The sequence below is a fragment of the Yersinia sp. Marseille-Q5920 genome (genome assembly GCF_946902935.1).
Classification (GTDB): domain Bacteria; phylum Pseudomonadota; class Gammaproteobacteria; order Enterobacterales; family Enterobacteriaceae; genus Yersinia; species Yersinia rochesterensis.
Window position 1 is genome coordinate 57,672 of the sequence record NZ_CAMPQA010000011.1, and the last position, 57,671, is coordinate 115,342.

Genomic DNA, 57,671 nt, shown 5'->3' on the forward strand with positions numbered 1-57,671 from the left:
ACCTCGGCACCGTGATTATCGCGGTTGCGCTGGTGGCATTCTATGCTGGTGGCTGGGCAATCTAAGCTCTCTGATATTGGGGGTATCCTGCCCCCAATATTGTCACTAGACTAATATCCCTATTTTCTTTGTTTTTCCTGCCATCAATTACCGATTTTTTTCCCCGCTGCGCAAAAAATTGATCTACTATCAAAAGCTACGCTTCGGCCCTGTCTATGGGGGGGCGCTCAGGTTTTAAGTTGAGATAAATTAAGTTGAGTCGAGTCTAAGGAAAGCATGGAAATCTTTTTTACAATCCTCATCCTGATTTTGGTGGTGTCGCTTTCCGGCGTCGTCACCCGGATGTTGCCGTTTCAAATCCCTCTCCCATTAATGCAGATTGTTTTTGGTGCCTTATTGGCTTTCCCCCACTTTGGTTTGCATGTTGATTTTGACCCTGAATTATTCTTGGTGCTGTTTATTCCGCCGCTGTTATTTGCTGACGGCTGGAAAACACCGACACGGGAATTTATCCACCATGGGCGGGAAATATTTGGTCTAGCCCTGGCTTTGGTGTTGGTCACGATTGTGGGCGTCGGCTACCTGATTTACTGGATGGTGCCGGGTATTCCGCTGGTCGCCGCCTTTGCGCTGGCGGCGGTATTGTCGCCAACTGATGCGGTGGCGTTGTCCGGTATTGTGGGGAAAGGGCGCATACCTAAATCGATTATGGGCGTACTGGAAGGGGAGGCATTGATGAATGATGCTTCCGGTCTGGTGGCGCTGAAATTTGCCATTGCCGTGGCGATGGGCACCATGGTGTTTACGGTTTCCGGCGCGACGCTAGAATTCCTGAAAATGGCGATTGGTGGGCTGTTGGCCGGTGTGGCTGTTACCTGGCTATACAGTAAATCGCTGCGTTTGATGAGCCGCTGGAGTGGTGATGACCCGGCAACACAAATCGTCTTGCTGCTGCTGTTGCCGTTCGCCTCTTACTTGATTGCCGAGCATATTGGGGTTTCCGGCATTTTGGCTGCGGTGGCTGCGGGGATGACCATCAGTCAGTCTGGCGTGATCCGTAACGCGCCACTGACCATGCGGTTACGCGCCGACAGTGTATGGTCGATGCTAGAATTTGTGTTTAACGGCATGGTGTTTATCCTGCTGGGCCTGCAATTACCGGGCATTCTGGAAACCTCGATCGTGCAGGCCGAACTGGACCCGACGATTCAAACCTGGAACCTGTTCGCCGATGTCGCCATCATTTATGGTGCCTTGCTGGTGCTGCGGTTTAGCTGGTTGTGGTCGATGAAGAAAATCAGCAAGCGAGTGTTGACCAAGCGGCCATTGGAATTTGGCAATTACACCACCCGCGAGCTATGGGTTGCTTCGTTCGCCGGGGTGCGCGGGGCAATTACATTGGCCGGTGTGCTGTCCATTCCGTTATTCCTCAGTGATGGCTCGGCTTTCCCATCCCGTTACCAATTGGTATTTATCGCCACCGGCGTGATTTTGCTATCAGTCATTGTCGGGGTCATTGCTTTGCCACCATTGCTGCGCGGTGTAGTGATGGCCGATAAAAGTGCCAGCCGCGAAGAAATTCGTTTGGCGAGGGCGGCGGCGGCGGAAGTGGCGATTGTCAGCTTGAATAAGATGGAAGAGCGCCTGGCCGCCAGCAGTGAGGAGAATATCGACCCTGAATTACTGAAAGAAGTCAGTTCACGGGTGATTGGTACTCTGCGACGGCGAACTGGTAGCAAAGATGAAATCGAAAATACCTTATTGATAGAAAATCTGGAGCGGCGTTTCCGCTTAACGGCCTTGCGGGCTGAGCGTGGCGAGCTGTATCACTTGCGCGCCACACAGAAAATCAGTAACGAAACCCTGCAAAAACTGCTGCATGATTTGGATCTGTTAGAAGCGCTGTTAATCGAAAAAGAAGGTTAATTTACCTTAAACCGGCTACTCATCAGTGGCCGGTTTTATCTCAACCAATGAACCATTGGGCCAAAACTCACGGCAGCGGCTAATCCAAGCTTGCGCACTGTGAGAAAGGTAGCTTCCTTGACGCCATATCAATCCTAATTGCCAAGGCATCAGCGGCTCTAATGGTAGCCACAACAGCGCGTTTTTATCCAGCCGCTGGCAAATAGGTTCCGGCAAAATGGCGATACCAATATTGGCCTGCACCATGGCGGCGAGAAAGTCCCATTGACCGCTACGCACGGCAATTTGGGGGGTAAAACCACCGAGGGTAAAAGCATCCATTAACTGGCGATAAAGGGCAAAATCCTCGTTATAAATCAGGATGGGAAGGTCTGCTAACTCGGGAATACTGATGGTGGTGCGGTTAAGCCAAAATGCGGTGCGCGGTACCACCACACAAAGAGGGTGACTGAACAGCGGCAATGATGTCAGCGGCAAATTGATATCGGCAGGTAGGGCGGTCAGGGCTAAATCAAGCTCACCGGACAACACAGCTTGTTGCACGGTTAAACCACCGAATTCGGCAATTTGTAGCTCAATACCGGGATAACTTCGGCGAAACTCGCTGATAAGCACCGCCATTTGTGTGCCAACCATCGGCGGAATACCTAGCCGCAACCTGCCTTTTTTCAATGAACTGATGTCTTCCAGTTCCGCTTCCAACTGCTGAAATTGGTCGAGGATAGCCAGCCCGCGCTGATAAACCGCCTGTCCGCTGTCAGTTAAATGTAGGCGTCGCCCTTCACGAGTCAATAGACTGCATTCCAATTCATTCTCTAAATTGCGCAGCATTTTGCTGATGGTGGGCTGGGTGACAAACAGTTTCTCTGCCGCTCGAGTAAAGCTTTGCTGGCGCACCACTTCGACGAAATAACGCAGTGTTCTGATATCCATCTGTTTTCCTGTCAATGAGTGAGGCCTGGGGGAACAAAGTATGCCATTTAGGCATGATTCTAATGATTTTAATTCATTTTTCGCAAGGTTACCTGCGGCCTATACTGAGCACTGGTAAAATTACCCGCCGGGGTTTCTTATGTCGTTGGCGTTACGCAGTTTTGCGCCGTCTGTTCTCTCGCGTTTACAGGTGCCGGTTCAGGTGGCGCTGTATGCCGGGCTGTTTATTATTGCTGACCAACTGGTGAGCCTCTTCCATCTGCCATTGCCCGCCAATATCGTCGGCATGTTATTGCTGCTGGCTATGATTATGCTGCGTATTTTACCGGTACGCTGGGTTCAAGCCGGTTCGCGCTGGCTGTTGGCTGAAATGCTGCTGTTCTTTGTTCCTGCAGTGGTGGCGGTGGTGAATTACGCGCAATTAATTATGGTAGATGGTTGGAAAATTTTTGCTGTTATCGCGGTCAGCACCACATTGACACTCGCGGCGACGGGGTTGGTGGTTGACCGGGTTTACCGTTTTGAGGTGTGGCTGCAACGCCGCAAATCTCATCATCATGAATGATTTTATTATCAGTATCCTGTGCTTCCTGGCAACCCTGGCTCTTTACTTTGCCAACAAAAAACTCTATCGCCGCCGCCGCTCATTGCTGCTGATGCCCTTGGTGTTGACCCCGATGGTGTTGGTGTTGCTGCTGGTAGTCACCCATATCTCTTATCAAGATTATATTGGTGAGACACATTGGTTACTGTGGCTTTTGGGGCCTGCGACCATTGCCTTTGCCGTGCCAGTTTATGAGAATCTGTCGATTATTCGCCGTCACTGGTTGTCTCTCACTGCGGGCGTTATCACGGCGATTACTGTGGCGGTAGTCAGTTCGGTGTGGCTGGCGAAGTTATTAACTCTCTCGGAAGAAGTGCAGCGCAGTTTAGCGGTGCGCTCGATTACCACACCTTTTGCCCTGGAAGCCGCAAAGCAGTTGGGCGGGCAGCCGGACTTAGTCGCGCTGTTTGTGGTGATTACCGGGGTCTTCGGCATGGCGGTCGGGGATTTGCTGTTTCTGCGCCTTTCTGTGCGCAGCGGATTGGCAAAAGGCGCGGGCCTTGGGGCCTCCTCTCACGGGGCGGGTACTGCCAAAGCCTATGAAATGGGGCAACAAGAGGGCGTAGTATCCAGCTTGGTGATGATGCTGGCCGGTATTATTACAGTCATCAGCGCACCGCTGATTGGCCATGTTCTGTGGTAATGATAATAACGCATTCTGGATGAGTGAATAATCGGTGCCAAAATCACTGATGTTTACTCAATAATTTCCTGCGATGTATAAAATAGCCATATAAATAGAAAGGTTGAATGATATTGCGGCCCATATTTTATCAGGGTAGTAATATAAAAAACTGCATATACCGGTGAAATTCGGATTTTTTGAATTCCCAATTCGTTATCTAATTCCTCTGAGAAAGTTTTTACCTCGTATATTAGATAAAAGGAAAGGGATTATGCCTCATTATTTAACGGTTTTGATTTGTGGGTTACCCTGGTTGTTCACCGCCAGTTGTCTGGCACAAGCGGATGTCGAAACAACAAAATGCAGCAATACGGATTTTTCTCAGGTTTTATCCTGTTATAAGGATAAATTGTCCAGCGAGCCGCTTATTTACAATTTGCTGAGTCAGGAGGATTTACCGGGGCTAGAATGGCGTCGTTACCAACTGACTTCTCAACAGTGGGCACCTGAGAATTTGGTCTCCCCTGCCGCCTGGCAGCATGAGGTTGAGATCTTTATTCCAAGTGACAGTACCTCGACGCAAGGTTTGGTTGTTATTAATAATGGTATTAACCACGCAACCAGCACGGTTCCTGCCTCTGGCCCGACTGATTTCTCCATCGACTCATTAAAAAATATTGCCCGGGAAACGAATACCGTGGTGATATCAATCAGCACTATTCCCAATCAATATCTTGAATATCAACAGGATGGTGTACCACGCAAGGAGGATTACAGTGTCGCCCGTAGCTGGACTTTATTTATGGATGCACCGGAGTCTCGTTCTACCTTGCCCTTGCACGTCCCCATGGCGGCGGCAGTTTCTCAGGTCATGACCCTAGCCCAACAAGCTTTGCCGGAAAAAGCATTAGACAGTTTTATTGTCACCGGCTTATCCAAACGGGGCTGGACAACCTGGCTCACGTCGCTTGCTGATACCCGGGTTGTGGCCATGGTGCCCTTTGTTATTGATCTGCTTGATACCCGCGCTGCATTGGAACATATGTATAAATCTTATGGTGGGAACTGGCCCATTGCTTTCGCCCCTTATTATCAGGACGAAATTGATAAAAAGTTGGAGACTGTCGGCTTTTCTAAATTGATGCAGATTATTGATCCCATGCAATATATGGGAACTGAGTATCAATCCCGGCTGAGTATTCCTAAATATATTATCAATGCCAGTGGCGACGATTTTTATGTGCCTGATAATACAGATTTTTATTACGATAAATTACCGGGTGAAAAAGTCTTGAGGGTGGCACCCAATTCCAGCCACTATGGTATTAAGGCTTTCAGCGAACAGTCTTTGATTCCCTTGGTTAATCGCCTACGGCAATCCACTGCCTTGCCGCAAGTGGATGTCAGCATCGGAATGAAAGAAAAGGTGCAAACAATGAAGGTAACGCTGTCCGAGACGCCGAATAAAGTGCTGCTATGGGCTGCGGCAAATAATGATGCGCGGGATTTCCGCTATGCCTGTGATGTGCGCTACGCCGAATTCCCACTGGCGGTAACACCGGAAAATACCATTGAAATTGCGTTTATTACACCAGCTTCCGGCTGGCAGGCGACTTTTATTGAGGCCACTTTCAGTGATGGCTTCGTGGCCACGACACCGGTATATATCTTGCCGAAAGAGAGTTTCCCGACGTCGGCACCACCTACCATCGGGACTGCTTGCAAAACGTTGGAGGGGCGTCAGGCCGAAGTAATAGAAGACACTGAGTCCACAAACAGTCCAGTGGAAACAGAAAATACAGTGGTAAACAAATAGCATTGGGGCAATTTTAGATAATAAAAAACCCGGTGAAGGCCGGGTTTTTCATATTTATGCTGTGCTTAATAGAGTGATGCTTCACCCGCTGGGCGCGTTTTAAAGCGGCGGTGCAACCAAAGATATTGCTCGGGTGCGCGCATGATTTCTTTTTCAATCACTTTATTCATGTAACGGGCGGCGGCTAATTCGTCATCTATTGGATAATCTTCCAATGCTGGTTGGATAAGCAGGTCATAGCCGCTGCCATCTGTTTTGCGCAGTAACACTAATGGCAGCAACGCCGGTTTTGCCAGGCGGGCCAACATAAAGGTACCGCTTGTGGTGGCGGCTTGATCAACGGCAAAAAAGGGTGCAAAAACACTGCCTCGCGGGCCGTAATCTTGATCTGGGGCGAACCAAACGGCTTCACCTTTCTTCAATGCGTGCACCATACCGCGTAGGTCTTTACGATCCAACATCGCCTTATTGGAGCGCATTCGGCCCCAAGTCTGTACTAATTCCATCACTTTATTATTGTGTGGGCGGTACATTGCCATCATCGGTTGGCATTGGCCCATGACTCGGCCACCCAGTTCCAGCGACATAAAATGTACGCCAATCACCAAGACACCGCGTTTGCCTTCCTGCGCTTTTTTCAGGTTATTCAGACCGGAGACGGTAAACCAGCGCTTGACGCGCGCATCGGGCCAAAACCACGCCATACCTGTTTCCAGCAACCCCATACCCAAGGATTCAAAATTACCCACAATCGTCTGCTCGAGGGTGGTTTTGTCCATATCAGGGAAGCACAGTTCGAGGTTACGTCGGGCGATGGAAACCCGTCGCTTGAGAAAGCGCATTGAGGTACGTCCGAGCCAAATCCCCAATTTATTTATCAGCGGGTAGGGCAGTTGGACTAATAGAAATAGCACACCAAGGCCAAACCAAGTTAGCCAATAGCGCGGGTGGAGCAGTGAAATATGGAATTTCTGCGGTTTTATCATATGAACTCTATCGTTATGCGTTAAGTGCGAGCTTGTAACGCATAAGGATATAACTCGATAGCGATACATATCTTCAGACACCGTAGGTCAATTATCGTTTTCGTGAATACGATAATTGACGCAATATTTACATTAAAAGCGGTGTTCGCGTAGTGAATGGTCACAAAAGAGAGGCTATCGGTAAGCGAGGTGAGCTTTCCATCAATTATATCATAATCACGGTAAATGATATAAAAAGATGGATGGCGAAGATGTTGTTTATACACCGTGCCAGTGTAACAGTGCGGTTATCTGTTTGGTCTTCTTACCAGAAACCCAATACTTTCCACCATACGCTGCCGATAATTAGCCAGATAGGAATGACCACCAAACTGATTAGAAAACCGATTTTCCACCAGGTTGTGAGGGGGATAAAGTTGCAACCAAATAGGATAGCAGCAGGGCCACCGGAGTAATGTGTGGTCGCCATATACAAGTTACTGAACATGCCAAACACCAATCCTGTCAGCATTGGCGGTGCGCCTGCCGATATAGTGATAGAAACAAAAATCGTATACATGGCGCTGATATGGGCAATGGCGCTGGCCATCATATAGTGGCTGTAATAGTACGCCAGCAGTAGAATCCCCATCATCGGTACCCAATTCATGCCCTGTACCGAACCTGCCATTGAGGCTCCAAACCAGCGAATAAACCCCAGCTTATTCAGTTGGCTAGCGAGTGTTAGCAGCACCGCAAACCAAATCATAGTATGCCATGCTTCTTTCTCGGCAATGACATCATCCCAAGTCAGTACGCCGCTCAGCAGCAAGATAGCCAGACCAATAAAGGCGGTTATGGTGGCATCAATATTTAGCATAGTGCCACACACCCACAGGGTTACCAGCCCAATGAATACTGATAACACGATCCATTCATTGCGGCTCATTCGCCCCATTTCCTTCAGTTTTACAATGGCCTGTGCGCGCATTTCTGGGGTTTTTTTCAATTCCGGCGGATAAAAGCGATACAGTAGCAATGGGATGACCGTGAGAGAGATTAAACCCGGGACAATCGCGGCCAGCGCCCAACTGGCCCAGGTAATGGTTATTCCCATCTCGCCAGCCAGCTTACCTATCATCGGGTTACCGGCCATTGACGTCAGAAACATGGCACAAATAATGGCATTACACTGGACGATACATTGCACCAAAAAAGCCCCGATTTTGCGTTCAGTGCTTTGCTCGGGGTTTGATTCATATACATCAGATATCGAGCGAAATAGCGGTGTAATGATGCCACCACAACGAGCAGCAGTAGATGGCATCGCGGGTGCGAACAGTAAATCGGTGAGCACCAAACCGTAAGCCAGACCCAATGAACTATGGCCTAACTTACTGATAAATAAGTAACCGACCCGGCGGCCAAAACCTGTTTTAATAAAACTGCGTGAGATAAAGAAAGCGCAGGCTATCATCCAGATGATGGGATCAGAAAAACCAGCGAGCACTTCTTTAATGCTCAGCAAGCCGGTGGCGGTGGCGGCTGTCAGACCGAATACTGCCATGGCACCTAACGGATAAGGTGAGAGAATCACACCAATCACTGTCGCGGCAAAGACCGCCATGAGGTGCCAGGCGCGTGGGTCAACAGATTCTGGTACTGGGCTAAACCAGATGCTTATCCCAATTAATAGGATAAGCAGCATTTTTCCTATTCGTGTTTTGAGTATCAACATGATTATTTACCCTGATGTTATTTTATATGCAGTAATCTTCGCCAGCAGGAATAGAAATAATTAACATTATTAATGTTGTAATTACATGAGGTAACTGTATACAGAAAGTAATTCCATCATTCTTTTTAACGTTACTCTTGTATTATACGGAGTGAGGGGCGTGGCGAGAGAAATATATTGTTCTGATCTGAGTAATTCAGACAAAGTTTGTCGATTACTTTACTTTATTAATTATAATTGGCGAGTTTTTATCTATTAAAATAACGTGATTTTGTCTTAATAGATAAGATAGTAGGGCAGGTTAGGGAGATAAACATAGCTTGTATAAATTAAATGCATCAGTTAAGAAATAATGCATAACGTATAAACTTTATTATGAACTATTTCATTTTTGTTTGGGCAGATTTTTATTTTATTAAGAATAAAACTTTATTTTTCTATAACAAAAAACCCGCACAAAGGCGGGTTTTTTTATTCAAAATGATTTAACTGCTCAGGACTATCACCTTCATCGCTATCGTAAATCATTCCGATATACCTGAGGTCTTGAAGCTATAGCGTCGAAGACCTAGGTATTTATTATTGACTCTTACAGAGCAATAACGTTTACCGCTGATGGGCCTTTAGCGCCATTCTCAATAGAGAATTCAACTTTTTGGCCTTCATCTAAGGTTTTGAAATCATTGCTCTGGATAGCAGAGAAGTGAACGAACACATCTTTGCTGCCATCAGCAGGAGTGATGAAACCAAAACCTTTGTCAGCGTTAAACCATTTTACTAAACCAGTCATTTTATTAGACATAGAGATACTTCCTTCAATTATTTTTGATTGCCGCCATAGGCGAGCGAATAGGCTTGGGCACAACTTATGGGGCACTTAGAAGGAATTTCGCGGAGAAGAGGTATCTGTCTGATAACGCTAATACGGGGAACTGCTTTACTAAAACTGCTTGCATAAATGTTACTGTCAACCGGGTACTGCTTGTTCATTTACTTGGGGAGCGGCTACACTGCTCGGGTCTGGCCGTCATCGCTGTCGGTAGCCAACTCCCCTAATCACACTGAATTACAGAGCGACTACGTTTACCGCTGATGGGCCTTTAGCGCCGCTCTCGATAGAGAACTCCACTTTTTGGCCTTCATCTAAGGTTTTGAAATCATTGCTCTGGATAGCAGAGAAGTGAACGAACACGTCTTTGCTGCCATCAGCAGGAGTGATGAAACCAAAACCTTTACCAGCGTCAAACCATTTTACTAAACCAGTCATTTTATTAGACATAGAGATACTTCCTTCAATTATTTTTTGCCACAATAACGTAGCGAACGTGGTCTGTTTTCAGAGGATAACTTATTGGGCACTTAGGAGGAGACTCACGGAGAAGGGATATCTATGGATAGCGCTTGAACTGAGGACTGCTTTACTAAAACTGCTTTCATAAGGTCTGTGTTCCAAACCGATGACGCTATTTAACCACAACACATTCCCCGTGGCAACCTAATATTTGACTGTCATAACCAATGTCAATGGTTTTTTACGCTAAAATTGTATAAATCGAGGTCATTTTAATGTTACGAAACAGTCAATTAGGGCAATAAAAAAATAGTCCATTTTTTTTGTATTCAAGCGCTAAATGCCGGGGTGAATCCCCCGGCATTTGAGTTTAACGAGGAGAAACTGTCACAGTACCGCTGCGATCGCTAGCAATAATGACGCGTTGACCTGCGCTGAAACGGGTTGGCCCTTGCGCCTGCACGACAACAATGCTGCTGCCATCATCACGACGAATTTCCAGTTGTACACCTTCACTGCGGTTCATGGCGCTTTGTATGCCCTGACCCGCTACACCACCGGCAACGGCACCACCTGCGGTTGCCAAGCTATTACCACGGCCCCCGCCGATAGTATTGCCCAAGAAGCCACCGACTACAGCCCCGCCGATAGCGCCAGCTACATTATTTTCACTACCACCTTGAATAGTGACCGGACGTGCGGAAACCACGGTGCCATAGGTGACGGTTTGTACCTGCCGTGCTTGAGCGGCGGTAAAGGTATCACCCGACGCTGTTCTGTTGTTGGCGCATCCACTTAATACAGTAGCTGCGAGTGCTACGGCAATGATCATTTTATTCATAATTAACCCCTAATTATCAGTACAAGTCCGATGTCAGCTAGCTATCACCCAAACTATAGATAACTGTTAACAATGACTATAGCGTGATAATGATTCATTTGAGGAGATAAATAATGAGCAGATATAGATATAGACGAGTTCCTGCTGACTTTTCATGTTACCGTCATGGCTAAATACGACCCATTTATATCTTCAGGAATGTTGTCTTGTTACGCTCGATGATTTCAACCAAGATTTTCCGTCTCGACTTAGGTCGTTTAATTCTTATTCTGGCTGTCATGAGCGCCTTTGTGACGCTGGCAAACAGTTTCTATGCCAGTTATCGGGTTCAACGGCAGCTATTGATCGATAATACACTGGAAGCTAACCGTGTTTATGCCGCTAAGCTGGCGTCCAGTACGGAGATTTTTTTGCGGAGTGCGCAAAAGCAGCTTCACTACAGCAGCATGATCGCCGCAAAGCATTTTGACGATCAGGGCGTTCTGAAAGCGGAAACCGCACGACTCAAATATCAGACGGACAGTTTTAACTCGGTAGTGATAACCGATGCTCAGGGTATTATCCGCGCCACATCGCCAGACAGCCTCCAACTATTGGGCCACACTCTGACATCACCTGGGTCGGCAGAGGCACTCAAGCTCCGCCGCCCCATTATCAGCAAGCCATATGTGTCAGCAGCTAACAATCTGGTTATCAATATATCGACACCCATTATCACGCCGGATGGACACTATCGCGGATACATAGGCGGGACTATTTATCTGCGTAAGCAAAGTATTTTAAATGAGTTACTGGGTGAACATTACTATCGCGATGGTTCTTACATTGTGGTGCTCGACGGCGAGCGGCGCATTCTTTATCACCGAGATGTTAATCGTATCGGGGAGATACTAGAGCCAAAGCCGATTACAGAGGCAGCCAAAAAAAATGACAATGGTAGCTTGATGGTGACCAGCACCAATGGCGAATCGATGCTGGCGGGCTATGCCGTTGTGGATCCGTCAGGTTGGGAAATTATTACCCTGCGGCCAGAATCCTCTACTTTGAAGCCGTTGGAAGGGTTGATGCTGAAAGGGCTGGGGCATATTGCGCCGCTGGCGTTACTCACATTGTTGGGCGTTTGGTTATTATCGCGGTTAATTGCTCGCCCGCTGTGGTTACTGGCAGGCAGCGCCAATGATATGGATAAACCGGATATTGCCAGTAGCATCAAAGAAATTCCCTCATGGTATTTCGAGGCGACGCAGCTTAAACGGGCCTTGTTGATAGGTATCAGTCTATTGCAAAAGAAAATCGGCAAATTGAGGTTCGAAGCGCATACCGACCCCATGACTGGTCTGTATAACCGGCGCGGGCTGGCGATGACGCTCGAACCTATCGCCCAGCTCGGGCAGCATTTTTCTGTCATTGCTCTGGATATTGACCACTTTAAATCAATTAATGACTCTTATGGTCATGATGTCGGTGATGAGGTTATCAAGCAATTGGCAATACAAATTCGTGATAGCTCCCGTGACAGCGATATTCTGTGCCGCAGTGGCGGTGAAGAGTTTCTGATGTTGCTGCCGAGCACGGTGCCGGATGTTGCCATACAGGTTGCTAACCGGCTGCGGCACAATGTAGAAATGATGGCGATGCCGGGTATCCGACCTATCACGATTTCATTGGGTGTGGCGTTTTGGAATGGGGTCGGGGTGCCGGAGGATGCGCTGAAGCGGGCGGATGAAGCTTTATACCGAGCGAAACAGAAAGGCCGTAATCGAGTGGAAGTTGCCTAGAAATCACCTAACAAAAAAGGCGCGCTCCGTGTGGAGTACGCCTTTTTAAACAACAACTTAACTGACTAGTATCAGTTCATGCCGTATTTTTTCAATTTCTTACGCAGCGTGCCACGGTTAATGCCCATCATCAGGGCAGCACGGGTTTGGTTGCCACGGGTGTATTGCATCACCATGTCCAACAATGGCTGTTCAACTTCAGCCAGTACCAACTCATACAGGTCACTCACATCCTGACCATTCAGTTGAGCAAAATAGTTCTTCAGTGCTTGTTTTACCGAGTCACGCAAAGGCTTTTGAGTCACCTGATCTTGTGAGTTTACGGTTGCAACGGTCAGTACGTCAGAATTTACGCGTTGTTCGAACATAGTTCTGTCAGCTCTTTTTTCTGTTTACGCAAGATTTTCGAAATATGCCTCCAACGCCTCCAGCTGTTCGCTGGCATCCTCAATGGCGTTGAATGTGCGCCGAAACTGGTCGTTAGGGGCGTGCTCCTGGAGATACCAGGAGACGTGCTTACGTGCGATACGAAATCCCTTGCCTGGACCATAAAAGTCGTGCAATTCCCGTATATGCCCGTTTAACAAGCGCTGCACTTCGCCAAGTGGCATCGGTGACAGCAGCTCCCCAGTGTCCAGGTAATGCTGGATTTCCCGGAAGATCCAAGGTCTTCCCTGAGCGGCACGTCCTATCATCAGGGCATCAGCCCCAGTGTAGTCGAGTACCGCTCTGGCTTTATGCGGGTCAGTGATGTCGCCATTCGCGATAACGGGAATGGAAACAATCTGCTTAACTGCCCGAATGCTGTCGTATTCCGCCTCACCATTAAACAAACAAGAACGGGTTCGGCCATGAATCGTCAGGGCTTGTATACCACAGTTTTCGGCCAATTGGGCAATTTCTATACAGTTACGGTGTTCTGGCGACCAACCCGTCCGGATCTTCAACGTCACTGGTACATCTACCGCGTTAACGACTGCGGAGAGGATCTGTTTGACCAATTCAGGATGCTGCAATAATGCTGATCCTGCCAGTTTGCGATTCACTTTCTTGGCCGGACATCCCATATTGATGTCGATGATTTGTGCACCATTCGCCACATTGATTTGGGCGGCTGCTGCCATCTCATCCGGGTCATTACCGGCAATCTGCACGGCACGAATCCCCGGCTCATCACTATGAACCATGCGCAAACGCGACTTATCCGTCCGCCATACCTCTGGATTAGAGGAGAGCATTTCAGATACAGCCATCCCAGCCCCCATACCATGACATAGCGCTCTGAATGGGCGATCTGTGATACCCGCCATCGGGGCGGCAATCAGGCAATTTGTAAGCTGGATGTGTCCAATACGCATAGACAAAGAATGACCACACTGTGTCCGTAAGGGCGCGTATATTACGCATTTTTGCGCTCAGATGAAAGGCCAAACTTTGACCAATTGATGAAAAAAACGCGATAAATTACAGACTAATCTTGGGTAATTAATTATTTTCTCATATATAACATCAGGTTAAGTTAATATGATTAATTTGTGCGCTTTAGTATTTTCTACTAAACAACATAATTTTCGACTAGTTATGCAACATGGTGGAGGTTGAAAATGCTGACTTATTCATCAAATCAATGATAAAGAGCAGATATAAATGAGTCAGACATCTCATTTCAGTTAAAAACAGTGCTTGATGGATTGCTAGCTACTGCCAGGAAATGCTAGTGCGACTCTGCAAATTTGGCGTTACAACAGCGAGTGTTGCAACGCCTATAACATGGATAATCATTATTGGCGGGGTCGATATTACTTCTTGATACCCGTGATGCGGCACCACTCTTCTTTCTCAGCCACCGGGTCGAGAGTGAATTTATCCTCATAAGCCTGTGCAACACCCGCTGCCTGCGTTGCCAGCACACCGGACAAGCCAAGATGGCCACCCGCAACCGGTAAAACACTAATCAACGGCGCGAGTTCCCGTAATGGGCCAGCCAGGATATTGGCGACCACCACGTCAGCGGATAAATCGGCTGGCTGATCTTTGGCAAGATACAGCTCCAAACGCTCTGAAACGCCGTTACGCTGTGCGTTATCACGACTGGCCTGAATGGCTTGCGGATCAATATCAATGCCAATAGCGCGCTTAGCACCGAGTTTTAGAGCTGCAATCGCCAGGATGCCGGAGCCGCAACCGAAATCGATAACGGTTTTATCCTGTAGATTGAGGCTATCGAGCCATTGCAAACACAATGCGGTTGTCGGGTGAGTGCCGGTACCAAACGCCAAACCGGGGTCGAGCATCACGTTCACGGCTGTTGGGTCGGGAACATCACGCCAGCTCGGACAGATCCACAGGCGCTCACCAAAACGCATTGGGTGGAAATTATCCATCCATTCACGTTCCCAATCTTTATCTTCCAACTGCTCAATCTTATGGATGAAACCTTGACCGAGTTGCGGGTTATATTCCAGCATAGCGACCACTTCCGCCATATCGGTTTCTGCATCATACAGGCCAATCACGTCGGTATCGCCCCACAGGCGGGTTTCCCCCGGCAGCGGCTCAAACACCGGATTATCGTGGGTATCCTGGAAGGTCACAGAGACCGCGCCACTTTCTATTAGGGCATCACCAAGAGATTCGGCTTGGTTACCGGTGGTGTTTAGTTTTAGTTGGATCCAAGGCATAGCTTTCTCTTCCAAAACCGATCTTCAACTGAGGTCTCACGATCGGTTTTTATCAATAGGGTTTCGGTAAATAATACCTGCAAATAGTCATTTATTCAGTGCTGACAACCACGGGCCGGCGTATTCGCGCCCTGTCGCCAAACTGATTCCCGATATAGAACGCCAGCAGATTAAGCACCAGCGAGGGCACTATTGGGTGCAGGCCGGCTATCTTAATATCGAAACTGGCCAGTACGGTATAGCATACCGCGCCGACAATCATTGCGCTAAGGGCACCATGGGCATTGGCGCGCTCCCAGTATAATCCTAGCACCAATGGCCAGAGGAATACCGCCTCCAGACCACCAAAGGCCAACAGATTCAACCAGATAATCATTTCGGGTGGTCGCCAGGCGGCAAGTAGCAATAATAGCCCGAGGATCAGTGTCGACATGCTGGAAATACGCGCTAACTTACGCTCATTTTTCAGCTCTTCTGGCCATAAATTGAGGTATAAATCTTTCACAATAGTTGCGGAGGATTGCAGTAACTGGGCATTGATGGTCGACATAATCGCCGCCATCGGCGCGGCCAGAAAGATCCCAGCAGCAAAGGGCGGCAGCACGGTGATCATCAGTGTGGGGATCACTTGATCCGGGATCTTCAGGTCCGGCAGGATCGCCCGGCCTAATGCGCCAGCCAGATGCATACCGAACATCAAGATTGCCACCACAATGGTGCCGAGGATGATGCCGCGATGCACGGCTTTACTATCACGATACGAAATGCAACGCACTGCGGTATGCGGTAGGCCAATAACTCCAAAGCACACCAAGATCCAGAATGATGCCATAAACGGCAAGTCGAGGATTTGATCGCCCCCTTGAGGGGAGACCAGCGCCGGATCTATATGCTGTAGAGTCTCGACGGCTTTGTGCAGCCCACCTGCGGCATGGATAACCGCCACCAACAGTAAAATAGTGCCGACCAACATCACCATGCCTTGTAAAGCATCATTTAGCACGCTGGCACGGAAACCACCAAAAGAGGTATACAGCGCGATACTGATACCGAAAATCAACAAGCCAGTGTCATAAGGGATGCCCGCTGCGGTTTCCAGCAAGCGCGCGCCACCGATAAACTGCACTGTCATGGCCCCGACAAACGCCACCAACAAGCTGATGCTGGCCAACCACACCAATAGGCGGCTTTGATAGCGGGCATACAGCATGTCGTTGAGGGTCACGGCATTATAACGTCGCGCAAGAATGGCAAATTTCTTACCCAATACTCCCAGAGACAGCCACACCGCTGGCAATTGAATCATTGCCAATAACACCCAGCCCAGGCCGTATTTATAAGCAGCACCCGGCCCGCCAATAAATGAACTGGCACTGATATAAGTGGCGGTCAAGGTCATTGCCAGGACAAATCCGCCCATCGAACGGTTGCCGATGAAGTATTCGTTAAGAAAATTCCCGGTTTTACGGCGGGTATAAGCATAGACGGATAAGCCAAATACCATGGCCAGATAGCCCACTAATGGCAGAATGACATCAGTTTGCATTGTCATCCTCCAGTGGAATATCGCGAAATATCACACGCACCATTAACCAGCACAGCACAATAAATAGCAGTGGCAGCGCAATACAGGCCGCTTCAAACCAAGCGGGCAGGCCGCTTATACCGGGAATATTGCCTGGTAAATAAGCCGTTATTATCCACCCAGCCAGATAAGCCAGCGTTAAGCCAAAGGCCCAGCGCGCTTCTTTATTGGCTTGTAGGAACCTTGTGTCCATATTCTCTCCAATACCCTTCGTACTTGGCACAACAGCGTTGTTAGCTGCACTCATTCACCCGAATCACTGACCTGAGTCAGCTCATCGGGATTCATTTGTTTGCTGCCTAGCTGCGAGGCCAACTAATTTGGGAAATCCCATTCTTATCTTAGCCTTGCAGTGTGATTAGCTACCACTATGCGAAATGCCGACCCTATTAATCAAAAGAAAATTAATCAAATGAAAAGAAAAAGGCCGGTAATTTACCGGCCCTGATATAAAAGGTAAAGCTCATGAAAGGCGAAATAATCAGGTTTCTTGCAACCCGAGTTTTTTCTCCAGATAGTGGATATTGGTGCCACCATGCTGGAAGTTTTCGTCGTTCATGATGCGTTGCTGTAACTCAACGTTGGTCTTGATGCCATCGATAATGAGTTCTGCCAGCGCGTTTTTCATGCGGGCAATCGCAACATCACGGTTTTCACCGTAAGTGATAAGTTTGCCGATCATGGAGTCATAATATGGCGGCACGGTATAGCCGGCGTAAATATGAGACTCCCAACGCACTCCAAAACCGCCCGGCGCATGGAAACGGGTAATTTTACCCGGACTCGGCAGGAAGGTATTCGGGTCTTCGGCGTTGATACGGCACTCTACTGCGTGGCCGTGGACTTTCACTTCATCTTGTTTGATGGAGAGAGGTTGGCCCGCAGCGATCCGCAGCTGTTCTTTGATCAAATCAACACCGGTGATCATTTCGGTAACCGGGTGTTCAACCTGAATACGGGTGTTCATTTCGATGAAATAGAACTCGCCGTTTTCATACAGGAACTCGAAAGTCCCCGCACCACGATAGCCGATTTCCACACAGGCTTTCGCGCAGCGTTCACCGATATAACGGCGCATTTCGCTGGTGATACCTGGCGCTGGTGCCTCTTCAACCACTTTCTGGTGGCGGCGCTGCATAGAACAGTCGCGCTCAGCCAGATAGATAGCATTACCCTGACCGTCAGCCAAAATCTGAATTTCGATATGGCGTGGGTTTTCCAGGTATTTCTCCATATAAACCATGTCGTTATTGAAAGCCGCTTTGGCTTCCGCACGGGTCATGTTAATGGATTGCTCCAGATCTTTGTCGTGACGAACCACACGCATACCACGACCACCACCACCACCTGATGCCTTGATAATGACCGGATAACCGATTCGTTTGGCAAAGGCTTTATTCTTGGTTGTGTCGTCATCCAGTGGGCCGTCAGAGCCAGGTACACAAGGTACACCAGCTTTCTTCATGGCATTTATTGCCGAAACCTTGTCACCCATCAGGCGAATGGTTTCGGCACGCGGGCCGATGAAGATGAAACCTGAACGTTCTACCTGTTCGGCAAAATCAGCATTTTCAGACAGGAAACCATAGCCGGGGTGAATAGCCACCGCGCCGGTGATCTCCGCAGCAGAAATGATTGCCGGAATGTTCAGATAGCTTTTAACAGAAGGTGCGGGACCGATACAGACAGTCTCGTCAGCCAATAACACGTGTTTAAGATCACGGTCTGCAACAGAGTGAACTGCCACAGTTTTGATCCCCAGCTCTTTACAAGCTCGCAGGATGCGTAGCGCAATCTCACCGCGGTTAGCGATTACGATTTTATCAAGCATGGAACGCCTCGTTATTCGATGACGACAAGAGGCTCGTCGAATTCAACCGGTTGACCGTCTTCAACCAGAATGGCTTTTACAGTACCGGATTTATCTGCTTCGATTTGGTTCATCATTTTCATCGCTTCAACGATGCAAAGAGTGTCACCAACAGAAACTTTCTGACCTACTTCAATGAAGGGTTTAGCATCCGGGCTCGGGGTGCGGTAGAAAGTACCGACCATTGGGGAGCGCACGATATGGCCACTGATAGCAGCAGGGGCAGCGGCTTCAGCAGGTGCTGGAGCGACAGCAGCGGCCAGAGCAGGTTGTTGCTGCGGCGCAGCAAAAGCATACGGCTGTTGCATCATTGGGTAGTTTGGTGCGGCAGGAGCACGACTGATGCGTACTGACTCTTCGCCTTCTGAGATTTCCAGCTCTGAAATGCCGGATTCTTCAACCAGTTCGATCAGTTTCTTAATCTTACGAATATCCATGAGTGTGATTCCGTACTCTTTTTGTGTTGCATTAGTTGGATTTTGACAAGCGATTTACCGCTGCCTGTAAAGCAAAGTTATAGCCATCTGCGCCAAGTCCACAGATTACGCCAACCGCGATATCAGAGAGATATGAATGATGACGGAAAGGCTCCCGGGCATGCACATTAGATAAGTGGACCTCGATAAACGGGATCTGCACACCTAACAATGCATCGCGCAGTGCAACACTGGTATGTGTAAACGCTGCCGGGTTGATCAGGATAAAATCGGTATTACCCCGTGCTTGGTGAATTCTATCAATCAGCACATGTTCTGCATTTGACTGCAAATGGGATAGCACCACATCCATTCCCTGAGCTTGAGTCTCTAATTGGCTGACAATATCAGCCAATGTAGTGTGACCGTACTTTTCCGGTTCACGTGTTCCAAGCAGATTCAAGTTAGGGCCATTCAGAAGCAAAATGTGAAACTTATCCGACATTGTGCTGGTATCTCCGGCAATTAGTCCATCATCGTAAAAAATAACCTGATGTCACCGATTTGTCACCTTTTTACGACGAATTTGACACTGCGATCGGCATTAAGGTCGGGCATTATAATGATATCGTAGCAATTAGCAGCTAAATACTGGTCTTATCAGCGAAGATATTCAATAGAAAAAGATAATGACCGATGAAAAGCTCAGGTTTTTAGCGGCACCATTGGCGAAATTTTTTATAGCGTAGCGCCAATAATATTGCTGCTATCACCGCGTAAATAATGGGGAATGGCGATAGCGTTTTGACCGACCAAAGATAATGAATTGGTGCAAGAATGGCGACAACATACACCAAATTATGCAATTTTTGCCAGTTGGCTCCCATTTTTCGTTGCGCCCACAAGGTGGATGTCACCGCCAGTGACAGTAACAATAGCCAACTTATTATGCCCAATGTCAGGTAAGGGCGGGTGACCAGCTCACGCCCCAGTAAATCAATATTACTCAGCCCAAGTTCCAGTACCGAGTAGCTGACCAAATGTAGTGTTCCCCAGGCAAAACACCATAAACCCAACAACCGGCGGCAGCGGATTAACAACGGCTGTTTGCCATAGCGCGCCAGTGGCGTGACCAGCAGTGTCGCCAATAATAATTTTAGGGTCATTAGCCCGGTGAAATGCTGAATATCTTTAGCCGGGTCGGCACTGAACCAACCTTGATCTACAGATAAAATTAGCCACAAAAAGGGGAGTGCGGCCGCCAACCAGATAGCCACTTTTAGCCACTTAATTTGCCGTAAACTGAGCCGCATCAGAAATTCTCCCGCAGATCCAAACCACGGTAGAGTGATGCGACTTGATCGGCATAACCGTTAAATAACAGTGTTGGCTGGCGCTGAACATCCAGGATACCGCCTGAGCCGATAAAGCGCTCAGTTGCTTGCGACCAGCGCGGATGGTTCACATGAGGGTTCACATTGGCATAAAAACCATATTCGTTGGGCGCACTCAGGTTCCAGGTAGTCGGTGGCTGATCATGAGTCAGGCGAATATGAACAATGGATTTTATGCCTTTAAAACCGTATTTCCATGGGGTGATGAGCCGCAGCGGCGCGCCATTTTGTGGCGGTAGGGCCTTGCCATACACGCCCAGTGTCATAAAGGCCAATGGGTGCATTGCCTCATCCAGTCGCAATCCTTCGACATAAGGGTATTTCAGGCCGCCGCCAATAAAACGATCTTCCTGCCCCGGCATTTGATCCGGTGCATAAAGTGTCTGGAATGCGACATAGCGAGCATTGCTGGTGGGTTCAACCAGCTTAAGCAATTTGCCCAATTCAAACCCAATCCACGGCACCACCATCGACCAGGCCTCTACGCAGCGCATCCGATAAATGCGCTCTTCTAATGGGAAGCGTTTTATCAGGTCATCAATATCGAGTGTCATGGGCTTGGCGACGTCACCGTCGATCTTTATCTGCCAGTCTTCGGTTTTCAGTGTGCCAGCATTGGCGGCAGGATCGGCCTTATCCAAGCCGAATTCATAGAAATTATTATAGCCGGTGACTTTATCTTCCGGGGTTAGCGCCAAATCTGGGTGGTAAACCGTTGATTGAGTGAAATCCAGCGGCTTGCCAGACGGGGCTTTGGGGCGATTATTCCCTTTAAACCATGCCAGCAAATCAGCTTGCGCAGATGTGGGCAATGCCAGTGTAGCAGCAGTAATCCCCAATGCTTGCAACACCTTACGGCGCTGATAAAAAATACTTTCTGGGGTGACATCTGCTTCGGTTAGCTTGCGTGGCGTGGCAGCATTACGCAGGGAATGGGATAAAAAGTTGCGCATAAAATGACTCCATCAAACAGGGGGAAGCATATCGGCCTTATTGATATTAATCATGGCGGCTTATAGGGACAAGTGCTAGGGGGCGGAGAGAAATTTGAAAATCATTACAATACGGATAATAAACTGGGGAGCATGACACTCTCCCCAGTGGCTGTGAATTAGCGAACTTTTACCAAGGTTCTACCGGTAATTTCGTTCGCCAATAGGCGAGCGGCGATGGTCGGGGCATCGGCGAGTGTGATAGCTTGCGAAGCTTGTTGATAGAAGCTTTCAGGCAAAATTTCCTGTAAGCGTTGCCAAGCTTGTAGACGGCGCTGTTGCGGTGTCATCACTGAATCTATCCCTTGCAACCGCACATTGCGCAGAATAAAGGGCATCACGGTCGTCGGGAGCGAATAGCCGCCAGCTAAACCACAAGCGGCCACGGTGCCGTTGTAATTCATCTGAGCCAACACTTTAGCCAGTAATTTGTCGCCAACAGTATCAATGGCACCCGCCCATAACTGTTTTTCCAATGGGCGGGAAGCATCAAGATAATCGTTACGTGACAATACCCGATGAGCACCGAGGCCTTTTAGATAGTCACTGTTACTGTCACGGCCAGAAATGGCGGCGATTTTATAACCCAGTGCTGCAAGTAGGGCGATTGCTGTGCTACCGACGCCACCACTGGCCCCGGTGACCACCACTTCGCCACTTTCTGGTGTCACGCCACCTTCCTCCAACGCCATGACACACAGCATCGCGGTAAAACCAGCCGTACCGATAATCATGGCCTTACGCGGCTCTAACCCTTCAGGCATCGGCACTAGCCAGTCGCCGTTGACACGAGCTTGCTCTGCCAACCCACCCCAATGATTTTCCCCCACGCCCCATCCCGTCAGTAAAACTGACTGGCCGACATGAAAACGCGGATCTTCACTGCTGTGGACGGTGCCGGCAAAATCGATACCCGGCACCATGGGAAATTCACGGATAATCTTCCCTTTGCCCGTGATAGCCAGTGCATCCTTATAATTCAAGCTGGACCAATTAACATCAACGGTGACATTACCGGCTGGCAATTGTGACGGGGATATTTCGCGCACTTCTGCGGTAGTCCGGCCTTCAGTTTGCTCAAGTACAAGCGCTCGCATATAACACCTATAGATAGTATGAATGCAGAAAGGTATAGATTAAGAGTGAGTCAATATAGCGACAACATCAACCTTATAGCCTGATCAAGAACAAAAATGAGGCCGATGATTTCGTCCGTGACTATCCTTGAAAGAGGATTCACCAGAAGTTCTGTGAAAAAGGCTGAGTTATGGAGTTATGGTCGTATTATGAGGTAAAAAATCAGTATTATGGTGGCAATTTGTCATATAGTGTCTTCCTCAAAGGAACAGAGGCATTTTTTTCACTGAATTGCGCTTCGCAAGGTTAAAGGATGCGATTTACAACCAAACTTTCTGTGTTTATGACCTTGCTGGTCGTATTGGCTATGTGTTTAGTGTTACTGGGTAGCACGGCCAGTTTTTTTTATTTGTGTCAGAAAAAAATGGAGCATCGCCTCCAGAGCATCGTAACAGCTTATGATCAGTCATTGTTGCTACAACCTGCTGATAAAGAACGTGAATGGCTGCCTATAATGATGCGAACCCTGGGCGTGTTGGAAGTTAGCGTCCAGAATGAAAACAGCACGTTATACCAACTAAAACTCCCCGCCATTTATGCTCCCTGGAACAGTCAAAGCCGCTATCGTAGCCTGGTGGTACCGATGCTGCATCAACCAGGGACTTCAATGCATTTCAGCTATATTGACCCCTTGAGTAGCTATGCTCGCTCACTTTATGCTGTCGCGATTTTGTCATTGGTGGCCGTGATTGTCGCGATGACACTCCTGCTAAGCTTCCGTTGGCTGCGTGAGCAGACCGCAGGTCAGGAAAAACTTGAGTGGCGAGCCAAACGTATTCTGAATGGCGAACGTGAACACGCTATTCATAGCGAAGGTCATGAATGGCCACTTTGCGCCAGCCGCGCTATTGATCATCTATTGGCTGAGTTGATAGAAGTTCGGGAAGAGCGTAATCGCGTTGATACTTTGATTCGTACTTTTGCCGCGCAGGATGCCGAAACCGGCTTCAGTAATCGCCAATTTTTTGATAATCAGTTGACGACTCAAATGGAGGAATCCGGCGCTCATGGGGTGGTTATGATGGTGCAGTTGCCGGACTTTGATAGCCTAATTGAAACAGGTGATCACCAGCAGGTTCAAGAACTGATGCATTCGCTGATTAACCTGCTTTCTACCTTTGTTACTCGCCATCCCTCTGCGTTATTTGCGCGTTACCATCAGAGTGACATTGCGATTTTACTGCCCCATAAAACACTAAAAGATGCCGCTGTTATGGCCGCACAATTAGTCCATGCAGTCGGGTCGTTACCCGAGCCACATGTTATTGACCGTGAGTCATTGCTGCATATTGGTATTGTGGCGTATCGCAATGGCGATTCAGCCGAACAAGTAATGGATAATGCTGGACAAGCGACCAAAAATGCGGCGATGTATGGGGGGAATGGCTGGTATGTGTACGATACCAAAGTAGCAGAAAAAGGGCGTGGCAGTGTCAAATGGCGCACTTTGTTAGAACAAACACTGGCTAATGGTGGCCCACGGCTTTATCAGAAACCGGCTGTTACCGTTGATGGTAAAATTCACCATCGTGAAATAATGAGCCGCATATATGATGGTGAACAAGAATTACGGGCTGCTGAATTTACACCACTGGTACAATTATTCGGTCTGGGTGAGCGATATGACCGTCAAAAAATTGATCGGATAATTCCTTTATTAGCTTTATGGCCGGACGAAACTCTGGCATTTTCTATCAGCGTTGATTCATTATTGCAGCGTCCTTTCCAGCGCTGGCTGCGGGATACGCTGTTGCAATGCAGAAAATCTGATCGAGAGCGAATTATCTTTGAACTTGCAGAGGCAGATGTGTGTCAATATATCAGCCAAATCCGTCCGATGATGCGTTTGTTACTCGGTGTAGGCTGCAAGGTTATGGTGTCACAAGCCGGATTGACAGTTGTCAGTACGTCATACATTAAGTCTCTCCGGGTTGAAATGATTAAACTTCATCCAGGATTAGTCAGAAGCATTAATTTGCGTTATGAAAATCAGTTGTTTGTCGAAAGCCTGACCGGTGCCTGTGCGGGAACACATGTAAAAGTTTTTGCAGCAGAAGTTCTTACCCGTGAAGAATGGCAAACGCTGAAAGAAAAGGGTGTTTATGGTGGACAGGGCAATTTTTTTGCTCCGCCAACGCTTTTAAACCCCGGAAAGAAAAAATATTCGTATTAGGGACATGTTTAGCCTGATCGTTGAGCAAAAATTAACGTAGAATGTGTCAGTCATTTCCGTAAATCGTTGGTGGGCACTTACTTCCGACGAGAATCAGGTTAAATGTTAGATTTTATGTGCTGTGTTACGCCGGTCGTTGCGCAGAATCTGTGTTGTGTCGAGGGTTTATTCAACCTTTTCAAGCAACATGGGGGCTGAATGAAACGAGATGTCAATAACGCAGCTACTTTTTCACCGAATCAGGACGTTTTTGCGCCTTGTCGCTGCTTCGTGTGGTTGGTAAAGTAGGCGGATTTTATTTTCCGCCCCCAGCTTGCAGGATTATCCTTTCGTTATGTTTAAGAAATTTCGTGGCATGTTTTCCAACGACTTGTCCATCGACTTGGGTACCGCCAATACCCTTATATATGTAAAAGGACAAGGCATTGTACTGAATGAACCTTCAGTGGTTGCTATTCGTCAGGATCGTGCCGGTTCACCGAAGAGCGTTGCGGCTGTAGGCCATGATGCCAAACAGATGCTTGGGCGTACCCCCGGCAATATCGCAGCTATTCGCCCGATGAAAGACGGCGTTATTGCCGATTTCTTTGTCACTGAAAAAATGCTGCAACACTTTATTAAGCAAGTTCACAGCAACAGCTTTATGCGCCCGAGTCCGCGTGTATTGGTGTGCGTACCGGTCGGGGCAACTCAGGTTGAGCGCCGTGCGATCCGTGAATCAGCTCAGGGCGCAGGCGCCCGAGAAGTGTTTCTGATTGAAGAGCCTATGGCTGCGGCAATTGGCGCAGGTTTACCGGTTTCTGAAGCGACCGGTTCAATGGTTGTGGATATTGGTGGCGGTACCACAGAAGTGGCCGTTATCTCTCTGAACGGTGTGGTTTACTCTTCTTCCGTGCGTATCGGTGGTGACCGCTTTGATGAAGCCATCATTAATTATGTGCGCCGTAACTACGGTTCACTGATTGGTGAAGCGACAGCTGAACGTATCAAGCACAGCATCGGTTCTGCTTATCCGGGTGATGAAGTTCTGGAAATTGAAGTCCGTGGCCGTAACCTTGCAGAAGGTGTACCACGTGGCTTTACGCTAAATTCCAATGAGATCCTTGAAGCGCTGCAAGAGCCGCTGACCGGTATTGTTAGTGCAGTTATGGTGGCGCTGGAACAGTGTCCACCAGAATTGGCATCTGATATCTCTGAGCGCGGTATGGTGTTGACCGGTGGTGGCGCATTGCTGCGTAACCTGGATCGCCTACTGATGGAAGAGACCGGCATCCCAGTGGTGGTGGCAGAAGATCCATTGACCTGCGTCGCTCGAGGTGGTGGTAAAGCGTTGGAAATGATCGACATGCATGGCGGCGATTTGTTCAGCGAAGAATAGTTAGCCAAAGGGAGAAGGGCCGGTCGGATAAATCTATACCCAAGGTAAAGTCATTGGCGTTGCAGCCAGGCAAAGGAACGAATTCGGATGCGCTGACACAGGTCAGTTATTCGTGTGAGTGAAAGCCGTGCAGAGTGCTGTAACGTCAAGTACGAGAAGGGATGATTCAGATTTGGCGCTTCTTCTTTCATGCCGCCAAGGAATACGCATAATTTATGAAGCCGATTTTTAGCCGGGGTCCATCCCTGCAACTGCGGTTGTTTTTTGCCGTTCTTGCAGCCATTGTTTTGGTTATTGCGGATAGCCGATTGGGTACATTTGTTAAAATCCGTACCTACATGGACACCGCCGTTAGCCCTTTCTATTTTCTGGCCAATGGGCCACGTAAAGTTCTCGACAACGTTTCTGAAACTCTGGCTACCCATAAGCAGTTAGAGCTGGAAAACCGTGCGTTACGCCAAGAGCTATTGCTGAAAAATACTGACCTACAGTTGCTTGGACAGTTTAAGCAGGAAAACAACCGGTTACGTGAATTACTCGGTTCTCCGCTGCGTCAGGATGAACAAAAAATGGTGACTCAGGTGATGTCCAGCGGGACAGACCCTTATAGTGACCAAGTAGTTATCGATAAAGGCTCTAACAATGGCGTGTATGAAGGCCAGCCAGTTATCAGTGACCGGGGTGTCGTGGGCCAGGTTGTTGCGGTCAGTAAATTAACCAGCCGCGTCTTATTGATTTGTGATACCTCCCACGCGCTTCCTATCCAGGTCTTGCGAAATGATATTCGGGTGATTGCCGCCGGTAGCGGTTGCACCGATGACTTATTATTAGAGCACTTACCTAGCAATACAGATATTCGTGTTGGTGATGTATTAGTGACCTCCGGTTTGGGCGGGCGCTTCCCCGAGGGTTATCCGGTCGCCGTGGTTTCTTCGGTCAAAGTGGATAACCAACGCGCTTATACAGTGATTCAGGCGCGTCCGACCGCCGATTTGCAACGTTTACGTTATCTGCTGTTATTGTGGGGCGCCGATCGCAATGGCGATATTCCACTCCCCCCCGCTGAAGTTCGCCGGGTCGCAAATGAACGTTTGGCTCCCATGATGTCGCAAGTATTACCTGCCGCTGATGAGATGGGCCCTCCGGCACCATCCGCAAACACGGCACCAACAGCAGTGACTGCTCCGGGAGTATCACCATGAACCGCTACAGCAGCAATGGCCGTTGGGTTATCTGGTTATCTTTCCTGATTGCCATGGTGTTGCAAATTATGCCGTGGCCTGAACAAATTTATATGTTCCGGCCTTCGTGGCTAGCATTAGTCTTAATTTATTGGGTGATGGCCTTACCGCACCGGGTGAATGTGGGAACGGGTTTCATTCTCGGGCTGATTATGGACCTTATTATGGGGTCCACTCTCGGGGTGCGGGCGCTGGCGCTCAGTATTATTGCTTATTTGGTCGCGTTTAAGTTTCAGCTATTTCGCAATATGGCGCTGTGGCAACAGGCGCTCATTGTGATGTTGCTGTCACTGACAATGGATGTCGTGGTGTTTTGGTCTGAGTTTTTAGTCAGTAATGTCTCATTCCGCCCCGAAGTCTTCTGGAGTAGTGTGGTCAACGGTATTCTATGGCCGTGGCTATTTTTGTTAATGCGTAAAATTCGCCGTCGATTTACGGTGCAATAAGGATTTAAGACTCATGACCGCCCTGTATCTCGCTTCTGGTTCTCCACGCCGCCGTGAATTATTAACCCTGCTTGATGTCCCTTTTGAGGTGCTGAAAACAGAAGTTGAAGAGCTGCGGAGACCAGAGGAAAGTGCGCAAGAATATGTCCAGCGTTTGGCACAGGACAAAGCACGAGCAGGGGTGATGGTCGCTCCACAGGATCTGCCAGTACTTGGAGCCGATACCATTGTGGTGTTAAATGGGCAAGTATTAGAAAAACCACGGGATAAAGCCCATGCGCAGGAAATACTCAGTGCGCTGTCCGGGCAGCAACATCAAGTGATCACAGCGGTGTCACTGGCGGATAAACAAGAGGTGTTATCTACCATGGTGGTGACAGATGTGACATTCCGCGTGTTATCTCAGTTGGAAATCAGTGACTATATTGCTACCGGTGAACCCATGGACAAAGCGGGCGCTTACGGTATTCAGGGGAAAGGTGGTTGTTTCGTCAGAACCATTAGCGGCAGTTACCATGCTGTGGTGGGTCTGCCGTTAGTTGAAACCCATGAATTACTAAGTCATTTCATTGCGCTGCGTAATGTGAGAGGAAGTCATGACAGCTGAATTACTGGTCAATATCACACCGTCTGAAACGCGGGTTGCCTACATTGATGGTGGCATCCTGCAAGAAATTCACATTGAGCGCGAAGCGAAAAGAGGCATCGTCGGCAATATCTACAAAGGCCGTGTTAGCCGGGTGTTACCGGGCATGCAGGCGGCTTTTGTCGATATCGGGCTGGATAAAGCCGCTTTTCTTCATGCTTCCGATATCATGCCCCACACCGAATGCGTGGCTGGGGATGAGCAGAAAAATTTCAATGTGCGCGATATCGCTGAACTGGTTCGTCAGGGGCAGGATTTAATGGTGCAGGTGGTGAAAGACCCGCTGGGCACCAAAGGCGCACGTTTGACCACCGATATCACTCTACCTTCCCGCTATCTGGTCTTAATGCCAGGGGCTGCTCATGTCGGTGTTTCCCAGCGTATTGAAAGTGAAGCTGAACGCGAACGCCTGAAAAAAACCGTGGCAGAGTATTGTGATGAGCAAGGCGGTTTTATTATCCGTACCGCCGCGGAGGGGATTGGTGAAGAAGAGCTGGCCGCTGATGCCGCCTTCCTTAAGCGCTTATGGACGAAAGTTCAGGAACGTAAAAAACGCAATATCACCAAATATAAGCTATATGGTGAAATGGCACTGGCGCAGCGGGTGCTCCGTGACTTTGCCGGGGCTGCGTTGGATAAAATCCGTGTCGACTCCAAATTAACTTATGATTTGCTGGTGGAGTTTACCAGTGAATATATTCCAGAAATGACTGAGAAACTGGAGCTGTATGCGGGTAAACAACCCATTTTTGATCTCTTTGATGTCGAAAATGAAATACAGCGCTCTTTAGAACGCAAAGTTGAATTAAAATCAGGCGGTTACCTGATTATTGACCAGACAGAAGCCATGACCACCGTGGATATCAACACCGGTGCATTTGTCGGCCATCGTAATCTTGACGAAACTATCTTCAATACCAATATTGAGGCCACTCAAGCTATCGCCCGCCAGTTGCGGATGCGAAATCTGGGCGGGATTATCATTATTGATTTCATTGACATGAGTAATGAAGAACACCGTCGGCGCGTTTTGCATTCACTGGAACAAGCGCTGAGTAAAGATCGGGTAAAAACCAGTATTAACGGTTTCTCTCAGCTAGGCTTAGTAGAAATGACCCGCAAGCGCACGCGGGAGAGCATCGAGCATGTGCTGTGCAATGAGTGCCCGACCTGCCGTGGCCGTGGCACGGTCAAATCAGTGGAAACCGTGTGCTATGAAATCTTGCGCGAGATTGTCCGTGTTCACCATGCTTATGATTCTGACCGCTTCCTGGTTTATGCTTCTCCGGCAGTGGGCGAAGCGCTGAAAGGCGAAGAGTCTCATGCGCTGGCTGAAGTGGAAATCTTCGTCGGTAAGCAAGTGAAAGTCCAGATTGAGCCACTGTATAATCAAGAACAATTTGATGTGGTGATGATGTAAGCACCTCCCGGCCTTTGTATATATAGGTTCTATCGGGAGCCGCTGCACACATGCAGCGGATGGCAAGGAGAGAAGTGTGAGGCGACTGCCCCGGATAATGTTTGTGACAGGCGCCACAATAATTGTGGTGGTGGCGCTGTTGGTCAGTGGGCTACGCATGATGCTGCCTCTTATCAACGACTATCGCGCGCAAATCGTGACCAAGGTTCAGTCTATTAGCGGAATTCCACTGGAGGTGGGGTTCATGCAAGGGACGTGGGAAACTTTTGGCCCGACATTGGAATTGCGTAATATTCGCGCTCAATTACCGCAAGCCAATTGGCAGGTGCAGCGGGTGACCCTGGCGCTTGATGTATGGCAATCATTGCTGCATTGGCGCTGGCAATTCCGCGATATGACTTTCTATCAGTTGCAGTTGGATCTCAACACCACGTTGGATCGGCAACAAAACAATGGCAGCAGCTTTGAAGCCAGCACCCTCACTGATATCTTCTTACGCCAGCTAGATCATTTTGATCTGCGCAACAGCCGTATTTCATTCCTAACCCCATCAGGCCCCCGCGCCGAATTAGAAATCCCACAACTGACTTGGCTTAACTCTCCAAGCCGGCATCGCGCTGAGGGGCAAATTAGTCTGTCGACTATCAATGGTCAGCACGGTGTGCTGATGGTGCGGATGGATCTGCATGATAATCAGGGGATTTTGAGCAACGGCACTGTTTATATGCAGGCCGATAATATTGATTTGAAACCTTGGATTAGCCGTTGGCTGCATAATAATACGGGGTTAGACAGTGCCGAGTTCAGTCTGGCGGCCTGGTTGAGTATCAAAAGTGGCGAAATCTACAGTGGCAATGTGCTGCTCAATCAGGGGCAGGCCAATTGGACAGTGGGGGGCGAATCCCATCAACTCGCGGTGGATAATTTTGTGCTGGAAGGCCGCCGCCATGGTAATGGCTGGCAAATTGATGCGCCGGAATTGAGCCTCAAAACTGACGGCCAACCTTGGCCAAAAGGGCACCTATCTGCGCTGTGGTTGCCGGAAAATACTCAGTTTATTGGGCCAGACCAATCTCAAGAGTTACGAATTCGTGCCACTAATATTCAGCTAGAGCGAGTGGGGCCGATATTGCCCACTTTGTCACTTTTTACTCCTGAGTTAATGAATCATTTAGCAGATTTACAGCCCCAAGGGATCGTCGATGTGCTGGCATTGGATATTCCCATCAACCAACTGCCAAAGACCCGTTTTCAGGCCAAGTGGCACGATATCAGTTGGCAGCATTGGGATCTGTTGCCGGGGGTGAATAATTTTGCCGGTGCGCTCAGTGGCTCTGCCGAGCAAGGGCGGCTGGATATCAACTTAAAAAACAGCCTATTACCTTATGGTAATATGTTCCGCGCCCCACTGGAGGTGAGTCAAGCTAGCGGTGCAGTGAACTGGCAAGTTGATGATAAAGGCTGGGAATTGTGGAGTGATAAGCTGGATGTCCGGGCTAAATCACTGTGGGGCAATGGCAGTTTCCACTATATGCAGCCAAATACTGGCCAGCCGTGGCTCAAGATTCTGAGTGGTATCCGCCTGTATGATGCTACTGATGCTTGGCGCTACTTCCCGGTGACGTTAATGGGCGAGAAACTGGCCGATTATCTGACTGAGGCGTTACAGGGTGGGCAAGTGGATAATGCCACACTGATTTATAACGGTAATCCTCATGATTTCCCTTATAAACATAAAGAAGGCCAGTTCCAGGTTTATGTCCCGCTGCGTAACGCCACTTTCCAGTTCCAACCCGATTGGCCGGCGTTAGACAATTTGGCTATTGACCTCAATTTCCTCAATGAAGGTCTGTGGATGAACGCGCCTCACGCCATGCTGGGCAAGGTTACCGGCAGTAATATCAGCGCAATAATTCCAGATTATCTGAAAGAAAAACTGTATGTCGATGCTGAAGTTGCAGGTGCTGGGCACGCCGTCCATGACTACTTTATTGATACGCCCTTGAAGGATTCAGTGGCGGAAACACTGCAAGAATTGCAGGTGGGGGGCAATGTAAGTGGGCGCTTACATCTCGATATCCCCTTGGAAGAAAACCGAATTACACATGCTAGCGGTGAAGTGACACTGAAAAATAACAGCCTGTTGGTGAAGCCGCTGCAAAGCCAATTGGAGAATATCAGCGGTAAATTCCGCTTCAATGATGGCAATCTTGAGAGTGATATTTTATCAGCCAACTGGTTTGGGCAACCACTAACTGTTGATTTTACTACCAAAGAGCAGCCTAAAAACTTTTTGGTCAATGTTGGGCTACACGGCGATTGGTTACCGGCTAAATTACCAGGTATACCCGCCGATGTAGCGAAATTGCTGAGTGGCAGCGCCAACTGGCAAGGTAAAGTTGCGGTGCAATTACCCAAACAGGGTAAACCAGATTATAAGATTGATGTCACCGCTGACCTCAAGAAAGTGAGCAGTCACTTACCGTCACCGCTAGATAAATCAAGTGGTCAATCTTTGCCACTACAAATACAGGCGGTTGGTGGGCTGGAGAGTTTTACCTTGTCTGGCAGTGCGGGCGGTAATAATGTTTTTAATAGCCAATGGCTGATAGAAAAGCAGCAGGTAGAGCTAGCTCGCGCAATCTGGCAGACCGCCGCTATTTTGAAAACAGATAGCAAAAAAATACCGCCATTGCCGGAGGATAAAGGTTTAGTGCTCAAGTTACCTGGCCTTGATGGTGAGGGCTGGCTGGCCTTGCTCGGGTCTGAATTTGCGGCAGTCAGTGCGCCTTTTGCTTCATCTGCTCAACCGACCCTAAAAGGCGGTGAATCCAATATCATTCTCCCTAAGCGGCTGATATTACAGACCCCGCAGCTGTTGATCGGTGGGCAAGCTTGGCATGATTTGGCCTTAATGGTCGAGCCGCTGCCCGCGGGAACCAAAGTCACGGCGAAAGGTCAGGAAGTGGATGGAAGTTTGCTGATGGCTGAGTTTGGGCCATGGAATGCCAACTTTGATTATCTTTATTACAACCCGCAATGGGCGGCCAGTGCAGACAAATCCCCACTGGCGCAAGCGGCATTGCAGGAGCCACAAGGCCCCAGTAAAATTTCGTTCCATGGCTGGCCAGCCCTACAATTGCGTTGTAAATCCTGTTGGGTCCTGGGGCAGAATATTGGGCGGGTTAATGCGGATTTGACCCCAAAAGGCAATATTCTGGCGCTGACCAATGGCCTTATTGAGGCGGGTAATGGGCGGGCGAAAATTACCGGGCAATGGCAACAAGAGGGTGACAGTGATAAAACCGAGCTCAATGTGGCACTGACCGGGCCAAAAATCGATGAAACCATCTCATTCTTTGGCCTGACGACACCCATGAAAGATGCTTCGTTTGATATCAATGCTGATGTCAATTGGCATGGTGTTCCGTGGCAACCACAGATAAATACCCTCAATGGTACATTAAGGGGTAAATTGGGTAGAGGGTTACTGACTGATCTCGGTGGCGGGCGGGCGGGCCAACTATTGCGGCTGGTCAGTTTTGACGCACTATTGCGTAAGCTCCAGCTCGATTTTAGTGATACGTTTAGTCGTGACTTCGCGTTTGATTCTATTCGCGCCACCGCCAATATCAAAAATGGCGTGATGCATACCAATGATTTAGTCGTTGATGGGCTAGCGGCTGATATTGCCATGAGCGGTAATGTCGATTTGGCGAAACGCCAGATAGCCATGGAAGCGGTTATTACGCCAGAGATTTCTGCCACTGTCGGTGTTGCAACTGCTTTTGCAATTAACCCAGTGGTCGGGGCAGCAGTATTTGCGGCCTCGAAGATTTTAGGGCCTTTATGGAGCAAGGTTTCGCTGATTCGCTACCAGATTACTGGCAGTTTGGATCAACCGACCATCCATGAAGTATTACGCCAACTAAAGGAGAGTAAGGCGCCATGAAAAATGCCAATGTTGCATTATTACAGCTATGCAGCGGTGAAAATACCCGTGACAATCTGGCTCAAATTGAGCAGCAGATCAAACAGTTAAACTCAGGCATTCAACTGGTTATGACGCCAGAAAATGCATTGCTATTTGCCAATGCAGCTTCCTATCGTCACCACGCCGAACAACATAATGACGGGCCATTACAGCAAGAAGTACGCGAGATGGCCCGCAAATATGGTGTCTGGATCCAAGTGGGATCCATGCCGATGATAAGCCGCGAGTCACCGGATCTTATCACCACCAGCAGCTTGCTGTTTGACGACCAAGGCGAGCTGAAAGCGCGCTATGACAAAATACATATGTTTGATGTGGATATAAAAGATATTCATGGCCGTTATCGTGAGTCAGATACCTATCAACCGGGCCAACAACTGACGGTGGTGGATACGCCGGTGGGCCGCTTGGGTATGACGGTTTGCTATGATTTGCGTTTCCCCGGCTTGTTCCAAGCTTTACGGGCACAGGGCGCTGAGATTATTTCAGTCCCGGCGGCCTTTACCAAAGTTACCGGTGAAGCGCATTGGGAAATTTTATTGCGCGCACGGGCGATTGAAAACCAGTGTGTAATACTGGCCGCAGCACAGGTAGGGCGTCATGGCGCGACCCGCCGTACCTGGGGCCACACCATGGCGGTCGATGCTTGGGGTAAAATCATTGGGCAGAATCCAGATGCGGTTGCTGCTTTAAAAGTCAAAATCGACACCACAGGTTTGAAAACTATTCGTAATCAGATGCCGGTATTGCAGCACAATCGCTTTGTGTCGTCGCTGGTGCCGCCATTATCTGATTCAAAACAATCATCTAAATAAAGAGTGAAAACTATGAGCCTCTCGTTTGTCAGTGAGCAGTTACTCGCTGCTAACAAGCTGAACCATCAGGACTTGTTCTCAGTATTGGGGCAGTTGGCTGAACGCCGCCTCGATTATGCTGACCTGTATTTCCAGTCCAGCTACCACGAGGCCTGGGTGTTGGAAGACAGCATCATCAAAGATGGCTCTTACAATATTGATCAGGGTGTCGGCGTGCGAGCGGTCAGCGGTGAAAAAACCGGTTTTGCCTATGCCGATCAAATCACCCTGAATGCTTTACAGCAAAGTGCCCATGCGGCGCGCAGTATCGTGCGCGATACCGGCAACGGCAAAGTGCATACCTTAGGCGAGATTCGCCATCAAGCACTTTATCCGCTGCTCGACCCGCTACAAAGCTTGTCACGGGAAGACAAAATCGCCTTGCTACATCGCGTCGATAAAGTGGCGCGTGCTGCAGATAAACGCGTGCAAGAAGTGAGCGCCAGTCTGACCGGTGTGTATGAACAAATTCTGGTGGCTGCCACCGACGGCACATTAGCGGCGGATGTGCGCCCACTGGTGCGGCTGTCGGTCAGTGTATTGGTGGAAGATAATGGCAAACGCGAACGCGGTGCCAGCGGTGGCGGTGGCCGTTTCGGCTATGACTACTTCCTGGAAACCGTCGATGGCGAAGTGCGGGCTGATAATTTTGCTAATGAAGCGGTCAGAATGGCATTGGTTAATTTGTCCGCCGTTGCCGCTCCGGCCGGTGCTATGCCGGTAGTATTAGGCGCAGGCTGGCCGGGCGTGCTGCTGCATGAGGCGGTTGGTCACGGGTTGGAAGGCGATTTTAACCGCCGTGGCAGCTCCGTATTCAGCGGCCAAATGGGTAAATTGGTGGCTTCAGAACTCTGTACCGTGGTGGACGATGGCACGATGCAAGGTCGCCGTGGCTCACTGGCCATCGACGATGAAGGGGTGCCGGGCCAGTACAACGTACTGATTGAAAACGGTATTCTGAAAGGTTACATGCAGGATAAACTGAATGCCCGTCTGATGGGCGTTGCGCCGACCGGTAATGGCCGCCGTGAATCCTATGCCCATTTGCCGATGCCGCGCATGACCAATACTTATATGCTGGCGGGCAAATCGACACCGGAAGAGATCATCTCCAGTGTGGAATATGGCCTGTATGCGCCTAACTTTGGTGGTGGTCAGGTGGATATCACCTCCGGCAAGTTTGTGTTCTCAACTTCCGAAGCTTACTTAATTGAGAAAGGCAAAATCACCCACGCGGTGAAAGGTGCAACCTTGATTGGCTCCGGCATTGAAGCTATGCAGCAGATTTCCATGGTCGGTAACGATCTGGCGCTGGATAAAGGCGTCGGAGTGTGTGGCAAAGAGGGGCAAAGCCTACCAGTGGGGGTCGGTCAACCGACTCTGAAACTGGATAATTTAACCGTGGGTGGCACGGCGTAGAGTTTTTATTTATCACTAATACTTTCCCATATTGTTGGGGAAAGTATTAGTGGCTGACATATTATGACCGCCGGAGCGATCGTTTTAATATAGTGCTCGTGATGTCGTATGTAAAATAGACATTTATTGATTTAAACTTCTTTTATCCATTGATTTTATTCCCCAGTCACTCGGGTAAATAGTTTTAAATGTGCTATGTATACAACGCTATATAGAGTTTTTAGTCTATATTCAGATATTGGAAGCGCTTGGGCGAACTCAGTCAACTTGAGTAGATCGGATTATTCTCAATTAAATTGAGAGTTTCCTCGCTAAATCGCGTTATTTATAGATATATACCAGCTAATTATCTAGCGATAACTGTGATATATCTCAGCGACACGCTTAAAATACTCGGTTAAATAATCAATGCAGACTTGAACTTTGAGGGGCATTTTATCTTTCTCGGTATATAACGCATATACCGGCCGGGGATCTGAATGGTATTTTTTAAACAGAACTTCAACTTCACCACGCTTGATTTCTTCTATTACCCACATGAGGGGTGCATAGGCGATTCCGGCACCCGCCTTTAACCAGCGAATCATGGTCTGTGAGTCATTGGTGACAAAGCGCCCCTGTGGCGATATTTGCGTGGTAATACCTTCTGGTGCAATCAATTCAAAATTACTGTCTGGCCGCACACTGTATTCCAGCCAAGAGAAGTTGGTCATGTCACTGGGTTTTTCAGGGGTGCCATGCTGCAACAAATAGCTTTTGGCGGCACATACGACCATCGGCATCGAACCGAGGCGGCGGGAAAATAGCCCAGAATCCTGTAAGGCACCCACGCGGATCACTACATCCAAACCATCGGCAATCAAGTCCGGAGCCGGAATACCGGTGACCAGATTAACTGACAGGCCGGGGTACTCTTTCAGCATCTCAGCTGTCATGGTTGCCAGCACATTTTGTGCCATTGTTGATGAACAACCGATGCGCAGTGTGCCGGTCGGCGTGTTGTTAAAAGCATACAGTTGCTCATGAACTTCTTGTACTTCCTGCAACATGCGTCGGCAGCCCTGATAATAAATCCGCCCTGCTTCTGTCAGGCCAATACGACGGGTGCTGCGGTTAAGCAGCTTAACATTTAGCTCTGTTTCCAGTTTTGATACGGTCTGGCTGATTGAAGAAACACTCATTTCCAACTGCCGTGCAGCACCGGTAAAAGATCCGCACTCAACCACTTTGGCAAATACTGACATCCGTTTTAATCTTTCCATAGTCCCTCCAGATAGATTTTTTCACAGTGATTGTTAACTCTGGCTTAAAAGTGATTTAGATCACACATTGTAGATAAGCTGATAATAAGCAGGCTAATATACTGCTGTCGGGAGAACCGCCTCAAGGTTGAAAACCACGTAGCCCGAGTCTTATTCAAACAACAGTTATACTCGTTATTTAAGTTTAATTCATAGAATGGGTTTATGGTTCTTGCTTTTAGCTGTGGTTGTAATGATTGGATGAGTTTCGTTACCGGCCTGATTATTCACTCAGGTGGAGGCACCGGTACCCAATAACAAAAAGGATTTAAAGAATGAGTTTGCTTCCGGTGATGGTGATTTTCGGTCTGTCTTTCCCGCCGATATTTCTTGAACTGCTTCTTTCCCTGGCACTTTTTTTTGTGGTGCGCAGATTACTACAACCCACTGGTATTTATGAGTTTGTCTGGCATCCGGCACTGTTTAATACCGCGTTGTATTGCTGCCTTTTTTACTTAATTTCTCATCTTTCTTCCTGAGGTCGCCGTGAGTACTTTTGCATTAAAAATAATCCGCATCGGCATCACCTTATTGGTGGTTTTACTGGCTGTTATCGCTGTTTTTAAGGTATGGGCTTTTTATACCGAATCGCCGTGGACTCGTGATGCAAAATTTACCGCAGATGTGGTCGCGATTGCGCCAGATGTCAGTGGCTTAATTACTGATGTGCCGGTAAAAGACAACCAATTGGTGCAGAAAGGCCAAATCCTGTTTGTCATTGATCAGCCGCGCTATCAGCAAGCGCTGGCTGAAGCCGAGGCCGATGTTGCTTATTACCAAACACTGGCTGCTGAGAAACAACGGGAATCCGGCAGACGCCAACGTTTAGGGGTTCAGGCGCTGTCACAAGAAGAAATTGATCAATCCAGCAATGTGCTACAAACCGTCCGTCATCAATTGGCGAAAGCTATTGCGGTGCGTGATTTAGCGCAGCTTGATCTGGAGCGAACTACAGTGCGTGCGCCCGCTGAAGGCTGGGTAACCAACCTGAATGTCCATGCCGGAGAATTTATTAATCGCGGAGCCACCGCCGTTGCATTAGTGAAGAAAGACACTTTCTATATCTTGGCTTATTTGGAAGAGACCAAATTGGAAGGGGTTAAACCGGGGTATCGGGCAGAAATCACGCCGCTCGGCAGCAACCGCATTCTGCACGGCACCGTCGACAGTATCTCTGCGGGGGTGACCAACAGTAGCAGCAGTGCGGATAGCAAAGGGCTGGCGACCATTGATAATAATCTCGAATGGGTACGGCTGGCGCAGCGCGTGCCAGTGAAGATCCGCCTGGATAGTGACGTTCAGCAGCATCCTTACCCGGCGGGGACCACCGCGACTGTGGTCATCACGGGAACGAATGATCGCGACCCTAATCAATCATCGCCGATAGTGAAATTGATGCATCGCCTGCGCGAGTTTGGCTAAGATGAGCAGCCCGGCTTTTATCCGCCTACGCTTTGCTTTCAAGCTCAGTTTTGCCATTTTGGCGGCGCTGTTCCTCGGTTTTCATCTGCAATTGGAAACACCGCGCTGGTCAGTATTGACTGCGGCGATTGTCGCCGCTGGCCCAGCTTTTGCGGCCGGTGGCGAACCTTTTTCCGGTGCAATTCGCCATCGTGGCTGGCTGCGTATTATCGGGACATTCATTGGCTGTATTGGTGGCTTGATTATTATTGTTCTGACCATCAGAGCGCCAGTATTGACTTTAATGCTTTGCTGTCTGTGGGCTGGGGTATGCACCTGGATTTCATCATTGGTTCGCGTTGAAAACTCCTATGCCTTTGGTTTAGCAGGTTATACCGCGCTTATCATCATTGTGACGACCGGCGAGAGTCCTTTATTAACACCGCAATTTGCGGTTGAACGCTGTAGCGAGATTGTGTTGGGGATCGTCTGCGCCGTGATGGCGGATCTACTGTTTTCCCCGCGATCAATTAAGCAAGATATTGATCGGCTGGTCGATAAAGTTTTAGTCGATCAATATCGGCTGTTGCAACTGTGTATTCGCCCGGCAGAAAAAACGGATATCGACCGCGCCTGGAGTGATTTAGTCAAAAATACTACGGCACTCAATGGGATGCGCAGCTATCTGATGATGGAATCTTCCCGTTGGCAGCGCTGTGATTGCCGTTTACAGGTATTGCATACTGAATCATTAACGTTAATCACTCAGGCGTGTGAAACCTATCTAGTGCTCGCCAATCACCCCGATATCTTGACCGCTGAACTGAAAACTATGTTAAGCGAACCGGCGCAAACGTCGGCTGAAATTCATCAAAAAATGAAAAAACTGCGCCAATTTATGGGTGCCAGCCACAGTGACGCAATCCCACATACCATTAGCAGTTGGGTCGGTGCGGCAACCCGCTATTTATTATTGTCAAAAGGGATTCATACCAACAGCAGCATTAGCCGGGTAGAGGAGGATATTTTGGCCGGTGTTGTGCCGGTGAAACATGTCTCCGCCGAGGGGCACCATGCAATGATTAACGGTTTGCGTACCGGTGTCGCGACGGCGATTGGTGGGTTATTCTGGCTATGGACGGGCTGGACATCGGGGGCGGGCTGTATGGTGATGATTGCAGTGGTCACTTCGCTGGCGATGCGAACTCCTAATCCGCGCATGGTGGCGCTCGATTTTCTGCTGGGGGTGATTATGGCGCTGCCCATCGGGGCGCTTTACTTTATGTTTATCATTCCCGCGACTCAGCAAAGTATGTTGCTGTTATGCATCAGCCTAGGGCTGCTGGCATTTATTATTGGGATCGAAGTGCAAAAGCGGCGCTTGGGTTCATTGGGGACGCTAGCCAGCACCATCAACATTATCGTGCTGAGTAATCCGATGCAATTTAATGTCAGTTTGTTTCTCGACAGCGCATTAGGCCAAATTGTCGGCTGTTTCGTTTCCCTGATTGTGTTGTTGCTGATCCGCGATAATGCCAAGGACAGAACCGGCAGAACCTTATTAAACCGCTTTGTTTACAGCGCAGTATCTGCCCTGACCACCAATAAAGCGCGCCGCAATGAAAACCATTTACCGGCGCTATATCAGCAATTGAATCAGCTTTTGATGATGTTCCCCGGTGATCTCGACAAATATCGGCTGGCTTTGACTCTGATAATTGCTCATCAGCGGCTCAATAAAACGGAAGTCCCGGTTAATGCCGAATTGAGTGCTTTTCATAAGCAAATCCGCTATACCGCGGATCGCGTTATTAATGCCAAAAATTCGCAAAAACGGCGCTATTATTTTGCTCGGTTATTACAAGAATTAGACCAATATCAGCAGAAATTAGTGGATTATCAATCGCCTGATTCTGTTACCCGCCCAGTAAAACGGCTGGCTGATATGCTGCACAAGTATCAGAGTGCACTTATCTAACCATACCCTTCGTCCTTGAAACCACCGGGTTGTTAGCGGCGTTCACTTACCCGAATCACTGACATGGGTCAGCTCATCGGGGTGCGCTCGCTGGCTGCCTACCGGTAATTCCAATGACTTTGGGTATATACTTAATGGAACCATCCTTCCTCGCCCTCCACTGATGGAGGGCATTATTTCCCTCAGGAGGTCGACAAGATGTCAGCACAAAATCCATCGAGCAACTCATTAAGCAATCCCTTACAAGCGCAACGACATAGCGACGGTGTTTATCATATTGGCTATTTTGTCGGCGGTTCTTGGCATCAGGCGCAGGATACTTTTGCGGTTCATAATCCTGCGACCGGCGAGCTGGTCGCAAAAGTCGCTAAATCCGGTAAACAGGAAACGGAAGCTGCCATTAAAGCCGCTAGCGAAGCTTTCCCTGCCTGGCGCAAAACTCCCGCAAAACAGCGCGCAGAAATTTTACAGCGTTGGTATCTTCTGATTATGGAACACCAGAAATCATTGGCTGAAATAATGGTTTCTGAGCAAGGTAAACCATTGAAAGAAGCACTGGGCGAGGTTGCTTATGCCGCCAGCTTTATTCAATGGTTTAGTGAGCAGGCTAAACGTGCCAATGGCGAAATCATCCCGCCCGCTAAAGAAGGTGCCCGCATACTGGCGACCCGCGAACCGGTCGGTGTGGTGGCGGCTATCACGCCGTGGAATTTCCCATTGGCGATGCTCACCCGCAAACTGGGGCCTGCACTGGCAACCGGTTGTACCGGGCTGATTAAACCGGCTAACAATACGCCGCTTTCCGCCTTTGCTTTGCTGGCATTGGCCGAGCAGGCGGGGGTGCCCGCCGGGGTGCTTAATGGTGTTGCCGGTGATACCCATGCTATCAGTGATGCCATCATGGCCAGCCCTGAAGTGCGCAAAATCTCCTTTACCGGCTCGACTGAAGTCGGCAAAACCTTGATGCGCAATGCCGCCGCCACCATGAAGAAAATCTCCATGGAACTGGGGGGGAATGCGCCGTATATCGTGTTTGATGATGCCGATTTGGATGCTGCCATCGCGGGCGCTATGGCCTGTAAATTCCGCAATGCCGGGCAAGTCTGTGTTTGTGTCAACCGCTTCTATATTCAGGATGGCGTCTATGACGAGTTTGTTAATCGGCTGGCCGCTGAAGTCAAGAAACTGAAAGTGGGCAACGGCATGGATAAAGACGTCAATATGGGGCCGCTGATTAACCTCGCAGGGTTGGAAAAAATGGAAGATCACGTCAAAGATGCGCTAGAGAAAGGCGGGCGATTATTGGCCGGTGGTAGCCGCCATAAACTGGGCGGTAATTTCTTCCAGCCGACGGTGATTGCAGATGCTACAGAGCAGATGAAAGTGGCCTCTGAAGAGACCTTTGGCCCACTGGCGGCGTGTTTCCGTTTTAAAACGGAAGAGGAAGTCATTCAGCGGGCGAATAACACGCCATTCGGGTTAGCGGCTTATTTTTATACTCAGAACTTACAGCGAGTATTCCGGGTTTCAGATGCGCTGGAAAGCGGTATGATTGGTGTGAACGAAAGCTCGGTTTCAACCGAGTTAGCGCCTTTCGGTGGCGTTAAAGAGTCTGGTCTGGGTCGTGAAGGTTCGGTGCTGGGGCTGGATGAGTTTATGGAAGTCAAAACCCTTCATCTGGGCAATCTATGATGCAGATTCATATCGTATTTTGATTAATAGAGTGGGGCATGGGCAATCACCATGAGCAGCACAATGAGAGGAACACAAAAGGTTAAGGAGAACCATGAATAAACGACTTATAGCTATTCTGGCGGCGTTATTGGTGTTGGCCGTGGCAGCATGGCAGAGTATCGACGGTGTCACTGTGCGCGCTATCGGCCAAGCGCCGGACTTAGAGCGGCCACAGTTATCGGCCCCAGCACCTATCGAGCAATTAACTCAGCACCAGCAGGTGGCCAAATACTTGCAAGCCCATCACCGCCTGCCGGATTTTTATATTACTAAGCAACAGGCGCGCGAAAAGGGCTGGAATCCAAAAGACGGCAATTTGTGTAAGGTATTGCCGGGTAAGGCCATTGGTGGCGATCGTTTTTCTAACCGTGAACGCCAACTGCCCGATGCCAAAGGCCGCAACTGGCGTGAGGCCGATGTGAATTATCGTTGCGGGCATCGTGGTACTGATCGGTTGCTTTACTCCAATGACGGCCTGATTTATCTGACTCAGGATCACTACAAGCATTTCATTCGGATGGAGTAAAAAGATGGTAAAAGTGGTATTCGATTTTGACCATATACCGGATCTTCCCGCTTTTTACGACGCATTCTCCCAAAAGTTTGCGCTGGGCGAAGGTTTTGGTGCCAATCTGGATGCGCTGTGGGATGTGGTAACGGGCGAGATAGCTTTACCGGTAGAGATTGAATTTATTCATTTCAATCACCGCCGGAAACGCCGTTTTGGGGCAATAGTTTTATTGTTCGAAGAGGCGGAAGAGGAGCTGGCCGGGAGCCTGCGTTTCAATATAACTTGAACTGGCCCCTTTGACCCGGCCCCGCCCGATGATTACTTTTTCTCAGCCAATTCACGCAGATACTGGAAAATCTGGCGGAATGATTTCGGCGGTTTATTGGCAGCTTTCTCTTTCTGGGCATTACGCACCAAGCTACGCAGCTGTTGGCGGTCAGCCTCTGGATACAATTCCAACACGGTCGGGATGGCATCATCGCCTTCTTCAACCAAACGGTCGCGCAGTAATTCCAGTTTGTGGAACAGCGAGACTTGCTGATTATGGCGGTTTTTCAGTTTATCCAATGCAGTTTGAATCGGCTCTACATCACGGGCGCGCAGCATTTTACCAATTAACTGGATCTGGCGGCGGCGGCCTTCTTTCTTGATTTTCTGTGCTAATTCAACGGCTGCCAGCAGATCTTCATCCAATGGGATCTTCTCTAGCGCATTTTTACCCAGCTCAACCAGTTCAGTACCGAGGTCTTTCAGCGCTTCAGCATCACGTTTAATTTCACTTTTACTGACCCAGATAATTTCTTCATCATCGTCATTTTTATCTTCTGGGACTTCATCTAGCCAGTCTTCGGGCTGCTTGTTCATGGTCAAATTCCTTAAAAAGAGGCTAATTGTAGCAGGCTGTTGGCTTTCTGCGAAATTGTACGAAGATCTCTGATAAACTCAGAATCAGGACATTCTCTATTTTATCCGTGTAAGTCGTCGTATTACGACACTTTCCTGAACGATTATCTCATTAATTATGGCAGACTGATGAAAGTAGTCACTCAAGTTGCAGAACAGCGTAAAACGCTGGAACAAGCAGTTGCACAGGCTTTAGAGTTAGCCCGTGCGGGTTCTGATGCGGCCGAAGTTGCCGTAAGCAAAACCACCGGAATCAGTGTCAGCACCCGCTTTGGTGAAGTGGAAAACGTGGAATTCAACAGCGATGGTGCGCTGGGAATCACTGTTTATCATCAACAGCGTAAGGGTAGCGCCTCCACCACTGACTTAAATCCGGATGCGGTCGCCCGTACGGTGCAGGCTGCACTGGATATCGCCCGCTATACCTCACCGGATCCTTATGCTGGCCCGGCGGAAAAATCGCTGCTGGCCTTTGAAGCGCCAGATCTGGATTTGTTCCATCCGAGCGATTTAGATGCTGAGCAAGGTATCTTGCTGGCCGCCCGCGCAGAACAAGCGGCATTGCAGGCTGACAAGCGGATTACCAATACCGAAGGTGGTAGTTTTAATAGCCATTATGGCATCAGGGTGTTCGGTAATAGCCACGGGATGTTGCAGAGTTACTGCTCAAGCCGCCATTCACTCTCCAGCAGTGTGATTGCAGAGCACAATGGTGATATGGAGCGGGATTACGCCTATACCATTGGCCGTCGAATGGAAGATTTAGCCAACCCGGAATGGGTCGGTGAAGAGTGCGCCCGCCGTACTTTATCCCGCTTATCACCCCGCAAACTGCCGACTATGCAGTCGCCGGTGTTGTTTGCCGCAGAAGTCGCTACCGGCCTGTTTGGTCACTTGGTTTCGGCTATTAGCGGCGGCAATATTTATCGTAAATCCACTTTCTTACTCGACCACCTTGGCAAGCAGATTTTGCCGGAGTGGCTAACTATTGAAGAACATCCACATTTACTGCGTGGCTTGGCTTCGACCCCCTTTGACAGTGAGGGCGTGCGCACGCTGCAACGCGAGATCGTCAAGGACGGGGTGCTGCAAACCTATCTGTTGACCAGCTATTCGGCCCGTAAGTTGGGGCTGCAAAGTACCGGCCATGCGGGTGGTATCCATAACTGGCGCATTGCCGGCCAGGGGCAGGACTTCGCCGGGATGCTCAAACAACTGGACAAAGGGTTGGTGGTGACTGAGTTAATGGGGCAGGGGGTTAGCACCGTGACCGGTGATTATTCCCGTGGCGCGGCCGGTTTTTGGGTTGAAAACGGTGAGATTCAGTATCCGGTCAGCGAGATAACCATCGCCGGTAATCTGAAAGATATGTTGCGTAATATCGTGAGTGTGGGCAGCGACATCGAAACCCGCAGTAACATTCAGTGCGGCTCTATTTTATTACCTGCGATGAAGATTGCGGGCGAATAATATATTGTTGCTGTGAATCTAAAGCTGGCATCTGTTGCCAGTTTTTTTTTGCTCTTTTTCGAGCTTTCCTTATTTGATTACAAAAAGTCATTGTCAGATTGTCCCTGCATTGCCTATGTTATGTATGAGCAATGTAATAATGATGTGTCGTGATTTAACAATAATTATAAGGAATGTGAGCATGAGCAAGAAAATAATGGCCTTGATGGCCGCGGCATTGCTGTGTGCCAGCAGCTTGGCGATGGCTGCCAGTGTGGCAGATAACATGGATACGATTGCCGAGAATTACGGCAAAGTGCTGAAAGCCGACTCTACCGATGCGATTAATCAAGGTTTACAGGCAATGCGGGTCGCAGCACTTGATGCACAGAAAGGGATTCCGACTAAGTTAAAAGACAAAGCTGAAGATAGTCCTGAAGTGAAAGATTTCCGCCACGGTTTAGACTTATTGATCGGGCAGATTGATGGCGCGCTGGCATTAGCTGGTCAAGGCAAGTTAGATGAAGCTAAAAAAGCGGCACAAGACTTTAAACCGACGCGCGATACTTACCACAAAAAGTATCGCTGATCAGGGAAAGAGGGTAATGGCCTTAGGTCGTTACCCCATTACATAAATTAGCGGTGATATTCACCGGCAGCTTCCGGCTGATAAAGTAATTCCAGCACGATAATGCGGGCTTCATCCCCACCCGGCAATTTCCAACTAATTTCGTCATTCACATGCAACCCCAGCAATGCCGCACCTAATGGTGCCATGACAGAGAGCTGCTCGTTGCTGTCTTTCAGCGACGCCGGATAAACCAATGTGCGGATATGTTCTTCCTGGCTGTTCAGATCGCGAAAACGCACGCGACTGTTCATGGTCACGACATCTGCCGGGATAGCATTCGGGGGCAGGATTTCTGCCCGATCCAGTTCTTCATTGAGCGCTGTTGCGACCACTGAACCGGCAAAGGCCGGTTGCGCCAGTAACGCATCCAAACGTTCAGCATCCAGCTCGTTAATCGTGATGGTTGGCTTGGTCATACCACTCTCCAATTCAATTTCAACAAAACATAAAAACAACACCCCCACGCCATAGGAGAGGGGGTGTTCGAAAATAGCTTAATATTACTCTGATATTAGGCGCTTCCGGCGAGAAAAGAAAGAGATCCGGATCACGAACTTTTTTCCAGTATCTGCTTCCACCCTCTATTTATATAGCAAGTTATTTTGTTGTTAATGATTAAGTTAGGGATGTGACGGCGTATTTTGCGAAAGTGATCCCTTCAGTCCATTACATTTCCACTTTGAACTGGAAAAAATGCCGCTACACACCCATTCCGCTTGCAGGTAGGGTGATGTTATAGCGCAGAGGCAAGGGATGACGAATAAATAACTGAACTTATCTTTGCAGTCAGAAAGTTGTAGCCGTAAGGAATAGAGGATTGCCAGCGTGAATGATGTAGCCGCATTGAATGCAGCCGAAGACCCTGGAATGAAAGAGGCCATTACCATCACTGAGCGGGTATTAGGTGAAATTACCGCGATGTTAAATGCCGAAAATATTTTTACCAATGCTGTTCAGCAGCAAATGTTGACATCACATATTCGGGCTATGGTCTTGCGCTCAATAACGGGCGAGCCACTACCTGAAGTAGATAAATCATTATTTGATGAGATTTCAGCACATTCGATGCAAATGGCTCAGCAGGTGGTCGATAAATTTCCTAATTTACCCATTGAAGAAGCTTATTTGTTGTCGGTGCATTTTGAAGTAGCGAAAGATAATAACCCATAAAAACCTGTTCTGGAGAAAATACTATGAGTCAAATTACTGTTGTGATTGGCGACCGTTTAGGAAAAGGCCAGAAAGTTGGGCAAGGTGTTGAGTTAGCCGGTGGCCGCGTGGTGGTTATTCCCGGAGTGGCCGCAGATATGAAATTGGGCGATGTGATGAATAGCGAACAAGCAGATTTCGGTATTTCATTCTGTGGTAGTGGCGGTGCAGGCGCTATTACTGCACAAAATAAATATGGCTACAAAGCTAAATACGGCATGCGTTCAGTGGAAGAAGGCGTGACGGCAATAAACGAAGGCTGCAAGGTTTTAGGCTTCGGATTTATGGATAAAGAAGAATTAGGGCAAAAGCTGGTGGAAGCCTATATCAAGAAATATGGTCAGCCGTAATGAAAGAGCAATATACCACTCAGGTGCAAGTCAAAGGTAAAGGCGATACTAAAGGTAAAGCTTTCGCTAATGCACTCGGTAATGTCCAGAATACGGTATTGAAGTCGACACAAAATATTTTGCTGCGAATTGAGCCACAAGACGTAAAAGTATTAAAAGCAGAATTATCAGTAAAAAATGAAAAGTTTTTATTCTTTTTCCTGTCGCGGGAAAGAAAAACCTACAGTGTCGAATTAGATATTACCGTGAGTGTGACAATCATTAATACAGATAAGGTTATCTTCGTTTCTAAATAAGATGAAAAGGATAAACTGATGTTTCTAATCATTCTTTTTAAGTCGATTATTATCGGCGGATTGGTCGGTGTGGGGGTTGGTGTGGGGGCCGCCCGCATGTTCCATGCACCGACCATACAGGGAATGGGGGCGTTTCGTACCTTGGGCGAGTTGAACTCGTGTGAGGGTGATCCGGCTTCGCATTTCTCCTTTGGGTTAGGGTTCTTCTTCAACGCCTGGGCTTCTTCAGTGGCAGCAGGGGCTTTTACTCAAGACGTCGACCACCGCATTATTCCTAACTGGGGTGCCGCAGCATTGATGATTAAAAATCGCAATGTGGCGGAAACCATGCATAACCCGAAAAAAATGGCGATTGCCTGCGGGATTATCGGGGTTATTGTGGTCAGCTTTTTAAATACCACGGCATCGGCAGTTCCTGCGGCATTACAGGTCACGGCAATTAAAGTGCTGGTACCTGCGGCAAATATTCTGGTTAACACCGTGATGCCAGTTATTTTCTGGTTAGCGGCAATTGATGCTGGGCGTCGCTCTGGTTTCTGGGCCACTATTTTCGGCGGTTTGGCGCAGTTAATTATGGGCAACGCAGTACCGGGCCTGGTTCTGGGTATTTTAATTGGTAAAGGTGTTGAGGAAAGCGGCTGGAATAAAGTTACCAAAATCATGATGACAGTTATTGTGCTGTTATTCGTGCTCAGTGGTTTCTTCCGCGGATTCGATCTGAAATTCCTGGAATCATTCAGTCTGAGTGCTCCAGTATGGCTCGACACTATTCATAACGCATTAAGCGGAAAATAACACAGCGAGAGGAGCTTGATGATGGATGAACAAACCAAGAATAATTTCTGGTATGCCGACTGGTCATTTCCGATCTTTGTAGGATTATTATCCTCCGGTGTATTCGCGGGTACCCATATGTATTATTTATATGGGATCGGCGCATTTAACGAAGTGGCCTTTGTTTCAATGCTACGTGCGGGCATGGACACTGGTGTTTATGGTGCGGTTGCTGCATTTGGTGCCAGCTTCTTATTCGCCCGAATTATTGAAGGTTCGCTGGTCGGTATTTTGGATATCGGTGGAGCCATTCAAACGGGCGTTGGTCTGGGCGTGCCAGCATTATTACTGGGCGCTGGATTTGTCTTCCCAGTCGCTAATTTCGCTGCTTCTTTAGTGACGGGTTTGGTTATTGGTTTAGCTATCGGCTATCTGATTATTTTGGCACGTAAATTTACCATTAACCAAAGTAATTCGACTTACGGTGCTGATGTCATGATGGGCGCAGGTAATTCATCTGGCCGTTTCTTAGGGCCATTGATTATTTTATCCGCCATTACCGCCTCAATTCCAATTGGTATCGGTTCTTTAGGCGGCGCATTACTATTTTATCTGTGGAACAAACCTATTACCGGTGGCGCAATTTTGGGTGCCATGATTTTAGGGTCTATTTTCCCAGTCGCAATCTCTTAATCCACAGGGTAAATATTCCAATAACGGGATATTTACCCCGCCGCGACATCAAGTTAAGAAGGCTATAATGGAGAATAAAGATAATGTATGACTTTATTATCACTGGAGCAGTATTAGTTGATGGCCGTCAGGTTGATATCGCGATTAATAACGGCAAAATAATGGCCGTGGATACGGCTATTTCTGCAGTGCCAAATAATCAAACGGGGCTTTTAGCTAAACCGGCTAAAAAAGTATTGGATTTGGCCGGGAAATATTACCTCAGTGCTGGCTGGATTGATTCCCATGTCCACTGTTACCCCGCGTCACCTATTTATCATGATGAAGCCGATTTAGTCGGCGTTGCCAGTGGCGTCACCACGGTGGTGGATGCAGGCAGCACCGGCGCCAATAATGTAGATGATTTTTACCGCTTAACCCGCGCGGCCAAAACCCATGTTTATGCTTTTCTGAATATTGCGAAAACCGGCATTGTCACGCAAAACGAATTAGCCGATATGGCGCAGATTGATAAGCAAAGTGTCAGCCAGGCAATTGCCCGCAATCCCGGCTTTATTATTGGCATCAAAGCGCGCATGAGTAGCAGCGTAGTCGGTAAAAATGGCATCGCACCCTTGGTGCGCGCTAAAGAAATTCAGCAAGAAAACAACCAGTTGCCGCTGATGGTGCATATTGGCAATAACCCGCCGGATCTGGATGAAATTGCCGATTTACTGACTCAGGGCGACATTATTACCCATTGCTACAATGGCAAACCGAACCGAATTTTGACCCCTGCCGGTGCCTTACGTGAATCCATCCAGCGGGCGCTGAAGCGCGGCGTATTATTAGATGTGGGCCACGGTAGCGCCAGTTTCAGTTTTGATGTGGCCGAGCTTGCCATCAAGCAAGGAATTTACCCGCACACCATCAGTTCCGACATTTATTGCCGCAACCGCCTGAGCGGGCCAGTCCATAGTCTGGCGACCGTGATGTCCAAATTTTTCACTATCGGCTTGAGCCTTGAGCAAGTGATTCGCTGTGTGACAGAAAATGCCGCACAGGCCCTGCGCCTAACCCATAAAGGGGTGCTGGATACTGGCTATGACGCTGATTTCACTATTTTTGAGCTGAAACAACAGCCTCAGGTGTTCAGTGATTCAGAGGGTAAATTGGTAACCGGTGAGAAGTATCTGGTGCCACTGGCTGCGGTCGTCGCCGGTGACTTAGTATTAACTGATGAAGGGAAGTTAAAAGATGTCTTCAGTCTATGAAAAATACCAGTTAAAGCATGTGATTAATGCTTCTGGCCGCATGACGATGCTGGGTGTCTCAACGCCACGGCAGGATGTGGTTGAGGCCGTGGAGCTGGGTCTGAATCATTACTTTGTCATGAAAGATTTGGTGAATCAGACGGGCGCTTATATTGCGAGCTTACTGAATGTAGAAAGTGCGGTGGTGGTGTCTTGCGCTTCTGCCGGGATAGCCCAGTCGGTCGCCGCCGTGATTGTCAAAGACAATGCCAATTTACTGGTTAACTTACACGCCGCACCGCGCACTGTGCCCCATGAGATTGTTTTGCCCAAGGGCCACAATGTTAATTTTGGCGCGCCGGTTGATACCATGGTGACATTGGGCGGCGGCAAAGTGGTGGAAGCGGGTTATGCCAATGAGTGCTTGCCAGAACAACTGGAAGCGGCGATCACGCTGAATACGGCGGCGATCTTGTATATAAAATCCCATCATTGTGTGCAAAAAAGCATTTTGTCAGTTAAGCAGGCGGTGGTGATCGCGCGCAAGCATCAATTGCCATTAATTGTTGATGCCGCCGCAGAAGAAGATTTGCAGTGTTACTACCAAATGGGCGCTGATTTGGTGATTTATAGCGGTGCTAAAGCCATTGAAGGGCCGACCAGCGGCTTAGTGTTGGGCAAAAAAACCTATGTAGATTGGGTGAAATTGCAATCAAACGGCATTGGCCGGGCGATGAAAGTGGGTAAAGAGGGCATCCTTGGCTTGACCCGCGCGATTGAAAGCTACATGACGCTGGAGAAAGAAACTGGCCAGCAGATGATTGACAAAATGACGCCATTTATCAGCCAGTTAAATACTATTGATGGTGTCTCAGCCAAAGTGGTTTGGGATGCCGCGGGGCGTGATATTGCCCGCACTGAAATTAGCTTTGATGAAGCCAAAATTGGCCGTTCAACACCAGATTTGGTCGAGGCACTCAAAAATGGCGATATTGCCATTTACTTCCGCGCTTACAAAGCCAACGAAGGCAAGATTGAGGTGGATGTGCGCAGTGTGACGCCATCGCAGCTCGAGACGATTTACACCTGCATTAACCGCTTGGTTAAGGGAGCCTAACTGATGAAACTGACCCCAAACTATTACCGTGACCGCGTGTGTTTGAATGTGCTGGCCGGTTCTAAAGACAATGCGCGCGATATTTATCAGGCCGCTGAAGGCCATGTGCTGGTGGGCGTGTTATCGAAGAATTATCCGGATGTCGACAGCGCCGTCAAAGATATGCGCGAGTACGCGGCACTTATCGACAATGCGTTGTCGGTTGGGTTGGGTGCGGGTGACCCCAAACAGTCGGCGATGGTCAGCCAGATTTCACACCAAGTGCAGCCGCAGCATGTGAATCAAGTCTTTACCGGTGTCGGCCCAAGCCGCGCTTTACTGGGCCAGCAGGATACTGTAGTTAACGGCCTGATTTCCCCGACCGGCAAAGTAGGCTATGTGAAGATTTCCACCGGCCCGCTGAGTTCTCAGCAAAAGGACGCGATTGTTCCGGTCACCACCGCTATTGCCATGCTGAAAGATATGGGCGGTAGTTCGGTAAAATTCTTCCCAATGAATGGGCTGGATTCCATCGAAGAATACCGTTTTGTTGCCGAGGCTTGTGCAGCAACTGGGTTCTGGCTGGAGCCAACCGGTGGCATTGACCTGGAGAATTTCGAACAAATTCTGCAAATCGCACTGGATGCTGGCGTAACAAAAGTCATTCCGCATATCTATAGCTCGATTATCGACAGCAAAACCGGCAATACCCGCCCGGAAGATGTGAAAACCTTATTAGATATCGTCAAAAAAATCGTGCAGTAACCTTCTGATTTATTGGCATCAAGTTTGATAGAACATCAGTATCTACGGGGTAGCCAGCCGGGTGCCCTGACTGTGAAGTTGAATAGCTCCATACCATTCGATAGCCATTCCCTATGAGTAAGGACCCATATGCATAACAGCTCAACAGATTCTGGTTTAACTGGCCTGACGGGGTTAAAAAGCCTGTCGGCGGGCATTGCTTTGGCGACGGTCGCGCTGTTTAATCCTCTGGCCAACGCCGAACAAAGTTCCAATAAATCATTCGCTTACGTCGGAACCTATAACCCGAATGGGGAAGGGGTTTACCGGCTACAAGTTAATCCTAAAACCGGTGAATTGACGGAGAAAACGCTGGTCAGTTCACTGGCTAATCCGGCACAACTGGTGGTGGATGCACAGGGAAAAACCTTATATGTCGCCAGTGAAGTGGCGGATTTCAATGGGGGTAAGCACGGCGCGATTGCGGCATACAGTATCAACCCGGTTGATGGCAGTTTGACATTGATTAATCAGGTTGATTCCCGGGGCGCGGGGCCGGTGTATCTCTCATTAACCCCATCGGGCAGCCATTTATTGGTTGCCAACTATATCAGCGGCTCGGTGGCGGTTTTCCCGGTGCAAAGTGGCGGTAAACTCGCGGAGGCCAGCTCAGTAGAGCAAGATGAAGGCCCGGCGGGCGCGGCGAAACCGGCGGCGGCGGTAGAAGGCAGCTTCGCCATCAGTGACCACAATGGCCCACATGCGCACATGATTGCCAGCTCGCCGAGTGGCAAATTTGTATTCTCGACTGATCTGGGGCTGGACAGGATTTATCAATACCAATTTGATGCGGATAATGGCAAGTTGATACCGAACTCTCCGCCGTTTATCAGCGCTTCATCCGCCGGTGCCGGCCCACGTCATTTTGTGTTCCATCCTAACGGGACGACGCTATTCTTAATTAATGAAGAAGCTTCGACCCTGACCAGCTATCAGTTGGATGCAAAAAAAGGTACTTTAAAACAATTATATACGCATTCATCGTTACCAGCAGATTACCGTGGCACCAGTTTTGCGGCCGGTCTGACACTCTCGAAAGACGGTAAATTCCTGTATGTCGCCAACCGGCTGCATAACAGTATCGGCCAGTTTGCTGTGACGGCGGACGGTGAATTTAAGCCCGTGGAAGAGGTTTGGACGCGAGGTGATTATCCGCGCACGCTGGTGCTCGACTCCACCGGCCACTACCTGTACGCCATGAATCAACGCAGCGATAACATAACCCGCTTTAAAGTTGACCCACAAAGTGGCAAATTGACCTTTGTACCTGGCTATACCGCCGTCGGCAGCCCATCGCAAATGGTGTTTGTGCCGGCCGCACAGAAAAAATGATATGAGGTATGCGCCCCCTGCGGCCATGCTGTCAGGGGGACAGCTAATATTCTGAATAACGGAGTGGAGCAGTGAGATTTCCCTATCAACGTCTGGCCTATATGTTCGATGCATTGCAATCGGAAACGCTGCCTCAAGAGGAGTTGGCGAAACGCTTTGCGGTCTCGACACGCACTGTGCGGGCGGATATTACGGCGTTGAATGAGGTTCTTGAGCATTATGGTGCGCACTTTATTCATAACCGTGGCTTTGGTTATCGGCTGATGATTGATGATGCTGAGCGCTTCCGTGCTTTACAGCAGCAAAATCGTAAGATGCATTTGACGCCGCGCACTGCCAGTGAGCGAGTGCATTATCTGTTAATCCGTTTTTTGACCTCTGCTTTTTCATTGAAGCTAGAGGATTTAGCCGATGAATGGTTTGTCAGCCGTGGCACCTTGCAAAATGATATGGCTGAGGTGAGAGAAAGGCTAAACCGCTACCACCTGACGATTGAAACTAAACCTCGCTATGGCATGAAACTGTTCGGAACGGAGCTGGCTATTCGCACCTGTTTGACAGATTTATTGTTTCAGTTACAACTGCAAGATGCTGATAACCCATTATTAAATACTGATTATCTCAGTATCCAAACGCTGCCTGAGCTGACGGGGTTGCTGCATGAGTTACTGGCACAATACGCGGTGCGGTTAACGGATGAGGGCGAGCAATACCTGATTTTCTACTGTGCGGTGGCGATAAAACGCATCACCGACGGCTACCCATTATCTGATTTTGATGCTGAAGATGTTGATGAGGCGGTCAAATTGGCTTCTGGCCGTTTGGCAAATCAGCTCAAGCTCTTATCCGGTAAAGATATTTCAGCGGCGGAAGAAGCTTATTTGCGGGTGAACATTGCCGCCCGCCGGGTACAGACCAGCCAGCCCAGCACTAGCCGCCCCAGTGAAATCAATGCCGATGACGAAGAAACGCTGGTGGATTATATCCTCTCGTATATCAATGCTCACTATAACTACAATTTGCAGGGCGATAAGCAGCTGCGCAGTGACCTGCTTACCCATATCAAAACTATGATTACGCGGGTGAAATATCAGATTACTATTCCTAACCCACTGTTATCCAATATTAAACAGCATTATCCCATGGCCTATGATGTCACTCTGGCGGCAGTTTCCAGTTGGGGGAAATATACGCCTTACAGCTTAAGTGAGAATGAAATCGGCTATTTGGTCTTGCACATCGGGGTGGGGCTGGAGCGCCATTACAACATTGGTTATCAGCGCCATCCGCAGGTCATGTTGGTGTGTGACACTGGGAATTCCACCACTCGGATGATTCAGGCGCAAATTTCCCGTAAGTACCCGCAGATTGTGATGACTCAGACTATTTCCCTGCGTGATTACGACAATCTCGACCATATCGACGAAGATTTTATTATTTCCAATTCGCGATTAGCAGAGAAAAACAAGCCGGTGGTGGTGATGTCGCCGTTCCCAACAGAATATCAATTAGAGCAACTCGGTAAACTGGTCTTAGTCGACCGCACCCGACCTTATATGCTGGAAAAATTCTTTGATAACAATCACTTTATGATTATTGACCAACCGATGACCCAGGAGCAGTTGTTCAAAAAAGTCTGTGGTCAGTTGGAAGAAGAAGGATTTGTTGATGCGGATTTTTACCCCTCAGTAGTCGAGCGGGAGGCGATAGTCTCCACTATGCTGGGTGAGGGGATTGCACTGCCACATTCACTGGGCTTATTAGCCAAGAAAACCGTGGTGGTCACTTTGTTGGCTCCTGAGGGGATTTCTTGGGGGGATGGCGAAGTTGCTCATGTGATTTTCTTGCTGGCTATCAGTAAAACTGATTATGAAGAAGCGATGGCCATTTATGACCTGTTTGTCACTTTTGTGCGCGAGCGCTCCATGAGCCGTTTATTGAGTAGCCAGCATTTTGATAGTTTTAAGGCCATCGCGATTGATTGTTTGAGTCGAATTTAGGTTGATAATTGTTCAGTGATCTGATTCGGTTGACATAAGATTGGCGGCGGCTTCACCTCAGCTACCTCAACCGCCAAAGGGGTCACAAGCGCGTGACCCCTTATGGAATCCCCGCGCTTGCGCACGTATCGCTAGCCCACTTTGTGGGTGGCCCTCGACTCATCGTTTCGCTGACGGACCGGGCCGATTCACTCCTGTTCAAGCGGCCCTCGCTCGGCGTCCATGCCTCGCGTCCTACCTCCACTTTTCACTCGGCTGCTCAAATGTGCTTTTAACATCAAAACCTAAAAACAGGGTTTTGAATTGGTTTTTGACGTTAAGCGCAATCAGAGATATTGCCGACAAGGATGGAGGGTAGAGTGAGCGGGCATGGATGCCCGCGAAAAGCGCGCTTGAGCATGGATGCGAATCGCGCTGGCTCGTTAGCCCGGAAGACGCTGGAGGTTTACCCGCAGGGCAATATTTCGCGCAAGCCGCAGGTGAAGGAGGGGCGGCCTGCCCTCCTTCTCGGTTGAGGCGGCGAAGATAAGTAGATCACTAAACCATTATCAACCGAAACAATGCTCCGATACCTAACAGCCGAATCGGATCTTCCTCCAAATTTGAAATAAAAATCAAATCACTGCCAGCCATATCTCCTCACAAACCAGCCTTTCACGAGTTGTGTCGTCACCATATAACCGGTCAAAATCAAAATCAGCCATGGGAAGTAAGACAGTGGCAGCGCCTGTAATTGCAGGAATCCAGCCAGTGGTGAGAAGGTCAGCCCGATACCGACCACCACCACGGCCAATGTCATCAGACACAGTGGCCATGAGGCGCGGCTCTGAATAAACGGAATTTTGCGAGTACGAATCATATGCACAATTAAGGTCTGGGACAGCAACCCCTCGACGAACCAGCCGGACTGGAACAAGGTCTGCATTTCGGGTGTATTGGCTTTAAATACCCACCACATCAGGCTGAAGGTCAAAACGTCAAAGATTGAACTTATCGGCCCAAAGAACACCATAAATCGCCCTAAATCACCGGCGTTCCAGCGCTGTGGTTTGGCCAGTTGCTCTTCGTCGACATTATCGAATGGAATGGCTATCTGGGAAATATCATACATCAGGTTTTGGATCAGCAAATGTAGCGGCAGCATCGGTAAGAAAGGCAAAAATGCACTGGCAATCAGCACACTAAAAACGTTACCGAAGTTGGAGCTGGCCGTCATTTTGATGTATTTCAACATGTTGGCGAAAGTGCGGCGGCCCTCTATCACCCCCTGTTCCAGCACCATCAAGCTTTTTTCCAGCAAAATAATATCGGCCGCTTCTTTGGCAATATCTACCGCCGAATCCACGGAGATCCCGATATCAGCCGCCCGCAGTGCCGGGGCATCATTGATACCATCCCCCATAAATCCCACCACATGGCCCGCATTTCGTAGGTTTTGCACGATGCGCTCTTTATGCATTGGTGTCAGTTTGGCGAACAGGGTGGTGGTGCGGGTCGCTTCGGCCAGCTCTGCTTCGCTCATCTGCTCGATATCACTGCCGCGCAAGACTTGATCGACAGACAGCCCGACGTCTTTACACACTTTACGCGCCACTAACTCGTTGTCGCCAGTCAGAATTTTGACGTTGACGCCGCTGTTTTTCAACGCCAGTAAAGCGGGCGCAGTGCTTTCTTTTGGCGGATCGAGGAAGGCGATATATCCTTCAAGAATCAGGTCATACTCGTCGATAACTGCATAATCTCGTTGATATGCTGGCAAAATCCGTGTCGCGACGGCCACCACTCGCAGCCCTTGCTGGTTCTGTTCATCAGTG

Annotated in this window: 54 protein-coding genes (2 of these 54 cut by a window edge); 33 read left to right on the top strand and 21 right to left on the bottom strand. The window is 48.8% G+C overall.

The window, feature by feature from the left end; all coding sequences use genetic code 11:
* Together OVO64_RS15485 and OVO64_RS15490 are read left to right on the top strand one after the other, a co-directional pair.
* Positions 1-65, top strand: partial view of an NCS2 family permease gene (locus OVO64_RS15485; RefSeq protein WP_038638571.1) — the final stretch only. The gene continues 1,303 nt to the left of window position 1, outside the view; 65 of the gene's 1,368 nt are visible here — the last part of the coding sequence; its start codon lies off the left edge, out of view; it ends in the stop codon at positions 63-65.
* Positions 66-276: 211 nt separating this feature from the next.
* Positions 277-1,926, top strand: a complete 1,650-nt coding sequence (locus tag OVO64_RS15490) for a Na+/H+ antiporter (RefSeq protein WP_145510163.1) — start codon at positions 277-279, stop codon at positions 1,924-1,926.
* 15 nt (positions 1,927-1,941) lie between these two features.
* Here OVO64_RS15490 and OVO64_RS15495 read toward each other — a convergent pair whose 3' ends face one another.
* The gene (locus tag OVO64_RS15495) at positions 1,942-2,859 is read right to left on the bottom strand and encodes a LysR family transcriptional regulator (protein WP_098081056.1); all 918 of its coding nucleotides are present in this window, start codon (positions 2,857-2,859) and stop codon (positions 1,942-1,944) included.
* A gap of 139 nt (positions 2,860-2,998) precedes the next feature.
* Here OVO64_RS15495 and OVO64_RS15500 point away from each other — a divergent pair, with 139 nt between their 5' ends.
* From OVO64_RS15500 to OVO64_RS15510, 3 genes are all read left to right on the top strand, one after another.
* Positions 2,999-3,424, top strand: coding sequence for a CidA/LrgA family protein (locus tag OVO64_RS15500; protein WP_004391833.1), 426 nt, complete (start codon positions 2,999-3,001; stop codon positions 3,422-3,424).
* Positions 3,417-4,106 carry an LrgB family protein gene (locus OVO64_RS15505; RefSeq protein ID WP_049561373.1) on the top strand — a complete coding sequence of 230 codons (690 nt, stop codon included), beginning with the start codon at positions 3,417-3,419 and terminating at the stop codon, positions 4,104-4,106. Before OVO64_RS15500 ends, OVO64_RS15505 begins: the two co-directional genes overlap by 8 nt.
* 253 nt (positions 4,107-4,359) lie before the next feature.
* Entirely contained in the window at positions 4,360-5,904 is a 1,545-nt protein-coding gene (locus OVO64_RS15510; RefSeq protein ID WP_042562486.1) for a PhoPQ-activated pathogenicity-related family protein, read from the top strand.
* Between the two features lie 65 nt (positions 5,905-5,969).
* Here OVO64_RS15510 and lpxP read toward each other — a convergent pair whose 3' ends face one another.
* The 5 genes from lpxP to OVO64_RS15535 form a co-directional block, all read right to left on the bottom strand.
* Positions 5,970-6,890, bottom strand: coding sequence for a kdo(2)-lipid IV(A) palmitoleoyltransferase (lpxP, locus tag OVO64_RS15515; protein WP_038638585.1), 921 nt, complete (start codon positions 6,888-6,890; stop codon positions 5,970-5,972).
* Positions 6,891-7,194: 304 nt separating this feature from the next.
* Positions 7,195-8,607, bottom strand: coding sequence for a DASS family sodium-coupled anion symporter (locus tag OVO64_RS15520; protein ID WP_038638588.1), 1,413 nt, complete (start codon positions 8,605-8,607; stop codon positions 7,195-7,197).
* Between the two features lie 589 nt (positions 8,608-9,196).
* A complete protein-coding gene (gene cspG, locus OVO64_RS15525) occupies positions 9,197-9,409 on the bottom strand; it encodes a cold shock protein CspG (RefSeq protein ID WP_005163087.1) in 213 nt (70 codons plus the stop codon).
* A gap of 264 nt (positions 9,410-9,673) precedes the next feature.
* The gene (gene cspA / locus OVO64_RS15530) at positions 9,674-9,886 is read right to left on the bottom strand and encodes an RNA chaperone/antiterminator CspA (protein ID WP_011817288.1); all 213 of its coding nucleotides are present in this window, start codon (positions 9,884-9,886) and stop codon (positions 9,674-9,676) included.
* A gap of 382 nt (positions 9,887-10,268) precedes the next feature.
* Entirely contained in the window at positions 10,269-10,739 is a 471-nt protein-coding gene (locus tag OVO64_RS15535; protein WP_038638593.1) for a glycine zipper 2TM domain-containing protein, read from the bottom strand.
* A gap of 218 nt (positions 10,740-10,957) precedes the next feature.
* On the opposite strand from OVO64_RS15535, the gene OVO64_RS15540 reads away from it, so the two are divergent.
* Positions 10,958-12,517: a sensor domain-containing diguanylate cyclase gene (locus OVO64_RS15540; RefSeq protein ID WP_038638596.1), complete on the top strand. Its 1,560-nt coding sequence runs from the start codon at positions 10,958-10,960 to the stop codon at positions 12,515-12,517.
* A 71-nt stretch (positions 12,518-12,588) separates the two neighbouring features.
* Here the strand turns inward: OVO64_RS15540 and fis are convergent, their stop codons facing one another.
* From fis to OVO64_RS15595, 11 genes are all read right to left on the bottom strand, one after another.
* A complete protein-coding gene (gene fis / locus OVO64_RS15545; RefSeq protein ID WP_002210061.1) occupies positions 12,589-12,885 on the bottom strand; it encodes a DNA-binding transcriptional regulator Fis in 297 nt (98 codons plus the stop codon).
* 24 nt (positions 12,886-12,909) lie between these two features.
* Positions 12,910-13,875 (bottom strand): tRNA dihydrouridine synthase DusB, encoded by a 966-nt coding sequence (gene dusB / locus OVO64_RS15550; protein ID WP_038638599.1) that lies wholly within the window; start codon positions 13,873-13,875, stop codon positions 12,910-12,912.
* A 441-nt stretch (positions 13,876-14,316) separates the two neighbouring features.
* Positions 14,317-15,198 (bottom strand): 50S ribosomal protein L11 methyltransferase, encoded by an 882-nt coding sequence (gene prmA, locus OVO64_RS15555; protein WP_038638602.1) that lies wholly within the window; start codon positions 15,196-15,198, stop codon positions 14,317-14,319.
* Between the two features lie 91 nt (positions 15,199-15,289).
* A complete protein-coding gene (gene panF, locus OVO64_RS15560; RefSeq protein ID WP_267248883.1) occupies positions 15,290-16,744 on the bottom strand; it encodes a sodium/pantothenate symporter in 1,455 nt (484 codons plus the stop codon).
* The gene (locus OVO64_RS15565; RefSeq protein WP_038638609.1) at positions 16,734-16,976 is read right to left on the bottom strand and encodes a YhdT family protein; all 243 of its coding nucleotides are present in this window, start codon (positions 16,974-16,976) and stop codon (positions 16,734-16,736) included. The genes panF and OVO64_RS15565 overlap by 11 nt, the downstream gene beginning before the upstream one ends.
* A gap of 288 nt (positions 16,977-17,264) precedes the next feature.
* Positions 17,265-18,614: an acetyl-CoA carboxylase biotin carboxylase subunit gene (accC, locus tag OVO64_RS15570; RefSeq protein WP_011817284.1), complete on the bottom strand. Its 1,350-nt coding sequence runs from the start codon at positions 18,612-18,614 to the stop codon at positions 17,265-17,267.
* An 11-nt stretch (positions 18,615-18,625) separates the two neighbouring features.
* Positions 18,626-19,090 (bottom strand): acetyl-CoA carboxylase biotin carboxyl carrier protein, encoded by a 465-nt coding sequence (gene accB / locus OVO64_RS15575; protein ID WP_038638613.1) that lies wholly within the window; start codon positions 19,088-19,090, stop codon positions 18,626-18,628.
* Between the two features lie 31 nt (positions 19,091-19,121).
* A complete protein-coding gene (aroQ, locus tag OVO64_RS15580) occupies positions 19,122-19,574 on the bottom strand; it encodes a type II 3-dehydroquinate dehydratase (RefSeq protein WP_038638616.1) in 453 nt (150 codons plus the stop codon).
* 208 nt (positions 19,575-19,782) lie between these two features.
* Complete coding sequence (gene msrQ, locus OVO64_RS15585; RefSeq protein ID WP_038638619.1) at positions 19,783-20,382, bottom strand: protein-methionine-sulfoxide reductase heme-binding subunit MsrQ; 600 nt, start codon at positions 20,380-20,382, stop codon at positions 19,783-19,785.
* Positions 20,382-21,416: a protein-methionine-sulfoxide reductase catalytic subunit MsrP gene (gene msrP / locus OVO64_RS15590; RefSeq protein WP_038638622.1), complete on the bottom strand. Its 1,035-nt coding sequence runs from the start codon at positions 21,414-21,416 to the stop codon at positions 20,382-20,384. Before msrP ends, msrQ begins: the two co-directional genes overlap by 1 nt.
* A 158-nt stretch (positions 21,417-21,574) precedes the next feature.
* Positions 21,575-22,552: an MDR family oxidoreductase gene (locus OVO64_RS15595; RefSeq protein WP_038638625.1), complete on the bottom strand. Its 978-nt coding sequence runs from the start codon at positions 22,550-22,552 to the stop codon at positions 21,575-21,577.
* A 293-nt stretch (positions 22,553-22,845) separates the two neighbouring features.
* On the opposite strand from OVO64_RS15595, the gene csrD reads away from it, so the two are divergent.
* The 9 genes from csrD (at position 22,846) to tldD (ending at position 36,163) form a co-directional block, all read left to right on the top strand.
* Positions 22,846-24,765 carry an RNase E specificity factor CsrD gene (csrD, locus tag OVO64_RS15600; protein ID WP_038638629.1) on the top strand — a complete coding sequence of 640 codons (1,920 nt, stop codon included), beginning with the start codon at positions 22,846-22,848 and terminating at the stop codon, positions 24,763-24,765.
* A gap of 334 nt (positions 24,766-25,099) precedes the next feature.
* Positions 25,100-26,143 carry a rod shape-determining protein MreB gene (mreB, locus tag OVO64_RS15605; protein WP_002228205.1) on the top strand — a complete coding sequence of 348 codons (1,044 nt, stop codon included), beginning with the start codon at positions 25,100-25,102 and terminating at the stop codon, positions 26,141-26,143.
* Positions 26,144-26,358: 215 nt separating this feature from the next.
* Positions 26,359-27,345, top strand: a complete 987-nt coding sequence (gene mreC, locus OVO64_RS15610; RefSeq protein ID WP_038638634.1) for a rod shape-determining protein MreC — start codon at positions 26,359-26,361, stop codon at positions 27,343-27,345.
* Positions 27,342-27,830: a rod shape-determining protein MreD gene (mreD, locus tag OVO64_RS15615; RefSeq protein WP_038638637.1), complete on the top strand. Its 489-nt coding sequence runs from the start codon at positions 27,342-27,344 to the stop codon at positions 27,828-27,830. Before mreC ends, mreD begins: the two co-directional genes overlap by 4 nt.
* Before the next feature lie 13 nt (positions 27,831-27,843).
* Positions 27,844-28,437 (top strand): Maf family protein, encoded by a 594-nt coding sequence (locus tag OVO64_RS15620; protein ID WP_038638639.1) that lies wholly within the window; start codon positions 27,844-27,846, stop codon positions 28,435-28,437.
* Complete coding sequence (gene rng, locus OVO64_RS15625; protein ID WP_038638642.1) at positions 28,427-29,896, top strand: ribonuclease G; 1,470 nt, start codon at positions 28,427-28,429, stop codon at positions 29,894-29,896. The genes OVO64_RS15620 and rng overlap by 11 nt, the downstream gene beginning before the upstream one ends.
* A gap of 76 nt (positions 29,897-29,972) precedes the next feature.
* Positions 29,973-33,848: an AsmA2 domain-containing protein YhdP gene (gene yhdP, locus OVO64_RS15630; protein ID WP_267248884.1), complete on the top strand. Its 3,876-nt coding sequence runs from the start codon at positions 29,973-29,975 to the stop codon at positions 33,846-33,848.
* A complete protein-coding gene (nit1, locus tag OVO64_RS15635; RefSeq protein WP_032820765.1) occupies positions 33,845-34,705 on the top strand; it encodes a deaminated glutathione amidase in 861 nt (286 codons plus the stop codon). The genes yhdP and nit1 overlap by 4 nt, the downstream gene beginning before the upstream one ends.
* A 12-nt stretch (positions 34,706-34,717) precedes the next feature.
* The gene (gene tldD / locus OVO64_RS15640) at positions 34,718-36,163 is read left to right on the top strand and encodes a metalloprotease TldD (RefSeq protein WP_038638650.1); all 1,446 of its coding nucleotides are present in this window, start codon (positions 34,718-34,720) and stop codon (positions 36,161-36,163) included.
* A gap of 350 nt (positions 36,164-36,513) precedes the next feature.
* On the opposite strand, the gene aaeR is transcribed toward tldD, so the two are convergent.
* A complete protein-coding gene (aaeR, locus tag OVO64_RS15645) occupies positions 36,514-37,425 on the bottom strand; it encodes an HTH-type transcriptional activator AaeR (protein WP_038638653.1) in 912 nt (303 codons plus the stop codon).
* A gap of 314 nt (positions 37,426-37,739) precedes the next feature.
* Here aaeR and aaeX point away from each other — a divergent pair, with 314 nt between their 5' ends.
* The 6 genes from aaeX to OVO64_RS15675 all read left to right on the top strand — a co-directional run bounded on the left by aaeX (position 37,740) and on the right by OVO64_RS15675 (position 43,374).
* The gene (aaeX, locus tag OVO64_RS15650; protein ID WP_038638656.1) at positions 37,740-37,943 is read left to right on the top strand and encodes a p-hydroxybenzoic acid efflux pump operon protein AaeX; all 204 of its coding nucleotides are present in this window, start codon (positions 37,740-37,742) and stop codon (positions 37,941-37,943) included.
* Positions 37,944-37,950: 7 nt separating this feature from the next.
* Complete coding sequence (gene aaeA / locus OVO64_RS15655; RefSeq protein ID WP_038638659.1) at positions 37,951-38,886, top strand: p-hydroxybenzoic acid efflux pump subunit AaeA; 936 nt, start codon at positions 37,951-37,953, stop codon at positions 38,884-38,886.
* A 1-nt stretch (position 38,887) separates the two neighbouring features.
* Positions 38,888-40,843 (top strand): p-hydroxybenzoic acid efflux pump subunit AaeB, encoded by a 1,956-nt coding sequence (gene aaeB, locus OVO64_RS15660; protein WP_267248885.1) that lies wholly within the window; start codon positions 38,888-38,890, stop codon positions 40,841-40,843.
* A gap of 198 nt (positions 40,844-41,041) precedes the next feature.
* On the top strand, positions 41,042-42,535 hold the full coding sequence (locus tag OVO64_RS15665; protein WP_267248886.1) for an NAD-dependent succinate-semialdehyde dehydrogenase: 1,494 nt from the start codon (positions 41,042-41,044) through the stop codon (positions 42,533-42,535).
* A 94-nt stretch (positions 42,536-42,629) separates the two neighbouring features.
* The gene (locus tag OVO64_RS15670) at positions 42,630-43,103 is read left to right on the top strand and encodes a ribonuclease (RefSeq protein ID WP_038638666.1); all 474 of its coding nucleotides are present in this window, start codon (positions 42,630-42,632) and stop codon (positions 43,101-43,103) included.
* Positions 43,104-43,107: 4 nt separating this feature from the next.
* Entirely contained in the window at positions 43,108-43,374 is a 267-nt protein-coding gene (locus OVO64_RS15675) for a barstar family protein (RefSeq protein ID WP_038638670.1), read from the top strand.
* Between the two features lie 32 nt (positions 43,375-43,406).
* On the opposite strand, the gene yjgA is transcribed toward OVO64_RS15675, so the two are convergent.
* Positions 43,407-43,952, bottom strand: a complete 546-nt coding sequence (yjgA, locus tag OVO64_RS15680; RefSeq protein ID WP_050292186.1) for a ribosome biogenesis factor YjgA — start codon at positions 43,950-43,952, stop codon at positions 43,407-43,409.
* A 168-nt stretch (positions 43,953-44,120) separates the two neighbouring features.
* On the opposite strand from yjgA, the gene pmbA reads away from it, so the two are divergent.
* On the top strand, positions 44,121-45,461 hold the full coding sequence (gene pmbA / locus OVO64_RS15685; RefSeq protein ID WP_038638676.1) for a metalloprotease PmbA: 1,341 nt from the start codon (positions 44,121-44,123) through the stop codon (positions 45,459-45,461).
* Between the two features lie 181 nt (positions 45,462-45,642).
* The gene (gene cybC, locus OVO64_RS15690; RefSeq protein ID WP_038638679.1) at positions 45,643-46,029 is read left to right on the top strand and encodes a cytochrome b562; all 387 of its coding nucleotides are present in this window, start codon (positions 45,643-45,645) and stop codon (positions 46,027-46,029) included.
* Positions 46,030-46,076: 47 nt separating this feature from the next.
* On the opposite strand, the gene rnk is transcribed toward cybC, so the two are convergent.
* Positions 46,077-46,487, bottom strand: a complete 411-nt coding sequence (gene rnk, locus OVO64_RS15695; protein ID WP_005162545.1) for a nucleoside diphosphate kinase regulator — start codon at positions 46,485-46,487, stop codon at positions 46,077-46,079.
* A gap of 409 nt (positions 46,488-46,896) precedes the next feature.
* Between rnk and OVO64_RS15700 the strand changes: the two genes are divergently transcribed.
* The 10 genes from OVO64_RS15700 (at position 46,897) to OVO64_RS15745 (ending at position 55,857) form a co-directional block, all read left to right on the top strand.
* On the top strand, positions 46,897-47,241 hold the full coding sequence (locus tag OVO64_RS15700) for a glycine dehydrogenase (protein ID WP_038638682.1): 345 nt from the start codon (positions 46,897-46,899) through the stop codon (positions 47,239-47,241).
* 23 nt (positions 47,242-47,264) lie between these two features.
* A complete protein-coding gene (locus tag OVO64_RS15705; RefSeq protein WP_005271418.1) occupies positions 47,265-47,630 on the top strand; it encodes a glycine-rich SFCGS family protein in 366 nt (121 codons plus the stop codon).
* Positions 47,630-47,926, top strand: a complete 297-nt coding sequence (locus OVO64_RS15710) for a DUF4312 family protein (RefSeq protein ID WP_038638687.1) — start codon at positions 47,630-47,632, stop codon at positions 47,924-47,926. The genes OVO64_RS15705 and OVO64_RS15710 overlap by 1 nt, the downstream gene beginning before the upstream one ends.
* Before the next feature lie 18 nt (positions 47,927-47,944).
* Positions 47,945-48,721 carry a DUF4311 domain-containing protein gene (locus OVO64_RS15715; protein WP_004392358.1) on the top strand — a complete coding sequence of 259 codons (777 nt, stop codon included), beginning with the start codon at positions 47,945-47,947 and terminating at the stop codon, positions 48,719-48,721.
* Positions 48,722-48,742: 21 nt separating this feature from the next.
* The gene (locus tag OVO64_RS15720; RefSeq protein WP_032815601.1) at positions 48,743-49,393 is read left to right on the top strand and encodes a DUF4310 family protein; all 651 of its coding nucleotides are present in this window, start codon (positions 48,743-48,745) and stop codon (positions 49,391-49,393) included.
* Between the two features lie 83 nt (positions 49,394-49,476).
* Positions 49,477-50,646: an amidohydrolase/deacetylase family metallohydrolase gene (locus tag OVO64_RS15725; RefSeq protein WP_267248887.1), complete on the top strand. Its 1,170-nt coding sequence runs from the start codon at positions 49,477-49,479 to the stop codon at positions 50,644-50,646.
* Positions 50,630-51,742, top strand: a complete 1,113-nt coding sequence (locus OVO64_RS15730) for a DgaE family pyridoxal phosphate-dependent ammonia lyase (RefSeq protein ID WP_050292181.1) — start codon at positions 50,630-50,632, stop codon at positions 51,740-51,742. Before OVO64_RS15725 ends, OVO64_RS15730 begins: the two co-directional genes overlap by 17 nt.
* A 3-nt stretch (positions 51,743-51,745) precedes the next feature.
* Entirely contained in the window at positions 51,746-52,486 is a 741-nt protein-coding gene (gene dagF / locus OVO64_RS15735) for a 2-dehydro-3-deoxy-phosphogluconate aldolase (RefSeq protein ID WP_038638699.1), read from the top strand.
* A 129-nt stretch (positions 52,487-52,615) separates the two neighbouring features.
* Complete coding sequence (locus OVO64_RS15740; RefSeq protein WP_145509831.1) at positions 52,616-53,857, top strand: lactonase family protein; 1,242 nt, start codon at positions 52,616-52,618, stop codon at positions 53,855-53,857.
* Positions 53,858-53,928: 71 nt separating this feature from the next.
* Positions 53,929-55,857: a BglG family transcription antiterminator gene (locus OVO64_RS15745; protein ID WP_120011518.1), complete on the top strand. Its 1,929-nt coding sequence runs from the start codon at positions 53,929-53,931 to the stop codon at positions 55,855-55,857.
* 619 nt (positions 55,858-56,476) lie between these two features.
* Here the strand turns inward: OVO64_RS15745 and mgtA are convergent.
* Positions 56,477-57,671: the 3' portion of a magnesium-translocating P-type ATPase gene (mgtA, locus tag OVO64_RS15750; RefSeq protein WP_267248888.1), read on the bottom strand. 1,535 nt of this gene lie beyond the right edge of the window; the window shows 1,195 of its 2,730 coding nt (coding positions 1,536-2,730); its start codon lies off the right edge, out of view; its stop codon occupies positions 56,477-56,479.

Bases quoted from the DNA above. Each gene is read 5' to 3' on its own strand.
- OVO64_RS15500 (WP_004391833.1), top strand. From the start codon at position 2,999: ATGTCGTTGGCGTTACGCAGTTTTGCGCCGTCTGTTCTCTCGCGTTTA.
- aroQ (WP_038638616.1), bottom strand. From the start codon at position 19,574: ATGTCGGATAAGTTTCACATTTTGCTTCTGAATGGCCCTAACTTGAAT.
- rng (WP_038638642.1), top strand. From the start codon at position 28,427: ATGACAGCTGAATTACTGGTCAATATCACACCGTCTGAAACGCGGGTT.
- panF (WP_267248883.1), bottom strand. From the start codon at position 16,744: ATGCAAACTGATGTCATTCTGCCATTAGTGGGCTATCTGGCCATGGTA.
- OVO64_RS15725 (WP_267248887.1), top strand. From the start codon at position 49,477: ATGTATGACTTTATTATCACTGGAGCAGTATTAGTTGATGGCCGTCAG.
- OVO64_RS15495 (WP_098081056.1), bottom strand. From the start codon at position 2,859: ATGGATATCAGAACACTGCGTTATTTCGTCGAAGTGGTGCGCCAGCAA.
- msrP (WP_038638622.1), bottom strand. From the start codon at position 21,416: ATGCGCAACTTTTTATCCCATTCCCTGCGTAATGCTGCCACGCCACGC.
- dagF (WP_038638699.1), top strand. From the start codon at position 51,746: ATGAAACTGACCCCAAACTATTACCGTGACCGCGTGTGTTTGAATGTG.
- rnk (WP_005162545.1), bottom strand. From the start codon at position 46,487: ATGACCAAGCCAACCATCACGATTAACGAGCTGGATGCTGAACGTTTG.
- cspG (WP_005163087.1), bottom strand. From the start codon at position 9,409: ATGTCTAATAAAATGACTGGTTTAGTAAAATGGTTTAACGCTGACAAA.
- pmbA (WP_038638676.1), top strand. From the start codon at position 44,121: ATGAAAGTAGTCACTCAAGTTGCAGAACAGCGTAAAACGCTGGAACAA.
- OVO64_RS15715 (WP_004392358.1), top strand. From the start codon at position 47,945: ATGTTTCTAATCATTCTTTTTAAGTCGATTATTATCGGCGGATTGGTC.
- yjgA (WP_050292186.1), bottom strand. From the start codon at position 43,952: ATGAACAAGCAGCCCGAAGACTGGCTAGATGAAGTCCCAGAAGATAAA.
- aaeB (WP_267248885.1), top strand. From the start codon at position 38,888: ATGAGCAGCCCGGCTTTTATCCGCCTACGCTTTGCTTTCAAGCTCAGT.
- OVO64_RS15665 (WP_267248886.1), top strand. From the start codon at position 41,042: ATGTCAGCACAAAATCCATCGAGCAACTCATTAAGCAATCCCTTACAA.
- OVO64_RS15535 (WP_038638593.1), bottom strand. From the start codon at position 10,739: ATGAATAAAATGATCATTGCCGTAGCACTCGCAGCTACTGTATTAAGT.
- fis (WP_002210061.1), bottom strand. From the start codon at position 12,885: ATGTTCGAACAACGCGTAAATTCTGACGTACTGACCGTTGCAACCGTA.
- csrD (WP_038638629.1), top strand. From the start codon at position 22,846: ATGCGATTTACAACCAAACTTTCTGTGTTTATGACCTTGCTGGTCGTA.
- OVO64_RS15730 (WP_050292181.1), top strand. From the start codon at position 50,630: ATGTCTTCAGTCTATGAAAAATACCAGTTAAAGCATGTGATTAATGCT.
- mreD (WP_038638637.1), top strand. From the start codon at position 27,342: ATGAACCGCTACAGCAGCAATGGCCGTTGGGTTATCTGGTTATCTTTC.
- accC (WP_011817284.1), bottom strand. From the start codon at position 18,614: ATGCTTGATAAAATCGTAATCGCTAACCGCGGTGAGATTGCGCTACGC.
- OVO64_RS15505 (WP_049561373.1), top strand. From the start codon at position 3,417: ATGAATGATTTTATTATCAGTATCCTGTGCTTCCTGGCAACCCTGGCT.
- OVO64_RS15510 (WP_042562486.1), top strand. From the start codon at position 4,360: ATGCCTCATTATTTAACGGTTTTGATTTGTGGGTTACCCTGGTTGTTC.
- OVO64_RS15595 (WP_038638625.1), bottom strand. From the start codon at position 22,552: ATGCGAGCGCTTGTACTTGAGCAAACTGAAGGCCGGACTACCGCAGAA.
- cybC (WP_038638679.1), top strand. From the start codon at position 45,643: ATGAGCAAGAAAATAATGGCCTTGATGGCCGCGGCATTGCTGTGTGCC.
- aaeX (WP_038638656.1), top strand. From the start codon at position 37,740: ATGAGTTTGCTTCCGGTGATGGTGATTTTCGGTCTGTCTTTCCCGCCG.
- msrQ (WP_038638619.1), bottom strand. From the start codon at position 20,382: ATGCGGCTCAGTTTACGGCAAATTAAGTGGCTAAAAGTGGCTATCTGG.
- aaeR (WP_038638653.1), bottom strand. From the start codon at position 37,425: ATGGAAAGATTAAAACGGATGTCAGTATTTGCCAAAGTGGTTGAGTGC.
- OVO64_RS15540 (WP_038638596.1), top strand. From the start codon at position 10,958: ATGATTTCAACCAAGATTTTCCGTCTCGACTTAGGTCGTTTAATTCTT.
- prmA (WP_038638602.1), bottom strand. From the start codon at position 15,198: ATGCCTTGGATCCAACTAAAACTAAACACCACCGGTAACCAAGCCGAA.
- OVO64_RS15740 (WP_145509831.1), top strand. From the start codon at position 52,616: ATGCATAACAGCTCAACAGATTCTGGTTTAACTGGCCTGACGGGGTTA.
- OVO64_RS15705 (WP_005271418.1), top strand. From the start codon at position 47,265: ATGAGTCAAATTACTGTTGTGATTGGCGACCGTTTAGGAAAAGGCCAG.
- OVO64_RS15720 (WP_032815601.1), top strand. From the start codon at position 48,743: ATGGATGAACAAACCAAGAATAATTTCTGGTATGCCGACTGGTCATTT.
- cspA (WP_011817288.1), bottom strand. From the start codon at position 9,886: ATGTCTAATAAAATGACTGGTTTAGTAAAATGGTTTGACGCTGGTAAA.
- OVO64_RS15520 (WP_038638588.1), bottom strand. From the start codon at position 8,607: ATGTTGATACTCAAAACACGAATAGGAAAAATGCTGCTTATCCTATTA.
- lpxP (WP_038638585.1), bottom strand. From the start codon at position 6,890: ATGATAAAACCGCAGAAATTCCATATTTCACTGCTCCACCCGCGCTAT.
- dusB (WP_038638599.1), bottom strand. From the start codon at position 13,875: ATGCGTATTGGACACATCCAGCTTACAAATTGCCTGATTGCCGCCCCG.
- mreB (WP_002228205.1), top strand. From the start codon at position 25,100: ATGTTTAAGAAATTTCGTGGCATGTTTTCCAACGACTTGTCCATCGAC.
- OVO64_RS15675 (WP_038638670.1), top strand. From the start codon at position 43,108: ATGGTAAAAGTGGTATTCGATTTTGACCATATACCGGATCTTCCCGCT.
- OVO64_RS15490 (WP_145510163.1), top strand. From the start codon at position 277: ATGGAAATCTTTTTTACAATCCTCATCCTGATTTTGGTGGTGTCGCTT.
- tldD (WP_038638650.1), top strand. From the start codon at position 34,718: ATGAGCCTCTCGTTTGTCAGTGAGCAGTTACTCGCTGCTAACAAGCTG.
- OVO64_RS15565 (WP_038638609.1), bottom strand. From the start codon at position 16,976: ATGGACACAAGGTTCCTACAAGCCAATAAAGAAGCGCGCTGGGCCTTT.
- nit1 (WP_032820765.1), top strand. From the start codon at position 33,845: ATGAAAAATGCCAATGTTGCATTATTACAGCTATGCAGCGGTGAAAAT.
- OVO64_RS15710 (WP_038638687.1), top strand. From the start codon at position 47,630: ATGAAAGAGCAATATACCACTCAGGTGCAAGTCAAAGGTAAAGGCGAT.
- OVO64_RS15620 (WP_038638639.1), top strand. From the start codon at position 27,844: ATGACCGCCCTGTATCTCGCTTCTGGTTCTCCACGCCGCCGTGAATTA.
- OVO64_RS15670 (WP_038638666.1), top strand. From the start codon at position 42,630: ATGAATAAACGACTTATAGCTATTCTGGCGGCGTTATTGGTGTTGGCC.
- mreC (WP_038638634.1), top strand. From the start codon at position 26,359: ATGAAGCCGATTTTTAGCCGGGGTCCATCCCTGCAACTGCGGTTGTTT.
- accB (WP_038638613.1), bottom strand. From the start codon at position 19,090: ATGGATATTCGTAAGATTAAGAAACTGATCGAACTGGTTGAAGAATCC.